The 56,317-nt window shown below is 72.4% G+C and carries 49 protein-coding genes, 1 pseudogene and 1 riboswitch (1 of these 51 cut by a window edge); of the genes and pseudogenes, 30 read left to right on the forward strand and 20 right to left on the reverse strand.

The features are described from left to right. The 4 genes and pseudogenes from ACFYX3_RS37880 to ACFYX3_RS37895 all read left to right on the forward strand — a co-directional run. Positions 1-97 (forward strand): annotated as a pseudogene (locus ACFYX3_RS37880) (heme-binding protein); the annotation flags it as partial. Positions 98-192: 95 nt separating this feature from the next. Beyond that, a complete protein-coding gene (locus tag ACFYX3_RS37885; RefSeq protein ID WP_389023916.1) occupies positions 193-1,593 on the forward strand; it encodes a M1 family metallopeptidase in 1,401 nt (466 codons plus the stop codon). A 138-nt stretch (positions 1,594-1,731) separates the two neighbouring features. Then, positions 1,732-2,292 carry a SigE family RNA polymerase sigma factor gene (locus ACFYX3_RS37890; RefSeq protein ID WP_389023920.1) on the forward strand — a complete coding sequence of 187 codons (561 nt, stop codon included), beginning with the start codon at positions 1,732-1,734 and terminating at the stop codon, positions 2,290-2,292. Beyond that, entirely contained in the window at positions 2,289-3,086 is a 798-nt protein-coding gene (locus ACFYX3_RS37895) for a hypothetical protein (protein ID WP_389023923.1), read from the forward strand. The genes ACFYX3_RS37890 and ACFYX3_RS37895 overlap by 4 nt, the downstream gene beginning before the upstream one ends. A 20-nt stretch (positions 3,087-3,106) precedes the next feature. Here the strand turns inward: ACFYX3_RS37895 and ACFYX3_RS37900 are convergent, their stop codons facing one another. Together ACFYX3_RS37900 and ACFYX3_RS37905 are read right to left on the reverse strand one after the other, a co-directional pair. Further along, positions 3,107-3,625 carry a GNAT family N-acetyltransferase gene (locus tag ACFYX3_RS37900; RefSeq protein ID WP_389023926.1) on the reverse strand — a complete coding sequence of 173 codons (519 nt, stop codon included), beginning with the start codon at positions 3,623-3,625 and terminating at the stop codon, positions 3,107-3,109. Between the two features lie 58 nt (positions 3,626-3,683). Beyond that, entirely contained in the window at positions 3,684-4,259 is a 576-nt protein-coding gene (locus tag ACFYX3_RS37905) for a TerD family protein (RefSeq protein ID WP_389023930.1), read from the reverse strand. A gap of 132 nt (positions 4,260-4,391) precedes the next feature. On the opposite strand from ACFYX3_RS37905, the gene arfB reads away from it, so the two are divergent. Beyond that, positions 4,392-4,829, forward strand: coding sequence for an alternative ribosome rescue aminoacyl-tRNA hydrolase ArfB (arfB, locus tag ACFYX3_RS37910; RefSeq protein ID WP_078908429.1), 438 nt, complete (start codon positions 4,392-4,394; stop codon positions 4,827-4,829). 25 nt (positions 4,830-4,854) lie between these two features. Here the strand turns inward: arfB and ACFYX3_RS37915 are convergent, their stop codons facing one another. Beyond that, on the reverse strand, positions 4,855-5,418 hold the full coding sequence (locus tag ACFYX3_RS37915; RefSeq protein WP_376592790.1) for a flavin reductase family protein: 564 nt from the start codon (positions 5,416-5,418) through the stop codon (positions 4,855-4,857). Positions 5,419-5,689: 271 nt separating this feature from the next. Between ACFYX3_RS37915 and cdgB the strand changes: the two genes are divergently transcribed. Next, the gene (cdgB, locus tag ACFYX3_RS37920) at positions 5,690-7,432 is read left to right on the forward strand and encodes a diguanylate cyclase CdgB (RefSeq protein WP_389023935.1); all 1,743 of its coding nucleotides are present in this window, start codon (positions 5,690-5,692) and stop codon (positions 7,430-7,432) included. Between the two features lie 73 nt (positions 7,433-7,505). Continuing rightward, positions 7,506-8,468, forward strand: coding sequence for a CBM35 domain-containing protein (locus ACFYX3_RS37925; RefSeq protein ID WP_389023939.1), 963 nt, complete (start codon positions 7,506-7,508; stop codon positions 8,466-8,468). Positions 8,469-8,493: 25 nt separating this feature from the next. On the opposite strand, the gene ACFYX3_RS37930 is transcribed toward ACFYX3_RS37925, so the two are convergent. The 3 genes from ACFYX3_RS37930 to ACFYX3_RS37940 form a co-directional block, all read right to left on the reverse strand. Then, entirely contained in the window at positions 8,494-9,414 is a 921-nt protein-coding gene (locus ACFYX3_RS37930) for a 1-phosphofructokinase family hexose kinase (RefSeq protein WP_389023942.1), read from the reverse strand. A gap of 127 nt (positions 9,415-9,541) precedes the next feature. After that, positions 9,542-10,696, reverse strand: coding sequence for an N-acetylglucosamine-6-phosphate deacetylase (gene nagA, locus ACFYX3_RS37935; protein ID WP_389023945.1), 1,155 nt, complete (start codon positions 10,694-10,696; stop codon positions 9,542-9,544). Further along, positions 10,696-11,646, reverse strand: coding sequence for an ROK family protein (locus tag ACFYX3_RS37940; RefSeq protein WP_389023947.1), 951 nt, complete (start codon positions 11,644-11,646; stop codon positions 10,696-10,698). Before ACFYX3_RS37940 ends, nagA begins: the two co-directional genes overlap by 1 nt. A gap of 242 nt (positions 11,647-11,888) precedes the next feature. Here ACFYX3_RS37940 and ACFYX3_RS37945 point away from each other — a divergent pair, with 242 nt between their 5' ends. The 3 genes from ACFYX3_RS37945 (at position 11,889) to otsB (ending at position 14,386) form a co-directional block, all read left to right on the forward strand. Beyond that, positions 11,889-13,172 (forward strand): extracellular solute-binding protein, encoded by a 1,284-nt coding sequence (locus tag ACFYX3_RS37945; RefSeq protein ID WP_389023950.1) that lies wholly within the window; start codon positions 11,889-11,891, stop codon positions 13,170-13,172. Between the two features lie 12 nt (positions 13,173-13,184). Then, positions 13,185-13,442, forward strand: coding sequence for a DUF3263 domain-containing protein (locus ACFYX3_RS37950; RefSeq protein ID WP_376592775.1), 258 nt, complete (start codon positions 13,185-13,187; stop codon positions 13,440-13,442). A 62-nt stretch (positions 13,443-13,504) separates the two neighbouring features. After that, the gene (otsB, locus tag ACFYX3_RS37955) at positions 13,505-14,386 is read left to right on the forward strand and encodes a trehalose-phosphatase (protein ID WP_389023954.1); all 882 of its coding nucleotides are present in this window, start codon (positions 13,505-13,507) and stop codon (positions 14,384-14,386) included. Positions 14,387-14,466: 80 nt separating this feature from the next. Here the strand turns inward: otsB and ACFYX3_RS37960 are convergent, their stop codons facing one another. Beyond that, positions 14,467-16,773, reverse strand: coding sequence for an immune inhibitor A domain-containing protein (locus ACFYX3_RS37960; protein WP_389023957.1), 2,307 nt, complete (start codon positions 16,771-16,773; stop codon positions 14,467-14,469). A gap of 137 nt (positions 16,774-16,910) precedes the next feature. Further along, complete coding sequence (locus tag ACFYX3_RS37965) at positions 16,911-17,795, reverse strand: NAD(P)-dependent oxidoreductase (protein WP_389023960.1); 885 nt, start codon at positions 17,793-17,795, stop codon at positions 16,911-16,913. Positions 17,796-17,896: 101 nt separating this feature from the next. On the opposite strand from ACFYX3_RS37965, the gene ACFYX3_RS37970 reads away from it, so the two are divergent. Both ACFYX3_RS37970 and ACFYX3_RS37975 read left to right on the forward strand, forming a co-directional pair. Further along, positions 17,897-18,244, forward strand: a complete 348-nt coding sequence (locus tag ACFYX3_RS37970; protein WP_376592767.1) for a winged helix-turn-helix transcriptional regulator — start codon at positions 17,897-17,899, stop codon at positions 18,242-18,244. A gap of 34 nt (positions 18,245-18,278) precedes the next feature. After that, positions 18,279-19,103: a pyrroline-5-carboxylate reductase family protein gene (locus tag ACFYX3_RS37975; protein ID WP_389023965.1), complete on the forward strand. Its 825-nt coding sequence runs from the start codon at positions 18,279-18,281 to the stop codon at positions 19,101-19,103. A gap of 162 nt (positions 19,104-19,265) precedes the next feature. Here ACFYX3_RS37975 and ACFYX3_RS37980 read toward each other — a convergent pair whose 3' ends face one another. Then, on the reverse strand, positions 19,266-20,012 hold the full coding sequence (locus ACFYX3_RS37980) for a nucleotidyltransferase domain-containing protein (protein WP_389023968.1): 747 nt from the start codon (positions 20,010-20,012) through the stop codon (positions 19,266-19,268). 150 nt (positions 20,013-20,162) lie between these two features. Next, positions 20,163-21,074 carry a serine/threonine-protein kinase gene (locus ACFYX3_RS37985; RefSeq protein ID WP_389023971.1) on the reverse strand — a complete coding sequence of 304 codons (912 nt, stop codon included), beginning with the start codon at positions 21,072-21,074 and terminating at the stop codon, positions 20,163-20,165. A gap of 86 nt (positions 21,075-21,160) precedes the next feature. Here ACFYX3_RS37985 and ACFYX3_RS37990 point away from each other — a divergent pair, with 86 nt between their 5' ends. The 3 genes from ACFYX3_RS37990 (at position 21,161) to ACFYX3_RS38000 (ending at position 23,348) form a co-directional block, all read left to right on the forward strand. Then, positions 21,161-21,706, forward strand: a complete 546-nt coding sequence (locus ACFYX3_RS37990) for an RNA polymerase sigma factor (RefSeq protein WP_389023974.1) — start codon at positions 21,161-21,163, stop codon at positions 21,704-21,706. Then, entirely contained in the window at positions 21,703-22,557 is an 855-nt protein-coding gene (locus ACFYX3_RS37995; RefSeq protein ID WP_389023977.1) for a hypothetical protein, read from the forward strand. Before ACFYX3_RS37990 ends, ACFYX3_RS37995 begins: the two co-directional genes overlap by 4 nt. Before the next feature lie 95 nt (positions 22,558-22,652). Beyond that, positions 22,653-23,348, forward strand: coding sequence for a hypothetical protein (locus tag ACFYX3_RS38000; RefSeq protein WP_389023980.1), 696 nt, complete (start codon positions 22,653-22,655; stop codon positions 23,346-23,348). Positions 23,349-23,396: 48 nt separating this feature from the next. Here ACFYX3_RS38000 and ACFYX3_RS38005 read toward each other — a convergent pair whose 3' ends face one another. Both ACFYX3_RS38005 and ACFYX3_RS38010 read right to left on the reverse strand, forming a co-directional pair. Beyond that, positions 23,397-24,752, reverse strand: a complete 1,356-nt coding sequence (locus ACFYX3_RS38005) for a trehalose-6-phosphate synthase (RefSeq protein WP_389023983.1) — start codon at positions 24,750-24,752, stop codon at positions 23,397-23,399. Between the two features lie 82 nt (positions 24,753-24,834). After that, positions 24,835-25,803 carry a glucosyl-3-phosphoglycerate synthase gene (locus tag ACFYX3_RS38010; RefSeq protein WP_389023986.1) on the reverse strand — a complete coding sequence of 323 codons (969 nt, stop codon included), beginning with the start codon at positions 25,801-25,803 and terminating at the stop codon, positions 24,835-24,837. Between the two features lie 149 nt (positions 25,804-25,952). Next, positions 25,953-26,148, forward strand: a riboswitch (SAM riboswitch). On the opposite strand from ACFYX3_RS38010, the gene thrC reads away from it, so the two are divergent. The 6 genes from thrC (at position 26,142) to ACFYX3_RS38040 (ending at position 34,474) form a co-directional block, all read left to right on the forward strand. Continuing rightward, positions 26,142-27,452, forward strand: a complete 1,311-nt coding sequence (gene thrC, locus ACFYX3_RS38015) for a threonine synthase (RefSeq protein ID WP_389024076.1) — start codon at positions 26,142-26,144, stop codon at positions 27,450-27,452. (Overlaps the previous riboswitch by 7 nt.) Positions 27,453-27,579: 127 nt before the next feature. Beyond that, positions 27,580-27,858 carry a MoaD/ThiS family protein gene (locus ACFYX3_RS38020; protein ID WP_017238235.1) on the forward strand — a complete coding sequence of 93 codons (279 nt, stop codon included), beginning with the start codon at positions 27,580-27,582 and terminating at the stop codon, positions 27,856-27,858. A 410-nt stretch (positions 27,859-28,268) separates the two neighbouring features. Then, on the forward strand, positions 28,269-28,472 hold the full coding sequence (locus ACFYX3_RS38025) for a cold-shock protein (protein WP_015035246.1): 204 nt from the start codon (positions 28,269-28,271) through the stop codon (positions 28,470-28,472). 320 nt (positions 28,473-28,792) lie between these two features. Continuing rightward, entirely contained in the window at positions 28,793-30,421 is a 1,629-nt protein-coding gene (gene groL / locus ACFYX3_RS38030) for a chaperonin GroEL (protein ID WP_116159663.1), read from the forward strand. Positions 30,422-30,543: 122 nt separating this feature from the next. Next, the gene (locus tag ACFYX3_RS38035) at positions 30,544-31,017 is read left to right on the forward strand and encodes an SRPBCC domain-containing protein (RefSeq protein ID WP_376592746.1); all 474 of its coding nucleotides are present in this window, start codon (positions 30,544-30,546) and stop codon (positions 31,015-31,017) included. Positions 31,018-31,246: 229 nt separating this feature from the next. Then, entirely contained in the window at positions 31,247-34,474 is a 3,228-nt protein-coding gene (locus ACFYX3_RS38040; RefSeq protein ID WP_389023993.1) for an FG-GAP-like repeat-containing protein, read from the forward strand. Positions 34,475-34,604: 130 nt separating this feature from the next. Here ACFYX3_RS38040 and ACFYX3_RS38045 read toward each other — a convergent pair whose 3' ends face one another. After that, positions 34,605-35,330, reverse strand: a complete 726-nt coding sequence (locus ACFYX3_RS38045; protein ID WP_389023996.1) for a transporter substrate-binding domain-containing protein — start codon at positions 35,328-35,330, stop codon at positions 34,605-34,607. A gap of 138 nt (positions 35,331-35,468) precedes the next feature. On the opposite strand from ACFYX3_RS38045, the gene ACFYX3_RS38050 reads away from it, so the two are divergent. After that, a complete protein-coding gene (locus ACFYX3_RS38050; protein WP_389023999.1) occupies positions 35,469-36,965 on the forward strand; it encodes an alpha/beta hydrolase in 1,497 nt (498 codons plus the stop codon). A gap of 15 nt (positions 36,966-36,980) precedes the next feature. Here ACFYX3_RS38050 and murQ read toward each other — a convergent pair whose 3' ends face one another. After that, complete coding sequence (gene murQ, locus ACFYX3_RS38055) at positions 36,981-37,901, reverse strand: N-acetylmuramic acid 6-phosphate etherase (protein WP_389024002.1); 921 nt, start codon at positions 37,899-37,901, stop codon at positions 36,981-36,983. 51 nt (positions 37,902-37,952) lie between these two features. Beyond that, positions 37,953-38,870, reverse strand: a complete 918-nt coding sequence (locus tag ACFYX3_RS38060; protein ID WP_376592736.1) for a MurR/RpiR family transcriptional regulator — start codon at positions 38,868-38,870, stop codon at positions 37,953-37,955. A gap of 112 nt (positions 38,871-38,982) precedes the next feature. Between ACFYX3_RS38060 and ACFYX3_RS38065 the strand changes: the two genes are divergently transcribed. Both ACFYX3_RS38065 and ACFYX3_RS38070 read left to right on the forward strand, forming a co-directional pair. Continuing rightward, positions 38,983-39,339 (forward strand): hypothetical protein, encoded by a 357-nt coding sequence (locus tag ACFYX3_RS38065; protein ID WP_376592734.1) that lies wholly within the window; start codon positions 38,983-38,985, stop codon positions 39,337-39,339. A 13-nt stretch (positions 39,340-39,352) separates the two neighbouring features. After that, the gene (locus ACFYX3_RS38070) at positions 39,353-39,622 is read left to right on the forward strand and encodes a DUF4031 domain-containing protein (RefSeq protein WP_389024007.1); all 270 of its coding nucleotides are present in this window, start codon (positions 39,353-39,355) and stop codon (positions 39,620-39,622) included. Positions 39,623-39,628: 6 nt separating this feature from the next. Here the strand turns inward: ACFYX3_RS38070 and cpt are convergent, their stop codons facing one another. The 3 genes from cpt to ACFYX3_RS38085 form a co-directional block, all read right to left on the reverse strand. Then, on the reverse strand, positions 39,629-40,162 hold the full coding sequence (cpt, locus tag ACFYX3_RS38075; protein WP_389024010.1) for a chloramphenicol phosphotransferase CPT: 534 nt from the start codon (positions 40,160-40,162) through the stop codon (positions 39,629-39,631). A 19-nt stretch (positions 40,163-40,181) separates the two neighbouring features. After that, entirely contained in the window at positions 40,182-40,754 is a 573-nt protein-coding gene (locus ACFYX3_RS38080; RefSeq protein ID WP_389024013.1) for a dihydrofolate reductase family protein, read from the reverse strand. Positions 40,755-40,856: 102 nt separating this feature from the next. Further along, positions 40,857-42,065 (reverse strand): Cmx/CmrA family chloramphenicol efflux MFS transporter, encoded by a 1,209-nt coding sequence (locus ACFYX3_RS38085; RefSeq protein ID WP_389024079.1) that lies wholly within the window; start codon positions 42,063-42,065, stop codon positions 40,857-40,859. A gap of 423 nt (positions 42,066-42,488) precedes the next feature. On the opposite strand from ACFYX3_RS38085, the gene ACFYX3_RS38090 reads away from it, so the two are divergent. Beyond that, positions 42,489-49,940 carry a polymorphic toxin type 27 domain-containing protein gene (locus ACFYX3_RS38090; protein WP_389024016.1) on the forward strand — a complete coding sequence of 2,484 codons (7,452 nt, stop codon included), beginning with the start codon at positions 42,489-42,491 and terminating at the stop codon, positions 49,938-49,940. Positions 49,941-49,975: 35 nt separating this feature from the next. After that, complete coding sequence (locus ACFYX3_RS38095; RefSeq protein ID WP_389024019.1) at positions 49,976-50,383, forward strand: hypothetical protein; 408 nt, start codon at positions 49,976-49,978, stop codon at positions 50,381-50,383. A 76-nt stretch (positions 50,384-50,459) separates the two neighbouring features. Here the strand turns inward: ACFYX3_RS38095 and ACFYX3_RS38100 are convergent, their stop codons facing one another. Continuing rightward, positions 50,460-51,194, reverse strand: coding sequence for a hypothetical protein (locus ACFYX3_RS38100; protein ID WP_382654342.1), 735 nt, complete (start codon positions 51,192-51,194; stop codon positions 50,460-50,462). Positions 51,195-51,313: 119 nt separating this feature from the next. Further along, entirely contained in the window at positions 51,314-51,988 is a 675-nt protein-coding gene (locus tag ACFYX3_RS38105) for a hypothetical protein (protein ID WP_389024023.1), read from the reverse strand. A gap of 280 nt (positions 51,989-52,268) precedes the next feature. Here ACFYX3_RS38105 and ACFYX3_RS38110 point away from each other — a divergent pair, with 280 nt between their 5' ends. The 4 genes from ACFYX3_RS38110 to ACFYX3_RS38125 all read left to right on the forward strand — a co-directional run. Continuing rightward, positions 52,269-53,705 carry an MFS transporter gene (locus ACFYX3_RS38110; protein WP_389024026.1) on the forward strand — a complete coding sequence of 479 codons (1,437 nt, stop codon included), beginning with the start codon at positions 52,269-52,271 and terminating at the stop codon, positions 53,703-53,705. 79 nt (positions 53,706-53,784) lie between these two features. Then, a complete protein-coding gene (locus ACFYX3_RS38115) occupies positions 53,785-54,951 on the forward strand; it encodes a trans-sulfuration enzyme family protein (RefSeq protein WP_389024029.1) in 1,167 nt (388 codons plus the stop codon). Between the two features lie 105 nt (positions 54,952-55,056). Continuing rightward, a complete protein-coding gene (locus ACFYX3_RS38120) occupies positions 55,057-55,596 on the forward strand; it encodes a MaoC family dehydratase (RefSeq protein WP_389024032.1) in 540 nt (179 codons plus the stop codon). 82 nt (positions 55,597-55,678) lie between these two features. Next, positions 55,679-56,317, forward strand: the 5' portion of a protein-coding gene (locus ACFYX3_RS38125) for a class I SAM-dependent methyltransferase (protein WP_389024035.1). Its footprint extends 204 nt past the window's final position; only the first 639 of its 843 coding nucleotides appear in the window; its start codon is at positions 55,679-55,681; its stop codon lies beyond the right edge, outside the window.

Raw genomic sequence — 56,317 nt, forward strand, 5'->3', positions numbered from 1 at the left:
GGGCGCCCCGATCGCGGGCATCGGCGTCGCCGGCGCCCCGTCCGGCGACCTCGACGAGAAGTTCGCCCAGGCCGGCGTCGCCTCCCTCGCGAAGTAACGCCCCCAGCTGGTGGTGGCGCCCGGATCCCCCGCCGGGCGCCACCGCCTTTTCCGTTGTGACCTTTTCCGTATTTGACCTTTTAGGATCGGTACGTGTCACAGCGCAGCCGGACCGGAATCGCCGCCCTCGCCGCGGCCCTCACGTCCCTCGCGCTGCTCGCGGGCGGCTGCACCGGGGTCGGCGGCGTCCGCGGCACCCCCGGAGCCGCTGGGCTGCGCGACCCGTTGTTCCCGAAGCTCGGCAACGGCGGCTACGACGTCGGCCACTACGGCCTGACCCTCGCCTACGACCCCGCCTCCGGCCGCCTCGACGGCACCGCCGAGATCACCGCCCGCGCCACCCAGGACCTCAGCGCCTTCAACCTCGACCTCGCCGGCCTCACCGTGCGCCGCGCCACCGTCGACGGCGCCCCCGCCGCGTACAACCGCGCCGGGAACGAGCTCACCCTCCGCCCGCGCGACGACATCCCCGAGGGGAAGGAGTTCCGGACCACCGTCACCTACACGGGCGTGCCCGAGCCGCTCACGGACGCCGACGGCTCCAAGGAGGGCTGGCTCCGCACGGCCGACGGCGCGGTCGCCGTCGGCGAACCGGCCGGTTCCATGACCTGGTTCCCCGGCAACCACCACCCCTCCGACAAGGCGGCCTACGACCTCACGCTCACCCTCCCCGCCGGCCTCGACGGCCTCTCCAACGGCGTCAGGACCGCGACCAGGACCGAGCCGGACGGACGCGTCACCACGGTCTGGCACACGGCCGAACCCATGGCGAGCTACCTCGCGACCGTCGCCGTCGGCCACTACGAGACGGCGACCGCCACCGCCCTCGGCACCGTGCCCGTCCTCACCGCCGCCGAGGCCCCCGTCGCGGCCGGCAGCGCCGCGCTGCGGGGCGAGGTCCCCGGGATCCTCGCCCGCCAGGCGAAGCGGTTCGGCCCGTACCCCTTCTCCGCCGCCGGCGCCCTCGTCACCAAGGACGGGACCCTCGGCTACGCCCTGGAGACCCAGACCCGGCCCGTCTTCCCGGCCGGCTCCTTCGACCGCACGACCCTCGTCCACGAGCAGGCCCACCAGTGGTTCGGCGACTCGGTCACGCTCGCGAGCTGGCGGGACATCTGGCTGAACGAGGGCTTCGCCACGTACGCCGAGTGGCTGTACGACGAGGAGTACGAACACGTGCCCGCCCGCACCCACTTCGAGCGGGCCTTCGCCCAGGACGCCAACTGGGCCTTCCCGCCGGCCGCCCCGCCCACCGCGGACAACCTGTTCGACCCGCCCGTGTACCAACGGGGCGCGATGGTCCTGCACAAGCTGCGCGAGACGGTCGGCGACCGCGTCTTCGACGAGATCCTGCGCGGCTGGGCCGCCAAGTACCGCCATGCCAACGCCTCCACGGACGACTTCACCGCCTACGCGGAGAGCGTGGCGGGCCGTGACCTCGGAGCGCTGTGGGCCGTCTGGCTGTACGGCGACGGGAAGCCCGCCAAGCCCTAGGAGCCCGCCGAGCCCCGGAAGCCGGACAAACCCTGGAAACGGTCTCGCGGCGCCCCGCGAAAAAGACCGTCCCCCCGTGACATCCCCGCGCACCACCCGCTCCGTCGCATGGGTCAGAGACGAACGGAGGGGCACCCATTGCGTACCGGGGACCTGGAGGAATTCCGCGGCTTCGCCGAGGCGCGCCTGCCGCACCTGCGGCGCACCGCCTACCTGATGTGCGGTGACTGGCACCACGCCGAGGACATCACGCAGACGGCGCTGACGAAGCTGTACGCGGTCTGGGGCGGGCGGCGCAGGATACGGAATCTGGAGGCGTACGCCCACCGGGTGCTGACCCGGGCCTGCATCGACCACATGCGGCGGCGCTGGCGCCGTGAGCAGCCCGCATCCGAGCTGCCCGACCGCGCCGAGCACGCGGCCGACCAGGCACTCGGGCTCCAGGTGCGCGCCGCGCTGGAGGAACTCCCGCCGCGCCAGCGTGCGGTGGTCGTGCTGCGCTACTGGGCCGATCTGGACATCCCCGCGACGGCCGCGGCCCTGGGCTGCACCTCCGGCACGGTCAAGAGCCACACCGCGCGTGCGCTCGCCCGACTGCGACGTCTCCTGGGCGACGAGCAGGGCTCCGAGGCGTTCGGAGAACCCGGCACGTCCACCCAGCCTGCCGAACAGACTCGAAGGAAGGCCACCATCCGATGAACGACCACGACATGAAGTCCCTGCTGCGGGCCGGTCTCGCCGACGAACCGCCCCTGCACGTCGGCGTCGACGAGCTGGTCACCGCCGGCCGGCGTCGCCGGCTGCGCCGACAGGGGGCGTTCGCCGCGACGGGCGTGACCGCCGCTGCGGCGGTGTTCGCCCTGGCCCTGACCGGAGCCGGTACCGCACCGGACGGCCGCCCGGACCCGGCACGGGCCGCCGACCCGCTCGTCGGCCCCCTCGTCCCCGCGGCGGCCGAGACCGCGGCCCAGCCGCTGCGGCCCGACGGATTCGGGCCGGGAACCGACCACCGGACCGCGTGGACGAGCGAGCGGCTTGCCGACACCCTCGTCGGCCTCCTCCCCGCCGGCAGGGCCACCACCCGCGAAGGCGACTTCCCCGGCCGCACCTACCGCGTCCAGTGGGACGGCGGCACCGGCCCGGTGGAGTTCGTGGGCGGCGCCGGGTACACCGCCAAGGAGCCGGACGTGCCGCTGTGCGCCCACATCGCGATGCCGAAGGTGTCGCCCCGTCCCGGCGCGCCCGCCCCGGCGGCCGGCGCGGCGGGTGACCGCTGCGAGGTGGTCCGCCTGGCCGACGGCGCACGGGCGGAGGTGGTCACCGTGGGCGCCGACGGCAAGGGCCGGACGTCCTGGTACGTGCGGGTGCTGCGTCAGGACGGGCGGACGGTCACCCTGCAGCAGTGGCCGGCGCACGGCACGTCCCGCACGGAGCCCGCCGTGCCCACGGCCGAGCTCCTGAGGATCGCGAACGCCCCGGCCTGGGCGTTCTGACCCCGGGCCGGACAAGCCCCCTAGTCCGCCAGGCTCTTGCGCATCACGATGCACGGGCGGCCGTGCGCGAGGTCAGGGCGGCGGTCGATCTCCTCGTAACGGAGCGAGGTCCAGAAGGCCAGCGCCTTCGGGTTGTTCTCCAGGACGGCGAGCCGCAGCCCGGTGCGGCCCTCGGCGCGGAAGCCGGTCTCGACGTACGCGGCGAGCCGGCGGCCGTACCCGGCGCGCTGGGCGTCCGCGTGGACCATCAACAGACCGAGCCACGGGTCGGTCTGCGCCGGGTCGGGGTGGCGGCCGAGCGTGATGGCGACGGCGACGAGCCGGCCCTCCGCGCGGGCGACCAGCACCTCGGCCGTCGGCTGCGCGAGCTCGTCGGCGAGGGCGGCGGCGACCTGCTCGGGCCGGATGTCGTCGGGGTCCGGGAAGTCGCCGCTGAGCTGCTGGAACTCCTCGTTCGACGCGTACAGCGCGGTGAGCTCGGTGAGCAGCGGCCCGGGGAGGGCGTGCGCTTCCGTGTGCGGGAGGGCTTCGACGATCACGCGGCAAAGGGTAGGGCCCCGGCGTGACGTCACGCCGGGGCCCTGCCGGAGACTTCCGTCAGATGTTGACGCCGAAGTCGCGGGCGATGCCCTCGAGGCCCGAGGCGTAGCCCTGGCCCACGGCGCGGAACTTCCACTCGGCGCCGTTGCGGTACAGCTCGCCGAAGATCATGGCCGTCTCGACGGCGGCGTCCTCGGAGAGGTCGTAGCGGGCGATCTCGGCGCCGCCGGCCTGGTTCACGATGCGGATGTACGCGTTGCGCACCTGGCCGAAGTTCTGCGAGCGGGAGACCGCGTCGTAGATGGAGACCGGGAAGACGATCTTGTCGACGTTGGCCGGGAGGGCCGCCAGGTTGACGTTGATCTGCTCGTCGTCGCCGCCGCCCTCGCCGGTGCGGTTGTCACCGGTGTGCACGATGGTCTGGTCCGGCGTCGACTTGTTGTTGAAGAAGACGAAGTGGGCGTCCGAGGCGACCCGTCCGGCGGCGTCCACGCCGATCGCGGAGGCGTCGAGGTCGAAGTCGGTGCCGGTGGTGGTGCGGACGTCCCAGCCGAGGCCCACGGTGACGGCGGTGAGGCCCGGGGCCTCCTTGGTCAGGGAGACGTTGCCGCCCTTGGACAGGCTCACAGCCATGGAAAGTCCCTTTCATCGTTCTGTCGTCGCCTGGAGAAACGCGTACGCGCTCCGTGTGGTTCCCGGAGGAGGTCCGCGCGCTGTGCTCTTCGAGCGAAAACAGGATGACTCCTACGGCCCCCTCCGGGGAACATGGAAGGCATGTCCGGTCCGTATCCCATCCGCGGCTCCGTCTCGCTCCCCGAGGCCGAGCTCCAGTGGCGTTTCTCGCGGTCGTCGGGGCCGGGCGGACAGCACGTGAACACCAGCGACTCGCAGGTGGAGCTCCGCTTCGACCTCGCGGCCACCGACGCGCTCCCCGAGGTGTGGAAGGCCCGCGCCCTGGAGCGGCTCGCCTCCCGCCTGGTCAACGGCGTCGTGACGGTCCGCGCCTCGGAGCACCGCTCCCAGTGGCGCAACCGAGAGACCGCGGCGGTCCGCCTGGCCGCGCTCCTCGCCGAGGCGACCGCCCCGCCGCCGAAGCCCCGCCGGCCGACGAAGATCCCGCGCGGGATCAACGAACGGCGGCTGCGCGAGAAGAAGCAGCGCTCGGAGACGAAGCGCACCCGCCAGTCCCGCGACTGGAGCTGAGCGGGCCGTGAAGCCGTAAGGCGCTTCAGCCCAGCCGGCGGTACTTCCCCTGGTAGTACGTCAAGGGGTCACCGCCCCCCGAGGAGAGACCGACCGTCAGGACCCGGCCCACCACCAGCGTGTGGTCACCGGCCACCACCCGGCTCTCCGTCCTGCACTCCAGGACCGACAGCGCGCCGCCCATCAGCGGGGCGCCGCTCTCCTCGCCGCGCGTGTACGGCAGGTCGGCGAAGAGGAGCCGGTCGCTGACGCGGTTCTTCATGGCGAAGCGCCCGGCGATGTGCCGCTGGTCCTCGGCGAGGATCGACACCGCCCAGACGGGGACCTCGGCGAGCAGGTCGTCCATGCGGGAGCCGTTGCGGAGGCTGACGAGGACCAGGGGCGGGTCGAGGGAGACCGACACGAAGGCGGTGGCCGTCATGCCGACGTCCTCGCCGCGCGGGCCGTCGTCGGGGTCGTGCGCGGTCACCAGGACCACGCCCGCCGCGAGGCGGGCCATGGCCGCACGGAACTCGTCGTTGCTCACTCCCTCAGCATGAGGGATGGCCAGGTCGGACACGGGGGGAGAGGCGGGAGTCTTCTGGAGCACACCCGCACGCTAGCCGCGGCCGTCCGCGTCCCGCATCGGACCGGGGGACCAGTCGGTGACGGCCGCCGGACCTAGGCCCTGTCATATGCCACTCGGGTACGACAGTCAGCGGGACCCGCCATGACCTGCTGTGACTTGAGTCACAGAGGGCAGTATTTGCTGACCCTGTGTACCGGCTGCGGAGCTCGCTGTGATTCAGTGGCGGTGACAGTGCAGTACGAAGCCGATGAGAACCCTGGAGTTGCTGTCGAGGTCTCGGGGAGAGCGAGCGATGGAGACCGAGTCGGAGCCTTACGTCCGTCTCTCGACCCTGCGGCAGCTGCATCAGGTCGTGGCGGACCTCAACACTGCCCGCAGCCTGGCGGACACCCTGCAGACCGTCGCCGACGGCGTGGTCGCCGGTCTCAACTACGAGCTGGCCTGCGTCAACCTCGTCCGACCCGACGGTGACCTCGTCGTCGCCGCCTTCGCCGGAAGCTCCGCCGCGGAGGCCCTGATCACCGGCCGCGTCGGCTCCCGCACCTCCTGGGACCGCCGCCTCTCCATGGGCGTCTCCTGGGGCGACCTGCGGTTCATCCCGCACACCGAGGGCTGGGTCCTCATGGAGGACGACGTCCCCCAGTGGCACACCGACGGGCCCGCGCCCCGCTTCGAGGACGAGTGGCACCCGCACGACCGGCTCTACGCCCCGATGTACGCCTCGGGCTCCGGCCGCGAGCTCCTCGGCGTCATATCCGTCGACCGCCCGCGCAACGGCCGGCACCCCGGCCCCTGGGGCCAGGAAGCGCTCCAGATGTACGCCTCGCAGTCGGCCATCGCCATCAGCAACGCCCGCCTCCGCTCCAACATGCAGCGCGCCCTGGTCCGCCTGGAGCGCGAGCAGCAGGCCCTCCGCGCCTCCGAGGAGTCCTTCCGGCAGGCCTTCGAGTACGCGCCCTCCGGCATGGCCATCGCCGAGATGGGCGGCGACCAGCACGGCCGGCTGCTCCGTACCAACGACGCCCTGTGTCGGCTCCTCGGCCGGCCCTCCTCCGTCATGCGGCGGTACTCCTTCGCCGACCTCGTCCACCCCGAGGACATCGGGACCCTGCTCCGCACCTCCGCCGAGGGCGGCCGGGCCGAGCTGAGGCTCGGGCGCCGGGACGGCACGTACGTCTGGGTCTCCCTGCGCAACTCCGTCGTCGCCGACACCGCCGACGGCCCCCGCTTCCTCCTCACCCACGTCGAGGACATCGAGGAGCGCAAGCGGCACGAGCTCCAGCTCGCCCACCGCGCCTCGCACGACGCCCTCACCGGCCTGCCCAACAGTGCCGAGCTCCGCTCCCGGCTCTCCGCCCGGCTGTGCGAGCGGCCGTCGGCGCCGGGGGACGAGGCGGCGTACGGCGCGTACGACTCCCAGCGGGACGGCGGCTACGGGACGGGACACGGCGCCGGGGGGTACGAGCCCCCCTACGAGCCCTCCTACGAGCCCGCGTACGACTCCGGCTACGAGCCGCAGCCGTACGCCCACGAGCACGAGCACGAGCACGGCTTCGGTTTCGAGCCGGCGGGCGCCGGGCCGTACGACCACCACGTCCACATCGTCGCGCCCACCGGCGGCGAGACCGACGACGGCACCAAGGGGCTCGCGGTCCTCTTCTGCGACCTCGACGGCTTCAAGTCGATCAACGACCGCTTCGGGCACCACACCGGCGACGCCGTGCTCATCGAGGTCGCGCGCCGGCTCACCAACGGCGTCCGGGACGGCGACACGGTCGCCCGGCTCGGCGGGGACGAGTTCGTGGTCCTCGCCGACGGCCTCGGCGCCGCGGACGCCGCCGACCTGGCCGTTCGCCTGCGCAACGCGATCATCCCGCCGATCCGGGTGGACGGTCGTGCGGTCCGTGTCGGGGCGAGTTTCGGCATCGGCTGGGCCGAATGCGGGATGACCGTGGAAGAGGTCCTGAACTCCGCCGACCAGCGGATGTACGTGGAGAAGCGTTCCCGAGCCAAGGTCCACCGGCGGGCCGGCTGAGTCGCGCGCTCGCCCGTTCGGGGTAGGCTCGGCCGGTCGGCGACGGCTGGCGAGCATGGAGAGGAAGACCCGGATGGCTGCCGGTAACGACGGCGCGAACAAGCCCGAGGACGAAGATCCGTTCGGCTACCTGTACGCGGACGGCCAGGCAGCGGGCGCCCAGCCCCCGCAGGGCGGCGGCTACGGGTACCCCGGTCCCGCCCCCGCTCAGCCGGGTGTGCCCCGGACCTCGTACAACCAGGTCAGGACCGTCGGCGAGCGCAAGTACGGCCACCAGCAGCAGCCGTACGTGCCGCCGCAGCAGCAGGCCGCCTACGGCCAGCCGCAGGCGCAGTACGCGGCGCCCGAGACGTACGGCGCGCAGCCGCAGACCCGGGCGATCCCGGCCCAGCGCGGCGGCGGCTCCGGCCGCGGCCCCAACACCAAGGGCATCCTGGCGGGCGCCATCGCGGTCGTCGCGGTCGTCGTCATCGGCATCTCGGTCGCCCTGATCAACAACACGGGCAACGAGAACGACAAGGACCCCCAGGCCGGCGGCGGCACGCCGACGACCGCCCCCTCCCAGGTCTCCGAGGCGCCGAGCACCGAACCGAGCGCCGAGAAGACCCCGGAGGAACTCCCCAAGCAGGACGCGGCGACGCTGACGCTGGGCGGTTCGGCGACGACGGGTACCGGCGTGAAGGGCGCGAAGGGCACGAACGGCGCCTACGTGACCCTGACCGGCGAGGGCAGCTCGGCGAGCTGGTCGGTCGACGTGCCGAAGGACGGCGAGTACACGCTCCGCATCACGTACAGCGTGCCCGGCAAGGACGCCAAGACGTCCCTGACGGTCAACGGCGAGGCGCCGCGCAAGGTGAACATGTCCAACTTCGCGAAGGCCGCCGAGGGCGACTGGGAGAAGGGCTGGACGTACACGTACGCCTACGTGAACCTCAACAAGGGCTCCAACGCGCTGAAGATCTCCTGCGAGGCGGGGGACTCCTGCGAGGCGATCCTGGACCAGGTCTACCTGGAGGCCGGACACACCGGTACCTGAGCCCACCGGTGACCGACGGGAGGTCCTACGGGGTCTCCTCCGTCACCGTCACCCGCGTCAGCAGCTCCTCGTACGCCGGGGCGTCGAATTCGCCGGCCACCGGGGAGAGGACCGTCGCCGCCGAGAGGGCGACCGCGCGGGTGAGGCGTTCGGGCCAGGGGGCGTCGTCGACCAGGCCCGAGAGGAGGCCGGCGACGGCCGAGTCGCCCGCGCCCGTGGGGTTGCCCTTGACCGCGGCGGGCGGGGTCGCGCGCCACAGGCCCTCGGGGGTGGCGGCGAGCATGCCCTCGGGGCCGAGCGAGGAGACGACCGCGCGGGCGCCCCGGCGGCGGGCGTCGCGGGTGGCCCGGTGGGGTTCGCGGGCGCCGGTCAGCTGGGCGAGTTCGTCGGCGTTCGGCTTGACCAGGTCGGGGCGGGCGGCGATGCCGCGGCGCAGCGGTTCGCCGCTGGTGTCCAGGAGGACGGGGACCCCGGCCGTCCGGGCGAGGCGGACGAGTTCCGCGTACGCGCCGACGTGGATGCCCGGCGGGAGGCTGCCGCAGAGGGCGACCGCCCGTGCTCCGTCGAGGAGTTCGGTGAAGCGGGCGCGGAAGGCGGTCCATTCCGCGGCGGTGACGGTCGGGCCCGGTTCGTTGAGCTGGGTGGTGTCCCCGCTCGCGGTGTCGACGACGGCGACCGTGCGGCGGGTGGTCCCGGCGGTCTCGACGAGTTCGTCGCGTACGGGCGTGGCCGCCAGCTGGTCCCGCAGCGTCGCGCCCGTCGCGCCGCCCGCGAAGCCCGTGGCGACCGTCTCGTGTCCGAGGGCGGCGAGGACGCGGGCGACGTTGAGGCCCTTGCCGCCGGGCCGCTCGATGACCTGCGTGACGCGGTGGGAGGCGTGCGGGGTGAGGGCGGGGACCCGGTAGGTCAGGTCCAGTGCCGTGTTGAGGGTCACCGTGACGATCAAGACCTGTCCACCCCCCGTACTCCCTGTGAAGTCCTGCGGAACACACGCTCCGACGGGCACCGATCATGCCAAACGAACGGCGGTTGGCCCAGACCCGCGGCCAACCGCCCTCCCGAGTGACACCTGATCAGGCGGTCGTGTTCCCCAGCGGATCCACGATCCACTCGCCCTTGCGCATGACGCCCTTGAGCTCGAACCCGGCGTCGAGGACGACGATGTCGGCGTCCTTGCCGGGCTCCAGGGAGCCGACGCGGTCGTACATGCCGAGCAGCCGGGCCGGGTTGGCGGAGATGGCCTGGACGACCGCTTCGACGGGGAGGCCGTCGACGGTCGCCGCGCGCTTGAAGGCGCGGTCCAGGGTCAGGGTGGAGCCGGCGATGGAGCCGCCCTCGACGAGGCGGGCGACGCTGTCCTTCACCTCGACGGCCAGCGGGCCGAGCATGTAGCGGCCGTCGCCGAAGCCGGCGGCGTCCATGGCGTCGGTGATGAAGGCGACGCGCTCGGGGCCCGCGTGGTGGAAGGCGAGCTCCAGGGCGGCGGGGTGGAGGTGGGTGCCGTCGTTGATGAGCTCGACGGTGATCCGCTCGTCCTCCAGGAGAGCGGCGATCGGGCCGGGGGCGCGGTGCCCGAGGGCGGGCATCGCGTTGTAGAGGTGGGTGGCGACGGTGGCGCCCGCGTCGATGGCCGCCCGCGTCTGCTCGTACGTGGCGTCGGTGTGGCCGATGGCGGCGATCACGCCGTGCTCGGCGAGGAGGCGTACGGAGTCGATGCCGCCGGGCAGCTCGGTGGCGAGGGTGACCATCTTGGCCTGGCCGCGCGCGGCGTCGATCAGCTTGCGGACCTCGGCCGGGTCGGGGTCGCGGAGCAGGGTCTCGTCGTGCGCGCCCTTGCGGCAGGGGGAGATGAACGGGCCCTCGAAGTGGAGGCCGGCGATCTCGCCCTGCTCGGCGAGCTCGGAGAGCAGCCCGGCGCGCCGGCCGAGGAAGTCCATGTCGCCGGTGACGAAGGAGGCGACGACGGTGGTGGTGCCGTGCAGGCGGTGGGTGTGGACGCCCTTGAGGACCTCGTCGACGGTGCCGGAGGTGAAGGAGGCGCCGCCGCCGCCGTGGTTGTGCAGGTCGACGAAGCCGGGGACGAGCCAGTGGCCGCTCAGGTCGACGACGGGGGCGCCCTCGGGTGCGCTGCCCGCGATGCGGTCGCCCGCGACGATCACGCGTCCGTTCTCGACCGTCCCGGTGGGCAGCACGACGTGTGCGCCGGCGAGAACCTTGTGATCGGCCATCAGGCGGAAACCTCCGAGTCGGTGGGGCGCTGTGCGGCGAGAAGGTCCCAGGCGAGGAGACCCGCGCCCAGGCATCCGGCGGTGTCCCCGAGGGCCGCCGGGACGATGGCGGGCAGCTTCTGGAACGTGACGCGTTCCTCCACGGCGGCCCGGAGTGGTGTGAACAAGGTTTCCCCGGCCTCGGCGAGCCCGCCACCGATGATGAGGGTGCGCGGGTCCAGGAGGGTGAGCGCGGTGACGAGGCCGTCGGCGAGGGCGTCGACGGCGTCCTGCCAGACCCTTGCGGCCGTGGCGTCGCCGGACTCGACGGCCTTCGCGCAGTCGGCGGCGTCGGCGTCGGGGTCGCCGCTGGCCTCGGCCCAGGCGAGGGAGACGGCGGAGGCGGAGGCGTACCGCTCCAGGCAGCCGCGCTGGCCGCAGCCGCAGTCGGTGCCGCCGGGGCGGACGACGATGTGGCCGATCTCGCCGGCGTAGCCGTGGGCGCCGGCCTCGATGCGGTCGCCGATGCCGATGGCTCCGGCGATGCCGGTGCCGAGGGGCACGAAGAGGAAGCGGTCGGCGCCGTTGCCCGCGCCGATACGGCCTTCGGCGAGGCCGCCGGTGCGGACGTCGTGGCCGAGGGCGACGGGGATGCCGTCGAGCCGGCGGCTGAGGAGTTCGCGCATGGGAACGTCGCGCCAGCCGAGGTTGGCGGCGTAGACGGCGATGCCGTTCTCGGCGTCGACGATGCCGGGGACGGCGACTCCGGCGGCCGCGGCGGGCTCTCCGTACCGCTCCTGGCCGAGGGCGCGGAGCTCTTCGGCGAAGCCGAGGATCGTCTCCACCACGGCCTCGGGGCCGCGCTCGCGCCCGGTGGCGCGGCGGGCCTCGTGCAGCAGGGTGCCGTCCGCCCCGACGAGGGCGGCCTTCATGCCGGTGCCGCCCACATCCAGGGCGATGACGTGTCTCACGGGGGACAGTCTGTCCCGCGGGGACCCAAAAGGTCTAGTCCACTGCCGAGGATTGTTGCGTACGGATACAAATTCGAAGCCCGCCATGGAGCCATGGTCCCGTCGCAGTTGCGGAAGTGATACCCAAGTGGTGTAGACCTCATGCCCGCGCCCGGGGCAGACTTACGGCCCTGAGAAGAGCAAACACGCAGCTCAATGCAGCGGAAACTCTGAAGAAACGACAGCTCAAAGACGAGCAAAAGGTGGATGAAGCCGTGGAGCGGCGACGATTCCTTGGATTGACCGCGGCCGCCGCCGCCCTCGGACTGACCGCCACGGTCGCCGGCTGCGGCACCCTGGGCGGCGACTCCGGCGACGTGACCCTCAAGCTGGTCGCCGCCGACTACGACCTGACCGGCGGCGACACCACCAAGAAGTACTGGGCCGACCTCGTCGCCGCCTTCGAGGCGAAGCACCCCGGCGTCAAGGTCGAGGTCCAGGTCGTCTCCTGGGACGACGTCGACCGCAAGGTCGCCGAGATGGTCAAGGCCGGCCAGGCCCCCGACATCGCCCAGATCGGCGCCTACGCCGACTACGCGGCCGCCGGCCAGCTCTACGCCGCCGACGAGCTCCTCTCCATCCGCGTCCAGGCCAACTTCCTGGCCCCGCTCGTCGCCGCCGGCGAGTACAAGCGCACCCAGTACGGCATGCCGTTCGTCGCCTCCACCCGGCCGCTCTTCTACAACAAGGACCTCTTCAAGGAGGCCGGCGCCGAGGCCCCCACCACCTGGGACGAGCTCGCCGAGGCCGCCGAGAAGCTCAAGGCCAAGGGCGTCACCACTCCCTTCGCGCTGCCCCTCGGCCCCGAGGAGGCCCAGGCCGAGGCCCTCATGTGGCTGCTCAGCGGAGGCGGCGGCTGGACCGACGCGGCCGACCGCTACGCCGTCGACTCCGACGCCAACATCCGCACCTTCGAGTGGCTCCGCACGAACCTCGTCGGCAAGGACCTCACCGGCCCCGTCGCCCCCGGCAAGCTCAACCGCAAGGCCGCCTTCGCCGCCTTCGCGAGCGGCGAGGTCGGCATGCTCAACGGCCACCCCTCGCTCCTCAAGGAGGCCGCGAAGAAGGGCGTCCAGGTCGGCCAGGTCCCCCTCCCCGGCGCCGACGGCACGCCCAAGACCTCCATGGGTGTCGCCGACTGGATCATGGGCTTCAAGCAGAACGGCCACCGCAAGGAGATCGGCGACTTCCTCAACTTCGTCTTCAGCGACGAGAACGTCCTGAAGTTCGCCGGCGACAACGACCTCCTGCCGGTCACCGTCACCGCCTCCACCCGCATGGAGACCGACCCCGCCCACGCCAACCTGCGCGTCTTCCTCAAGGTCCTCCCCGACGCGCAGCTCCCGCCGGTCGGCAAGACCTCCTGGGCCAAGGTCAGCGAGGACGTCAAGCAGAACATCGGCAAGGCCGTCACCCCCGGCGGGAAGCCCGCCGACGTCCTCGGCCGGATCGGCCGGGCGGCGACGGCGGCGGAGAACGCCGAGTAATAGGTTGGTCGTATGACCGAAGAGACGGTGGACGGCGAGAGCGGCCTCGGGGAGCGCGAGCAGGCCCTCCTCGCCGTCGAGCGCCGCTCCTGGCCCGGCCCCGGCGCCAAGGAGCGGGCCGTCCGCGAGCGGCTCGGCCTCTCGCCGACCCGCTACTACCAGCTCCTCAACGCCCTCCTCGACGACCCCCGCGCCCTGGCCCACGACCCGGTGACCGTCAACCGGCTGCGCCGGGTCCGCGAGGAGAAGCAGCGCCGCCGGGAAGGGTGACCCCTTGGGGGGTGACCCCGGCCACGCTGACGTGACCCCCGTACGTCGGTAGGGTCGGAAACATGGTCAGCAGCCTCCCGCACCCGACCTTCCCCAAGCTCTCCACCCTGTTCGAGCAGGGGAGCCCCCACTCCGCCGGCCGTGACGGCCTGGCCGCGCTCCTCGCGCGGCCGGCGAAGGCCGTCGTCGCCCTCGACTTCGACGGCACCCTCGCCGAGATCGTCCCCGACCCCGAGCAGGCCCGCGCCCACCCCGGCGCCGTGCCCGCGCTCGCGGCCCTCGCCCCGCAGGTCGCCTCGATCGCCGTCGTGACCGGCCGCCCCGCCGGGGTCGCCGTCCGCTACGGCGGCTTCGCCGGCGTCCCCGGCCTGGAGCACCTCGTCGTCCTCGGCCACTACGGCGCCGAACGCTGGGACGCCGTCACCGGCACCGTGAAGGCCGCCGCCCCGCACCCCGGCGTCGCCTCCGTCCGCGCCGAGCTCCCCGGCTTCCTGGACCGGGCCGGTGCCTGGCCGGGGGTCTGGATCGAGGAGAAGGGCCGCGCGGTCGCCGTCCACACCCGCCGCGCCCAGGACCCGGAGAGCGCCTTCGAGGCCCTCAAGGGCCCGCTGGGCGACCTGGCCGTCGCCCACGGCCTCGTCCTGGAGCCAGGCCGGATGGTCCTGGAGCTGCGGCCGCCGGGCATGGACAAGGGCCTGGCGCTCGCGGAGTACGTACGGGAGGTGGGCGCCGGGTCCGTGCTGTACGCGGGCGACGACCTGGGCGACCTGCCGGCCTTCGCGGCGGTCGAGAAGCTCCGCTCCGACGGCACCCCGGGCGTCCTGGTGTGCAGCGGCTCCACGGAGGTCCCGGAACTGGCCGAGCGCGCGGACCTGTCCGTGGCGGGCCCGGCGGGCGTGGTGGAGTTCCTGACGGAACTGGCGCGGGCGGTACGGGAGGGCTGAGGCCCTGCGGAAACGCCGCGGGGGCGGTACGGAGAAGGCGCGAGCCCCCTCCGTACCGCCCCCGTCGTCCTGCCCGGGGATCAGTGCGCGGCCGGGTTGGCCACGCTGATCGTCAGGTCGTCACCGGCGTCACCGGTGACCGTGACGCGCACGCCGTGGCCGGCGACCTTCACGCTGGCCTGCGGGGCCGTCGTGTCGTAGTACGCGTTCGGGTCGGTGTCGTCGAAGACCGGGATGCCCGGGACGGAGGGGGCGCAGGCCGCCAGCGTCTCGACCGTCTTGCTGCCGCCCTTGCCCACCAGGACCTCCTTGTGGAGGCAGGTCGCGTCCGTGGCCTCCAGGCCGAAGGTCGCGTCGAAGGGCTGGCGCCGGTTGGTGGGTGCGGTGCCGTCGGCGTACTTGAAGGGGGCCGGGCGGGCGTCGACGGCCATCGCCGAGCCGGCACCGGGGTGCTTGCTGACGTTGTTGTCGTCGAAGGACCGGTCGACGTACCAGACGAGCATGCCGTTCTGGAACGTGAAGTACTCGACCCAGTCCGGGGCGGTGATGCCCTTGCTGAACTGGTACGGGCCCTCGGCGAGGAGCGCGTCGGCGCCGACGTACTCGCGGTTCTCGACGAGGTAGTACCGCGGGGAGGTGGCCGTCTCGGTGCCGGTGGAGATCTTCCAGCGGCCCTGCGCGGCCCAGCCGCCCACGCCCTGCTCGACGTCGTCGGCCGCGAGGGTCGTCCCGCCGGAGGTCAGCGTGATGTCGTCGAGGAACGCGCCGGCGAAGTGCACGCCGCCGTCGCTCTGGTAGCGGAAGCGGAAGAGGGACGGCTTGCCGGCGGAGTCGTACGAGTAGCGCAGCGTCGTCCACTTGCCGGCGGAGGAGCCGGAGACGGAGGCGCCGGCGCGGGCCCAGGTGGCGCCGCCGTCGAGGGAGTACTCGGCGAAGAGGTAGTCGAAGTCGGCCTCGATGTCGTACCAGGCGCTCGCCTTGACGGTCACCTTCGGGGTAGCCGGGACGGAGCGGGTGAGGGACTGGTTGAGGCCGTCGGCGGAGCCGGTCCACCAGGCGTGCGTGCCGGAGGTGGGCGTGGCGTAGGTGGTGCTGCTCGTCTTGTCCGGGAGCGCGACGCGTACGGCCTGCGCCTTGCCGCGGACCTGGAGGGCGGCCGGGCTCAGGGTGTACGAGCCGGTGGCGCCGAGCGGGGCGTCGGCGTAGTCCAGCCAGCCGAGGAAGAGCTTCTCCTCGGCGCCCATGAGGCCCGGGTGGGTGCCGATGCCGGCGTTGGCGGCGGCGCCGTGGCCGAGCCAGGAGCCGGAGCTCATCAGGGTCCAGAAGGCGGTGGAGTTCTCGCCGCCGTCGGTGTCGTAGTAGTCCGGCAGGCCGAGGTCGTGGCCGAACTCGTGGCAGAAGACGCCGAGTCCGCCGTTCTCGCCCTCGGTGGTGTAGTCGCCGAGCCAGTACTTGGACTGGCCGATGCGGGCGCCGCCGGCCTTGTTCCGGGTCCCGGAGACGTCGGGGCCGGTGAGGCCGTAGTCGTCGCCGTTGACGTACCAGCGGTGGGACCAGATGGCGTCCTCGCCCTGCGCGCCGCCGCCCGCGTCCTCGCCCATGCCGGCGTGGACGGCCTGGAAGTGGTCGATGTAGCCGTCGGGCTCGTTGAAGTCGCCGTCGTGGTCCCAGTCGTTGCGGTCCCAGACGTCGAACTGGGCGAGGTACGCGTCGATCTCGGCCGGCGTCTTGCCGGCGGCGAGCTGCGCGTTCCACCAGGCGTCGCCGGTGTCCTGGATGAAGGCCCAGGAGCCGCCGGTGTCCTCGACCGCGTTGTCGCCGTAGGTGGAGGCGTTGCCGGGGACCTTGACCCAGTCCTCGACGGTGTTGGAGACGGAGTAGGCGCCGCTGGACAGCTTCTCGTAGAAGGTCTTCATGGACTCGCCGGAGCCGTTGAAGAGTTCTTCGTAGTGCGCCTTGGAGAAGTCCGAGGTCCAGGCGTTGGAGTTGTCGGTGCTGCGGTCCGGCTGGGGTATCTGGTTGTGCAGCGGGCCGGGGACGGTGCCGAGCTTGCCGGAGCCCTGGTCGCCGAACTCGGAGAGGATCGTGAAGATCTTCTCCTGGCGGGTGGCGGTGGTGGTCCTGGTCTCGGCGTACTTGCCGGGCGCGACCTCGACGACACCCTGGGCGTTCGCCTTGGCCTTGCCCTTGGCGACCAGGTCGATCGCCTGCTCGCGCAGCTTGGTGCGCTGCTTCGTGAGGGGCCCGGGCCGCTCGTCGGACCGGTGCGCGTTCGCACCCGCCGGGGCGGCGTCCCGGGCCTCCTGCGCGGCGGCGGGGGTGAGCCCCGCGGCGAGGAGTGCGGTGAGCGCCGACCCGAGGGTCATGCCCACGACAATCTTCTTCACGTGTGTCGCGATCCTTCCGCTTGCCTCATGCGTCTGATGCGCTTCATGCGCTTCATGGGGAGAAACGGATCGCCTGGGGGAACGATCGCCGCGAGTGTGACACGGGAGGACCCCTCAAGAGGAGGGGTCGTCACCGATTACCGGAGCAGGAGGTCCACGACACCGGTCAGGTCCTCCTCGCCGCTGCCGATGTCGAGGCGGCGGCGCATGAGGTCGAAGTACGGCCGGAGCAACTCCGTGCTGACGCCCTGCCCTTCGGCCGTGGCCAGGAAGGTCGGGGTCCCGGCGACCTGCATGGCGAGGTGGGAGACGACGCCGGTGGTGAGGTCGCCGCTCTTGAGGCGCTCGGCGGTCTGCCGGACGGCAGGCCCGGCCATGGCGGGGATCCACTCCCCGAGCAGCGGGGCGAAGGCCACCGGATCGATGTCCTCCCGCCGGATCAGGGCGAAGGCGTGCGCGACACCCGCGAACATCCCGTACATGGCGCTGAGCAGGGCGATGTCGTGCAGGGCGGCGAACCCGGGGTCCTCGCCGACGTACCGCGTCCCGACGGGAACGGCCAGGACCTCCCGCCGCGCCTCGAAGACCTCCGGCGACCCGCTGTAGAAGACGAACCCGCCGGCCTCGGGAACCCCCACCATCGGCGGTACGGCCATGATCCCGCCGTCCAGACAACGGGCCCCGCGCTCCTCGGCCCAGGCGGCCCGGGCGCGGGCCTGCTCGGGGGTCGTGGTGGTGAGGTCGACCAGGTCCTTGCCGGCGAGGTCGACGCCGTCGAGGGCGGCGCCGACGGCGTCGTCGTCGAGAAGGCAGACCACGACGAGGTCACTCGCCGCGACGGCGCCGGCGGCGCTGTCCGCCACCTCGGCCCCTTCGGCGACGAGCGCCTCGGCGCGGGCGGGGGTGCGGTTCCAGACGGTGAGCGGATGCCCGGCGGCGAGCCAGGCGCGGGCGAGGGCGGTACCCATGGCACCGAGCCCGAGGAGGGAGACGGGGGTCTTGGGAAACGTGTCAGCGGTCATGCCCACAAGGCTGCTCCGGCCTTCTGACCTGCTCAAGTACCCACTTTCGAGTGGGTGGTTACCCTGAGGTGAGTGAACAGCTCAGAGAGGCAGTGGGGCGGATGGCGACGCTGAACCGACCGGGTGCACCCGACGGCCACATCTGCGGCATCGACACCGCGATGGAGGTCATCGGCGGCAAGTGGAAGGTCCTGATCCTCTGGGCGCTCCACGAACAGCCGCACCGCCGCTTCGGCGAACTCCGGCGCCTGATCCCGGGCATCACGGAGAAGGTCCTCGCCTCCCACCTGCGCGAACTGGAGGCGGACGGCATCGTGGACCGCGTCTCGTACGACGAGGTCCCGCCGCGCGTCGAGTACGCGCTCACGAAGGCCGGCGTCCGCCTGAACGAGGCCCTCGAACCGCTCGCGGCGTGGGGGAGGGAGCGGGCGGACTCCGCCGGCTCCTGAAGGGCAGGACCCGGAGCCTGCGATGCTGATCGCCATGAGCAGGCATCGGACGGTTGGCGTGGTGGGTCTCGGCCGTATGGGTCTGACCCTGGCGGTCGGCTTCGGCGCGGCGGTCGAACCCGGCCGGCTGTTCGCGGCGGGGCGGTCCCCGGCCAGTGTCGCGCGGCTCCGGGAAGCCGTGCCCGGTGCGGTGGTCCGGCCACTGGCGGAGCTGCCCCGCCAGGTCGGCCTGATCGTCCTGTGCGTTCGGAACGCGGATCTGCCGGCAGTCCTCGACGAACTGCGGCCCCGGCTCACGGCCCGGCACATCGTCATCACCGTCAACAACGGCCTGCCGCTCCGGACGCTGGCGGAGGCCGTTCCCGGGCCGGTGGCCAAGCTGATCCCGAGCGTCGGCAACGACATCGGGGTCGGCGCGACGCTCCTGGTACCCGGTCCGCGCCTGACGGCGCAGGACACCGAGGACCTGCTCGTCCTGCTCCGGTCCTTCTCGACCCCGTTCGTGATCGAGGAGAGCCAGGGGCGGGCGGCGACCGACCTCGCGTCCTGCGGCCCGGCCCTGGTGGCCGGTGCCGTCCGGGCGATGGTCGACGCACAACAGGAACGCGGCGCCCCGCTGCCGCGGGAGCTGGCGGAGCGACTCGTCGCACAGAGCCTGCACGCCCTCAGCCACCTGGTCGGTCGAGGCGCCCGCCTGGACGACATCGTGAACCGCGTCGCGGTTCCCGGGGGCAACACCGCTGCCGCTCTCGACGCCGCCGAGAACGACCTCGCCGCTGCATGGCGCGCCGCGTTCCAGGCGACGACGGACAGCGAACGGTCAAAACCGGCACCGCAGTTGGGGACGGGGTGGGCGTGACCTCGCCCCTGCGCCACCGGGCACCCGCCTGACGCCTGCCGCCGGTCGTCCTGACGGACGTGTTCCCCGGGAGCAGCCGCGATCGGCGACTTCGTCGGCCCCTCGGTCGTGCGCGCCCTGGTCGCCCCGGAACGGGAACAGTGCCGCTCGGCGGTGCTTCGGTCAGCGCCCGACGCCCGCGGCGACGGAGTCGATGACACCCCGCCACGTCCTGCGATAGCCCTCGCGGAGCGGTCCGCCGACGAGGTCGAGGATGCGGAGGGCCGCGTCGGTCAGCGGCGCCGTCTCGCCCGTCTCGCACAGGTGCCGGTGGGCCCGGAGAAGGGCTCCGCCGTGCTCCGCGTCGGCATCGAGGAGCCGCCTGGGCAGCCACTTGCCGCTGCCCGACCACGCGCGGTGGTGGTCGAGGAGCAGGTCGGCGGAGCCGTTGAGGACGGTGCCCGCCACCGCCAGGCGTTCGAAGGGATCGTCCGCGTCGGCCAGGTCGTCCAGGGCGTCCGTCAGGCCGTACCTCTTGGTCTCGACGGTCTCCGGATCCAGGGCCGGCGGACCGTTGCGGAGGTCGGCCTCGGCCAGGGCCCGGGCCCGCCCGGCCTCCCCGTCGGTGTCGACCAGGACGAGGCCGGTGGCGTACATGCTCTGCAGCACCCCGCGACGCGCGGCGACATCCGCGGCGAAGAGTTCCGCCAGACCGGCTCGGGTGTGGACGAAGAGCTCCACGAGGCGCCCCTCGCACCTGACCGTCTCCCGGCCGGTCTCGCCGCCGTCCCCGGTGAGCACCGCGATGTCCAGGTCACTGCCGGCGGTCGCGCGTCCCGTGGCGGTGGAGCCGGCCAGGATCACGGCGAGCGCGTCGGGAAAACGGCTCCGGACGAGACGTCGAGCCAGGTCGATCGGGTCGGGATGCATGTCCGTCAGCGTTTCATGAGCCCCTGACCGGCGGCGACGGATTTCCCCTCCGGATGTCGCATGGCGATCGACACGAACGCGGAAACCCGTGACCCGGCCGGGTTCCTCTCCAGGACACGACCGCCGGTGCGGACCGGCTCCCTGTCGGGTTCAACGCTGCAGCCAGCTCAGCAGGGTCGTCGCCGTGAACACCGCGCCCGACGCCAGACAGACCGCGCGCGGGGTCGGCCACCCGGGGCCTTCCAGGGGCTGGGACTGCGGGACCGGAGCCAGCAGCGCGTCGGCGAAGGCCTGGGCGGTCGGCGGTCGATCCGCCGGCTCGACGGACATCGCGGCCCGTAGCAGCAGGGCGACGTTCGGTGGAAGCTCCACTCCGGCCGGGAGCGCCGGCAGCGTCGAGGCGGTCGGCTGGTCGGTCATCAGGGCTGTGGCACGCCCGCCCGGGCCGAACGGCTTCTTCCCGGTCAGCAGCTCGTAGGCCATGACGGCCAGCGCGTACACATCGGCCCTCCCGTCGAACCCACCGGTCTGGAAGGCCTGTTCCGGTGCCATGTACGCCGGCGTGCCCGTGGTCACCGTCAGCCCGGACGCGTCGGCCAGTTGCTTCGCGCTGCCCAGATCCGCCACCAGCACCGCGGCGGGCGCGGGGCCGGCGGCGAGCAGCAGGTTGGACGGCTTGACGTCGCGGTGCACCACACCCGCCTCGTGCAGGACCTGGACCGCGTGGCCCGCCTCCGCGGCCAGCCGCAGCGCCTCCTGCGGGTCGCACTGCCCGACCCGGTCCTCCAGGGTGCCGCCGCGTACGTAGTCCATGACGAAGTAGGGCCGGTCCTCCTGCACCCCGACGTCGTGCACGCGGACCACCCGCGGGCTGGCGATCCGGCGCAGCAGCCTCGCCTCCGCCAGGAACCGCTCGCGCACGTCGGCGTTGGCGGCCCAGTTGTCGGCCAGCACCTTCACCGCGACCTCGGTGTCGAGCTCCGGGTCGTAGGCCTTCCAGACCGTCGCGAAGGAGCCGGCTCCGAGCCGCTCCAGGAGGAGGTAACGGCCGAGCTTGCGCATGTGGCAGCATTCTGCCGGAGTCGGGGGGGAGTGGGGAACTCCCGTTCGGCGGGCGGGATGCCAGGCGGGACGAAACGGGGATCAGGGTGTTCGAGGAAGGCGAGCTGGAACGGCTCGTGGCGGCTGCCCAGGCGGGCGACCCGGGGGCGATGGAGTACCTGCTGGCCAAGCTGCGGCCGATGGTGCTGCGCCGCTGCTCGCGCTTCCTGCCCCACCACGCCGACGCGGAGGAGGCCGCGCAGGACGCCCTGCTGTCCATCAGCACGCACCTGGGCGAGTACGGCGGCCACGGCTCCTTCCTGGGCTGGGTGACGGTGATCGCCTCGAACGCCGCCCGGTCCACCTACCGCTCGATGCGCCGACGCGCCGAGGACAGCCACGCCGACCTCCCCGAGTCGGTCGACCCGCGCACCACGAGCGTCATCGCCGGGAGCCGGCTCGACCTGATGGAGGCGTTGGCCGCGCTGGAGCAGCAGCACCCCACCCTGGTGGAGTCCTTCGTGTTGCGCGACCTGGGCGACCTGACCTACGTCCAGGTGGCCGAGCAGGTGGACGCTCCGTTGGGCACGGTCAAGGACCGGATCCACCAGGCCCGCCGCTTCATGCGCGAGCGCCTGGTCACCGGTCCGTGAACGGCGGTCCCGCGAGAGGCGGCGGCCACGCCGTCGTCCGGCCCCGGTCCGCCGTCGCCGCCCTGGTGGCAGCCGCCGCGCTCGGGCTGGTGACCGGCCGATTCGTCCTGCCCTCGCCCCCCGGAGCCGACGCGCACCCGGCAGCGCGGTCGGGTGCCGCGGTCGGCGGGGCATCCCGGGGCGCGTCCGCTCCCGCGACGCCCGGCGTGTCCGCCCGGACGCCCTCGGCCTCGGCCTCCGGCTCCGGTTCCGCCTCGCCGACCGGTGCGACCGGGCCGGTGACGACGGCGAACCTTCTGGGACCCGCGGCGTTCGGCCCGGACGCCGGCATCGGGAAGATCCACGTCACCGACCGGTACGGCGACGGGCATTACGCCAACGCGGCCTGCACCGGGGAGAAGACCCTCACCGAGACCCTGGGCGGGCCCGGTGCCCACTTCCGCGGACTGATGACCAGCCCCCGCACCGACCCGAGCGACCCCACGCTGGCCTTGGACGGCGCCGACCAGGTCGCCCGCGAGGTCGCCGCCGAGGCCCGGAGCCCTTCCCTGGCGCAGAACTTCGCCCAGCGCCTGCTGCTGGAGCAGGTGCCCTGCCAGGAGGAAACGCCAGGGCACTGGGTCTACGGAAGGACCACGACGCTGCGGCTCGCCCCGGACGTCACCGCGAGCTGGATGGGCGCCTACCAGGGATCCCTCAACACCACCGGCACGGCGCCCGAGGGCGAGGAGCCCTGCGGCGGCATCGCCGTGCTGCGCAGCGGCACCCACTACGGGGTGCTGGAGGTCGACGCCTGCCTGGGGACGGCCGCGATGGACCGCGTCGTCAGGACCGCTCTGTCACAGCTGTGAAACAGCCGGTCAGAGCTCCAACTTTCCCTCCTCCGGCGGCATCTCCCCCGGTTGTACGAGGACGCAGCAGGCGTCCCGACCAGCAGGGGGACCAGATGACCGAGAACCAGACCGTCCAGCAGAAGTCCGTTCGCCGCAACCGGGTCGCCGCCGCGGCCTGCTTCGCCGCCGCACTGATCACGGCCACCGTCGTCGGCACCCAGTCGGCCACCGCCGACGGGGCCGCGCACCGCACCGCGGCCGCCGCCCGCCCGGCTGCGGTCGCGGTCGCCGCGCCCGGACTCGGCTCCGCCGACCTCGTCCAGAGCGAGGACTACTTCCGGAAGGGCCTGAACCCGGTCGGCGCGACCGTTGCGCTGACCGGACGCCAGGCGCTGTCCGCGTGCTCCGGCGAGGAGACGATGAGCGACCTGACCCAGGGCAAGGCCACCGCGTACGCGTCCGTGAACTGGACCTTCGACACCGACGGCCTGCTGACCGAGTCGGCCGCGAGCGCCCCCACCAAGACCGCGGCCGCCACCTGGGAGAAGCAGCTCGTCGCGCTCGTCCAGGACTGCCAGGACGAGCCCGCCGGCCACTGGTACTACGGCGCGGCCCACACCCTGACCACCACCGGCGGCACCGCCCACTGGTACCCGGCCCACAACGGCGACGGCACCGTCACCGGCGGGGTCGCGGTCCTGCGCAGCGGCGCCAGGGTCGCCATCGTCGAGCTCACCGGCCGGCCCGGCTACGCCCCGACCTACGTCGAAGGCATCGCCACCGCGGCACTGAACCGCCTCTCCTCCTGAACGGCAGCCCCGCTCCGCCCGCGCCGTCGGGCGGAGCGGGCCACCGGCTCACCGCTCCCGCAGCGCCTCCAGCTGGTCCAGGAACCAGCGCTGCGGGGGGTGCGCCGTGGCCGTCGCCGTCAGGCGTTTCGTGCGGTCCGCGCGTTCCGACGGGGGCATCGTGAGGGCCCTGTGGAGGGCTTCCGCCGTTTCCGAGACGTCGAAGGGGTTCACGACGAGGGCGTCCTCGTGGAGTTCCTCGCACGCCCCCGCCTCCCGGGAGAGGACCAGCGCGCAGCCCGTCTCCGAGACGACCGGTATCTCCTTCGCGACCAGGTTCATGCCGTCGCGCACCGGGTTCACCAGGGCCACGTCCGCGAGGCGGTACGCCGCCAGGGAGCGGGTGAAGTCGTCCTTCACCGAGACCAGGACCGGCTGCCAGTCCGGCGTGCCGAATTCGGTGTTGATCTCCTCGGCCAGGTCGCTCACCGCCGTCGTGTACGACCTGTACGACTCCAGGTCCTGGCGCGAGGGGTACGCCGAGGCCAGGTGGACGACTCTGTTGCGCCATTCGGGGTGCGTGGTGAGGAGTTCTCGGTAGGCCTGGAGGCCTCGCAGGATGTTCTTCGAGAGTTCCGTGCGGTCCACTCGGACGATCGTCCTGCGGTCGCCGGTCTCCGTGCGGAGCTGCGCCAGCTTCTCGTCCACCTCCGGGCGGTACGCCAGCGCCCGCAGTTCCTCGCCGTCCACGCCCAGCGGGTACGCCGCGACCCTCGTGCGTCCCAGGTCGCCCGCGCCCTCCTCGAACGCCCTCGCCCAGGCCCGGGTGTGGAAGCCCAGCCGGTCCGCGCCCAGCATGCCCCGGAGGAGTTCCTCGCGGATGTCGGCCGGGAGCATGCCCAGGTATTCCGGGGACGCCCACGGCGTGTGCGTGAAGTGGGCGATGCGCAGGTCCGGGCGGAGGTCGCGGAGCTGCCCGGGCACCAGCGCCAGGTGGTAGTCCTGCACCAGGACCGCCGCCCCCTCCGCCGCCTCCGCCGCCAGCGCCTCCGCGAAGGCGCGGTTGTACGTGCGGTACGACTCCCAGCGGCGGCGGAACCCCGCGTCGAAGACGGGCTCCCGCGGGATGTCGTACAGATGGTGGTGGAGGAACCACAGCACCGAGTTCGCGATGCCGTTGTACGCGTCGGCGTACACGTCCGGGGCGATGTCCAGCATCCGTACGCCCTGCTCGGCGACACCCCGCCGGACCGCTTCCCTGTCGCCCTCGCCGAGCGCCGCGCACACCCAGAGGCTCTCCCGGGTGTCGATGGTGCTCAGGGCCGAGACCAGGCCGCCGCCGCCCCGTCTGGTGTCGAGCGAGCCGTCCTCGCCGAGCGCGTACGAGACCGGGCCCCGGTTGGATGCCACGAGCACAGTAGCCATGTGGCGAACCTAGCCCGTCCCGTAAACGCTCAAACGTACGTATACGAGACGAGCTGATCCGGCCACCCAGCGTCGTCGGGCGTCACGCCACGCGGCGTTGCGCGTACTCCGCGATCTCGGCCATCGGGGGCCGCTCCTCCGTGTCCACCGCGTACGTCCGCGGTTCGAAGCCCTTCTCGCCCCGTTCGAACTGCGTCAGCCTCGGCCGCACCAGGTGACCCCGCGAGAGCCGCAGCTGTGCCGTCCGGTAGATCGCCGCCGCCATCCGGCCGAGCGCCTGCCCGTCCTGGTGCCGGTGCTTGCGCACGCCGACGTCCACCTGTGCGAGCGCGTCCAGGCCCACCGTGTGCAGGGCGTCCACGAGCAGCCCCAGCTCCACTCCGTAACCGACCGGGAAGGGCAGCCGTTCGAGCAGCGAGCGCCGCGCCGCGTACTCGCCGCCCAGCGGCTGCACGAAACCGGCGAGCAGCGGCCAGTGGAGGTTGAGGAGGGGGCGGGCCACCAGTTCCGTGACCCGGCCGCCTTGACCGGGGGTCTTGCCGGAGGCGATCCCATCGAGTTCGGTGCCGAACGGGCGGTCGTACATCGCCTTCACGAAGTCGACGTCCGGGTCCGTGAGCAGCGGGCCCACGATCCCCGTCACGAAGTCCGCCGAGAAGTCCCGCAGGTCCGCGTCCACGAAGCACACGACGTCCCCGCCCGTCACCATCAGTGAGCGCCACAGGACCTCGCCCTTGCCGGGCAGGGCCGGTATTCGGGGGAGGATCGAGTCCCGCGCGACCACCCGCGCCCCGGCCGCGGCCGCCACCTCCGCCGTACGGTCCGTGGAGCCCGAGTCGATCACCACCAGCTCGTCGACGAGCGGCACCGCCTCCGTCATCAGCTCGCGGCGGATCACGGCGACGATGTCCCCGACCGTCGCCTCCTCGTTCAGCGCCGGCAGGACGACGCTGACCTTCGTGTTCCGCTTGGCGGCGAGGATCCGCTCCAGCGGCCGGTCCGTCACGGACCAGGACCGCCGGTCCAGCCAGCGTTCCACCTCTTCCAGCACGTGATCTCCATCTCGCGGTTCGGACGGCCGGTCCAAGCGTCCGGGCCTTCGGTTACAGTCTTGAACAACGCGGATGCCCGATGCACGTCGGGGTGCCGCCCGCGTCGGAGCGCAGGAACGAAAGTCCACCGCGCTTCACAATCGAATACCGCTCATCCAGAGGGGCAGAGGGAAACGGCCCGTTGAAGCCCCGGCAACCCTCCAGTCGGTTACTCGCCCACCCGTCTCCCGGCCACCACCCCTAGTGGTGTCCTGACGGACGCAGCTTGTTTGCGCGAGGTCCCCGGCTAGGGAAGGTGCCAAATCCGTCTCATGGCGAAAAATTCGTCATGGGAAAGATGAGGAGAAAGGGCCTCGCCTCCATGGCTGTACAGACCGCTACCCCCGCGACCACCGTCGACCTCGGTCCCGCTTCCGGGCTCTCCTGTCGCGAATGCGGTGAAGTCTTCCCGCTCGGACCGATCTTCGCCTGCGAGCTCTGCTTCGGACCGCTCGAAGTCGCCTACGACCTTCCCACCGGTGACCCCGAGGCGCTGCGCAAGCAGATCGAGGCCGGCCCCGCCAACATCTGGCGCTACGCCCCGCTGCTGCCCGTCCCCGCCGACGTCGCCGAGAAGCCGAACCTGAACCCCGGTTGGACCAAGCTCGTCCAGGCCGACAACCTCGCCCGCGAGATCGGTGTCGCCCCCGGCAAGCTGTTCGTCAAGGACGACTCCGGCAACCCGACCCACTCCTTCAAGGACCGGGTCGTCGCCCAGGCCATCGAGGCCGCCCGCGCCTTCGGCTTCACCACCCTCTCCTGCTCCTCCACCGGCAACCTGGCCGGCGCCGTCGGCGCCGCCGCCGCCCGCGCCGGCTTCCGCTCCTGCGTGTTCATCCCGCACGACCTGGAGCAGGGCAAGGTCGTCATGGCCGGTGTCTACGGCGGTGACCTCGTCGCCATCGAGGGCAACTACGACGACGTCAACCGCTTCTGCTCGGAGCTCATCGGCGACCCGCTCGGCGAGGGCTGGGGCTTCGTGAACGTCAACCTCCGTCCGTACTACGGCGAGGGCTCCAAGACGCTCGCGTACGAGATCTGCGAGCAGCTCGGCTGGGTCATCCCCGACCAGCTCGTCATCCCGATCGCCTCCGGCTCCCAGCTCACGAAGATCGACAAGGGTCTCCAGGAGCTCATCAAGCTGGGCCTCGTCGAGGACAAGCCGTACAAGATCTTCGGTGCCCAGGCCGAGGGCTGCTCCCCGGTCTCCGTCGCGTTCAAGGCCGGTCACGACGTCGTCCGGCCGCAGAAGCCGAACACGATCGCCAAGTCCCTCGCCATCGGCAACCCGGCCGACGGCCCGTACGTCCTCGACATCGCCCGCCGGACCGGCGGCGCCGTGGAGGACGTGAACGACGAGCAGGTCGTCGAGGCCATCAAGATCCTCGCCCGCACCGAGGGCATCTTCGCGGAGACCGCGGGCGGCGTGACCGTCGGCGTCACCAGGAAGCTCGTCGAGGCCGGTCTGATCGACCCGGACCTCACCACCGTCGTCCTCAACACGGGCGACGGACTCAAGACCCTGGACGCGGTGGCCGACACCTCTCAGGCGACCGTCACCATCCGCCCGAGCCTGGACGCGTTCCGCGACGCCGGCCTGGCGCTCTGAGCCGGCCCGCCTGAGCCGGTCCGCCGAGGGCCGGTCCGCCGAGGGCCGGTCCACTCGGGGCCGGTCCGCCTGGGCCGTCCCCTCAAGGCCGGTCCGCTTTCCTGGCCCACTGAAAGGTTTCGAAGACATGGCAGTGAACGTCCGCATCCCCACCATCCTCCGCACCTACACGGGCGGTCAGTCCGAGGTCCAGGCCGAGGGCGCGACCCTCGCCGAGGTCATCGCGGACCTGGAGAAGAACCACACGGGCATCGCCGCCCGCGTCCTGGACGACCAGGGCAAGCTGCGCCGCTTCGTCAACGTCTACGTGAACGACGACGACGTGCGCTTCGAGCAGGGCCTGGAGACGGCCACCCCGGCCGGCGCGGGCGTTTCGATCATCCCGGCCGTCGCCGGCGGCTGCTGAGCCGTAACTGAGACCCGCTCAGGCTTACCGGTCAGTACGAATTGCCCCTTCCGCGCGATAAGCGGAAGGGGCAATTCTGCATGGTTGAGCGCGGTAGAGTTGGGGAAGTCCCCTCCGCTGCTCATGCCGAACGCATATGAGAATGCGCCCCCGCACGACAAGAAGCAGCCAAAGTGCGCGCACGTTGTGTACCTTCTGCGCGTTTTGCCGGGCCCGACTTGCCCCGTCATCCTGAGGATTCTCCCCAATTCCCCTTTCCGGGGCGCCCAGAATTCTCGGTCGAATGACCTGTTGCAGAGGGCAGTTGGGCAGATACATTCAGCCGCGGTCGACGCGTTCCGGCGCAGAGGTCTGACCCGGGTCCGCGAAGTGCGGGTCCCGCGCAAGGGCCAGTAATAGGGGAGTTAGGCATGGCTCAGGGCACCGTCAAGTGGTTCAACGCGGAGAAGGGCTACGGCTTCATCGCGGTAGACGGTGGTGCGGATGTTTTCGTCCACTACAGCGCGATCCAGATGGATGGCTACCGCAGCCTCGAAGAAGGCCAGCGGGTCGAGTTCGAGATCTCGCAGGGCCAGAAGGGTCCGCAGGCGGACATGGTCAAGCTCGCCGTCTGAGCGCGGCGCGATCGGCCACCGACGCAACGCCGTCGAGGGGTCCGCATCCCTGAGGGGATGCGGACCCCTCGTGCGTTCCGGGAGCGTCCCGGTCGTCGTCCTGATCCGCCTCCCGAAACGCGAGAGTCGCTTGCACTCTCCTAGGGCGAGTGCTAATCATTGGCGTTAGCACTCGGAAGGTGAGAGTGCTTACGAGGATCGGGCAGACGAGGCCCGCGGCCAGGTGGGGCAAGGAACCACAGGGCACGCAGGCCGTCCGTCGCGGGCGTCGGCGCGGTCCTGGAGCGTTATCCACCCCATGTCCGGGAGGACCACTTCACATGGCCAAGATCATCGCGTTCGACGAGGAGGCCCGGCGCGGTCTCGAGCGCGGCATGAACCAGCTCGCTGACGCCGTCAAGGTCACCCTCGGCCCCAAGGGCCGCAACGTCGTCCTCGAGAAGAAGTGGGGCGCCCCCACGATCACCAACGATGGTGTCTCCATCGCCAAGGAGATCGAGCTCGAGGACCCGTACGAGAAGATCGGCGCCGAGCTGGTCAAGGAAGTCGCCAAGAAGACGGACGACGTCGCCGGCGACGGTACGACCACCGCCACCGTCCTCGCCCAGGCGCTCGTCCGCGAGGGCCTCCGCAACGTCGCCGCGGGTGCCAACCCGATGGCCCTCAAGCGCGGCATCGAGAAGGCCGTCGAGGCCGTCTCCGGCGCCCTGCTCGAGCAGGCGAAGGATGTCGAGACCAAGGAGCAGATCGCTTCCACGGCCTCCATCTCCGCCGCCGACACCCAGATCGGCGAGCTCATCGCCGAGGCCATGGACAAGGTCGGCAAGGAAGGCGTCATCACCGTCGAGGAGTCCCAGACCTTCGGTCTGGAGCTGGAGCTCACCGAGGGCATGCGCTTCGACAAGGGCTACATCTCGGCGTACTTCGCCACCGACATGGAGCGCATGGAGGCGTCGCTCGACGACCCGTACCTCCTGATCGTCAACTCCAAGATCTCCTCCGTGAAGGACCTCCTTCCGCTCCTGGAGAAGGTCATGCAGTCGGGCAAGCCGCTGCTGATCATCGCCGAGGACGTCGAGGGCGAGGCCCTGTCGACCCTGGTCGTCAACAAGATCCGCGGCACCTTCAAGTCCGTCGCCGTCAAGGCCCCGGGCTTCGGCGACCGCCGCAAGGCCATGCTGAACGACATCGCCATCCTCACGGGCGGCACGGTCATCTCCGAGGAGGTCGGCCTCAAGCTCGAGAACGCGGGCCTGGACCTGCTGGGCCGCGCCCGCAAGGTCGTCATCACCAAGGACGAGACCACCATCGTCGACGGTGCCGGTGACAGCGAGCAGGTCGCCGGTCGCGTGAACCAGATCCGCGCCGAGATCGAGAACTCCGACTCGGACTACGACCGCGAGAAGCTCCAGGAGCGCCTCGCGAAGCTGGCCGGCGGCGTGGCCGTCATCAAGGCCGGTGCCGCGACCGAGGTCGAGCTCAAGGAGCGCAAGCACCGCATCGAGGACGCCGTTCGCAACGCGAAGGCGGCCGTCGAGGAGGGCATCGTCGCCGGCGGTGGCGTGGCCCTGCTCCAGGCCTCCAACGTCTTCGAGAAGCTCGAGGCGGACCTGACGGGCGACGAGGCCACCGGTGCCAACATCGTCAAGCTGGCCCTCGAGGCCCCGCTGAAGCAGATCGCCGTCAACGCCGGCCTCGAGGGCGGCGTCGTGGCGGAGAAGGTCCGCAACCTGCCCGTCGGCCACGGCCTGAACGCCGCGACCAACGAGTACGTCGACCTCATCGCCGAGGGCATCATCGACCCGGCGAAGGTCACGCGCTCCGCGCTGCAGAACGCCGCGTCGATCGCCGCGCTGTTCCTCACCACCGAGGCCGTCATCGCCGACAAGCCGGAGAAGGCCGCTGCGCCGGCCGGCGGCGGCATGCCGGGCGGTGACATGGACTTCTGATCCCGAGGGATCGGCAGTTCATCGCTGAACGCGAACGAGGGCGGCACCCCCTGGTGGGGGTGCCGCCCTCGGGCGTTCGGCGGATGCTGGAAGGGGCGAGGCGTACGGAAGGGGTCGTCGTCATGGTCACCCTCCTCACGACACCGGCCGACCGCGAGCTCGTCGTCACCCGCACCTTCGAGGCCCCGCCGGCCCGCGTCTGGGAGGCCTGGACGCGGCCCGAGCACGTACGGGAGTGGTACGGGGCGGCCGGGCTGACCATCTTCGTCGTCGACATGGACCTGCGGGCGGGCGGTGCCTGGCGCTGGGGCCAGACCGGGCCGGACGGCCAGGAGATCGTCTTCTCCGGGACGTACGAGGACGTGGTCCCGGCGGAGCGGCTCGACTACACGGAGGTCTTCGAGCAGATGCCGGACGCCGAGCCGGTCCGCGTGACCCTCACCTTCGACGCGACCCCCGACGGCGGCACGGCCCTGACCAGCACGTCCTTCTGGCCGTCGAACGAGATCAGGGACCAGGCACTGGCGGCGGGCATGGAGGCGGGGGTGCGGGAGCAGTACGACCGGCTGGCTGCGCACCTGGCGGGGATGGGCTGAGAGCGGGGCGGCGAGCAGGGGGCGGGCACCCTCAGGTCCGGGACGGAGTACTTCCGGCAGGCGCCGGGCGGTCTCTCCCGTCGACGTCCGGAAGAGAAGTTGAACAGGTTCGAAATTACCTCCCCGCGGAGGCCGGGCTCTGTTAGGGTCGGCCTGCTCGCGCGGGGGACGAGAGGCGTGACCACGAGGCCCCTTCCCCGCGCCGTATGCCCTGGGGAGGGACTTCCACGTGATCAACCCGTTGTCCGGACGGCCGCGCCGGCGTGCGCTCGGCCGCATCGCACTCACCGTCACCCTCGCGGTGACGGCCGGTGTCGGCGCCACCGCGGGGGCGGTGGCGGCCGACGCGCCCGTGACGACGGCCGGCGAAGCCGTCGTCGTCAGCCCGGGCGCGCGCTTCGTGCCCCGCGCCACCATCGTCCTGAACGCCGGCGAGACCGGCTTCCTCACCGCGCAGGAGGGCGACGACCGGCTCCGCTGGATCGACTACGCGACCGGCGCGACGACCGTCCTCGACCACCGGCTGCCGAAGCCGCTCTCGTACGACGTCGACGAGTTCCGATTCACCGAATACCCGGCGGACTTCGGGCACGGCTCCGACACCGTGGCCGTCTACGCGGACAGCCCGACCCCGCACGTGACGCTCCAGCAGCGGGCCGGTGGGGGCGAGACGGTCACGGTCCCGATCCCGGAGGGCCAGACGTACGTCGCGACGTACGGCGACACCGTCATCACGCGGACCGGCACCGAGAGCGCCGTCACCGGTCTGCACCTTCTGCACCCGTCCGGCGGCGGTGTCCAGGACCAGCTGCTGGAGGGCCTGCCCGAGGGCTGGAACCTCTCCGTCAGCGAGGGAGACGCGCGGTCGATCGCCGTCCGCGGCATCAAGTGGGTGGACTCCACGATGAGCCAGGGGTGGTGGGTCGTCGACCTGGCGACCGGGAAGATCAAGACGCTCTCCACCCGGGGCGAGAGCGTGTCGTTCGACAAGGACACCGTCTTCCACTACGGCGCCCCGTCCGGCAGTGACGCCCAGGTGTACCGCCGCGACGACCTGGACGCGGAACCGGCCACCCTCGACATGCGGGACATCGCCTCCTACGACGACGTCGTCCGGCGCTTCGGCGACTCCTTCGTCACCGTGACCCCGCCCAGCCCCGGCAACGACGGCGGGTACCGGGGCAACCACCTCGTCCTGCGCGATGCCACGGGGAGCTGGAAGTCCCTGCTGGCCGTGGCCTCCCCGGCCGTGCACCGCACGCCCGACGGCTCGCTCCTGGTGGCCGGTGCGGAGCAGAACACCACCTACGGAGCCCTCGACTGGGGGTACTACCTCTTCACCGAGGCCGCCGACGGCACGGTCACCCGCAAGCGGGTCGCGGACATCGCGGACATGGAGGCCAGGCCCGCCGGGATCTCCCTCGGCAGCGGCATCCTCACCACGGCCGACGACTCCCACATCTACAACCCCTACACCTCCATCGGCGGCTACCGGAGCACCTGGCTGAAGACCTCCGGGCGGCCCGAGGAGCTGCGCTCGACGGTCGACGGCACCACGAACGGCCGGGACGACGACTGCGGAAACCACGACGGCACCTACTGCGTCTCCATGTTCGCGAGCGGCGACGGCCACCACGGCCGCAAGGCGGGCACCGAGCAGGACGTGACCATGCTCTACCGGAACGGGTCCGCCGCCTGGGGCCCCCGGCTGTCGACCGGTCTCGGCAGCCCGCAGCTCGTCGACCTCTCCGGTCGGTTCGGCGTCGTGAACCAGAGCTGGGACGGCGGCCAGGCCGTCGTCGAGTTCCGCGGCACCGACTCCGGCGCCGTGCTCCAGCAGCGCACGCCGGTCGCCTCGGCCGTCTGGGGCAACACGCTGTGGAGCGCCCTCGGCCGCTCGGACGGCAGCGGCAGCGTGTCGACCACCGTGGTCGCCAAGACCCTTCCGTCCGGGACCGCCACCGTGCGGTCCTTCGACGCGGGCTGCGTCCCCGGCCGGCTCCAGGCCGTGGGCCGCCTGGTGTACTGGAAGTGCACGAACTTCTGGGGCGACGACTTCAAGGGCGCGGGCCTGTACGACCAGGCCAACGGGCGCACCCTGCGCCTCGGCAAGGACGACGTCCTCCTCGGCGACGGCTACTTCGTCTCCCGCTCGGACGCCGACGGCCTCACGCTCTACGACGTCCACAACGGCCTCCCGGCGAGCGGAAACGCCGCCGACGCCCCGCACCGCGTCGTCGCCGGCCCCGCCGACCTCGGCAGGAACACCACCCCCCGGGCCGGCTGGACCGTCGACCGCTTCGGCGGTCACGTCGCCTACACCGGTGACGACCGCCGCGTGCGGATCGTCCCGTCCGGCGTCCCGACGTCCCGGATCGCCGTCATCGACGCGGACGCGGCGGCCGGAGTGAACCTGAGGACGGGCACCTGGAAGCCCCGCTGGTGGCTCTCCAAGCCCGCCGCCTCCTGGTCGCTGACGCTGAAGCACAAGGCGACCGGCAAGGTCGTCCGCACCCTGACCGGGGGCGAGGCGCGCGGCATCGTCACCCCCGTCTGGGACGGCAAGGACGCGGCGGGACGCCTCGCCGTGAACGGCGCCTACACCTGGACGCTGACCGCGAAGGCCGCCGACGGCGTCCAGGCGGACCTGTCCTCGTCCGGGACGGTGTCCGTGTCCGGCGGCGCCGCCGTCTGGCGGGACCTCGCCGGGGACGACGGCTTCGGGGACCTGCTGGTGATGGACACGACCGGGCTCGTGTCGATGTACCGGGGGAACGGTACGGGGGCGCTGTCGGCGCGGATCGCCGGGACGGGGGCGAAGTTCGCGACGTCATCGGTGTTCGTGCCGGTGGGCGACCTGGACGGCGACCGGTGCGCCGACGTCTACGCGCGCGTGGGCGACCAGCTGCGGGCGTACCGGCCCGGCTGCGGGAAGGTGGTCTCGGCCTCCTCCCCGTACACGCTGGTCGGCTCGGGCTGGGGACAGTACGACGTGATCACGTCCTCCGGCGACGTGAACGGCGACGGGTACGCGGACCTGGTGGTCCGTCAGGCGTCCACCGGTGACATGTACTTCTACGGCGGCACGGCCGACCACCGTCTGAAGACCCGGGTGCGGATCGGCACGAACTGGAAGCTGTACAAGAAGATCACCGGCGCCGGTGACCTGAACGGCGACGGGCGGGGCGACCTCCTCGGCGTGGACGCCTCGGGTGTGCTGTGGCGGTACTACGGCACCGCGACCGGCGGCGTCGCCGCGCGCGCGAACGTCGGCGGCGGCTGGGGCGCGTACTCCTCGCTCGTCGGTGTCGGCGACCTGTCCGGTGACGGGCGGGCCGACCTCCTGGCCCGCGACACCGCCGGGAAGCTGTGGCGCTACAGCGGCACCGGGACCGGTCTCTACGGGACCCGGGTGGCCGTCGGCAGCGGATGGGGCGTCTTCAAGGGGCTGTACTGACCTGTATCTGATCCCGGGGGCCCGGCCGCGCACGTGCGGCCGGGCCCCCGGGCGTTCCGGGCGTGAATTCCGGCTGTGCCGACGGCTGTTCGGGGGAGGCGGCTCGAAGGGCTCCCCCGGCCCCGCCTGGTCACGCCCCCGGCGCCACCAGCCCCTCCTCCTGCCCGGAGCGGCGCAGCGACTCCGCGACGAAGCCGTTCGTCTTCAGTTCCTCGATCGTGGCGCGGAGGAAGGCGACCGTCTCGGGGCGGCGGCCGATCGTCGTCCCGACGGCCTGTCGGATCTCCATGAAGCGGCCCTCGATCAGACGGACCTCGGGGTGCGCGGCGGCGTACGCCGTGAGCGGCTGGCGGATGCCCGCGCCCGCCTCCAGGTCCTGGTCCCGGAACGTGTCGACGCCTTCCTCTCCCCGTACCACGGTCGCGTGCACGAGGTTCCTCGACAGGAACAGGTCGTACGCGGAGCCCTTCTTGACCCCGATCCGGACGCCCGGCGCGTCCACCTCGTCCACCGTCGTGAGCGCCGAGCCGCGCGGCACGGCGTACACGCCCTCGATGACGACGTACGGCGCGGTGAACGCGACCTCCGTCTCGCGCGCCGGGTCCACGGCGAGGAAGCAGAGGTCGGCGCGGCCGTCCGCCATCGCGTCGAAGGACTTGCGCGCCGCGTCGAAGCAGAGCAGCTCGACGCCGACGCCGAGCCGGGCGGCGATCTCCCGCGCCAGGTCCACGGTGATCCCGGCCGGCGCCTCGGGCGTGCCCTGTGCGAGTACCGGGTTTCCGAGGTTGATGGAGGCCCGGAGGACGCCGGTGGGGGCGAGGTCGGTGACGAGGGCGGGGCTCGGTGTCGTGGTCATGGGCGGAGTCTAGGCGGGGGACCTGGGGGTTCACGGGGCCGTGTGGCAACCGCCCCCGGGCGTCGGGGGGTTGGCCCCACCACCGAACCGCCCGCCTGCCGGATGGGGCCCGGTCGTCCCGTCCGCGAGGCTGTGCGCATGACAACGAATCGTGGACGCAAGGCCCTGATGCTCGCTCTCTCCGTCGCCGCCGTCGCCGGGGCCGGACTCGTCGGGGGCGGGGCCGCTCCCGCCGCCGCGGCGACGCTGAACTGGGGCGACTGCGACCCCGCCGTGAAGCCGCTGCCCGGGCAGCAGTGCGCCACGCTCTCCGTGCCCCTCGACTACGGCGACCCCGACGGCGAGCAGATCGGGCTCGCCGTCGCCCGGCTGCGCAGCACCCGGCCCGAGGCGCGGCGCGGGACGCTCATGGTGATCCCGGGCGGTCCGGGGAGCTCCGGTGTGCAGCGGCTCGGGCAGAAGGGGGCCGCGCTGTCGAAGGAGATGAACGGCGCGTACGACCTGGTGGCCTTCGACCCGCGCGGGGTCGGCGGCTCCGCTAAGGCCCGGTGCGGCTTCGCCGAGGACGACCGGCGCCTGGTGACGCTGCGGTCCTGGCCCGCCGCCGACGGCGGCATCGGCGAGAACGTGGCCCGGTCGCGACGGATGGCCGAGGCCTGCGCCCGGAACGGTGGTGCCATGCTGCGCGGGCTGACCACGGCCAATCAGGTGCGGGACCTCGACCGGCTGCGGCAGGCGCTCGGTGAGCGGAAGCTGTCCGCGTGGAGCGTGTCGTACGGGACGTACGTGGCCGCCGTGTACGCCCAGAAGTTCCCCGGGCGCACCGACCGCTGGGTCCTCGACAGCAGCTCCGACCCCGACCCGAAGCGCGTCGCCCGCGGCTGGCTCGCGGGCATGGCGCGCGGCGCCGAGGACCGTTTCCCCGACTTCGCGGCCTGGGCGGCCGACCCGGAGCGGGACGAGGACGGGCTGCGTCTCGCCGAGCGGCCCGAGGACGTGCGGCCGCTGTTCCTCGACCTCGCCGCCCGGCTCGACCGGGAGCCGCGCGCCTCGACGACCCCCGGCGCCCCGCTGACCGGCACGGTGCTGCGGCAGGCGCTCCAGCAGGCCCTGTATTCCGACGCGGCCTTCCCGGCCTTCGCCCGTCTGATGTCCCAGGCCCTCGACCCGGCGGGCGTGCCCGTGCTTCCGCCCGAGCTGTCCGGGCCGATGCCCGACGAGGCGGCGACCGTCAGCGTGGGCGTGATCTGCAACGACGTGGACTGGCCCGCCTCCGTCCCGGCGTACGAGCGCGCCGTCGCCGCCGAGCGGGTCCGCTACCCGCTGACGGCGGGCATGCCGGCGAACATCACGCCGTGTGCCTTCTGGAAGGGCGGCGCGGTGGAGAAGCCGACCCGGATCACCGACCGGGGACCGTCGAACGTCCTCATGATCCAGAACCTGCGCGACCCGTCCACCCCGCACTCCGTCGGGATGAGGATGCGGGAGGCCTTCGGCGACCGGGCGCGCCTCGTCTCGGTCGACAAGGGCGGCCACGGGGTCTACCTCGGCAACGGCAACGCGTGCGGCGACCGGGCTGTGACCCGCTTCCTGACCGAGGGCGTGCGGCCTGCGGAGGACGTCCTCTGCCGGTGACGACGGTGAGGGTGCCTACGCGTGGAGCGCCGTGCGAAGGCGGCCCTCCGAGGCCACAAGGCGTGAGGCGGCCGTGGGGGCGTCGATGTCGGCGAGGATCATCAGGATCGCGGTCTTCACCTCCCCGTCGGCGGCGGCGAGCGCGGTCTCGATCTGCTCGTCCGGCGCGCCGGTGGCCAGGGCGACGATCCGCCGCGAGCGGGCCTGGAGCTTGTCGTTGGAGGCGCGGACGTCGACCATCAGGTTCCCGTACGTCTTGCCGAGCCGGATCATCGTGATCGTCGAGATCATGTTGAGGACCAGCTTCTGCGCCGTGCCCGCCTTCAACCGGGTGGATCCGGTGAGGAGTTCGGGGCCGGTGACGACCTCGATGCCGTGCTCGGCGGCGGCGGCGAGCGCGCTGTCCTCGTTGCAGGAGATGCCGATGGTCAGCGCGCCGTGGGCGCGGGCGTGTGCGACGGCGCCCACGGCGTACGGGGTGCGACCGGAGGCGGAGATGCCGACGACGGTGTCGTCGGTGGTGAGCCCGAGGGCGTCCAGGTCGGCTGCGGCGAGTTCGCGCGAGTCCTCGGCGCCCTCGACGGCCTTGATCATGGCGGAGGGGCCGCCCGCGATGAGGCCGAGGACCTGCGAGGGGTCGGTGTTGAAGGTGGGCGGGCACTCGCTGGCGTCGAGGACGCCGAGGCGGCCCGCGGTGCCGGCGCCCATGTAGATCAGCCGTCCGCCGCGGGACATCCGCTCGGCGGTGGCGTCGATCGCGGCGGCGATCGCGGGGAGCTGCCGGGCGACGGCCTCGGGGACGGTCCGGTCCTCGCCGTTCATGGTGCGGGCGATGTCCAGGGTGGGGAGCCGGTCGATCTCGGCGAGCTCGGGGCGGAAGGCCTCGGTGGTGAGGGTGGCGAGCTGGGCGCGGAGTTCGGAGTACGAGGTGGGCACGGGGGCTCTTTCGGTACGGCGGCGTCGTCGGCGCCGGTGAGCGAGTGAGGGTCAGCGGGTGCGGGGCGAGTGGCGGTGGGCGAGGGCCTCGTAGGAGGCGGCGAGGGCCGGGGCCGCCGTCTCGTACGTGCGCTGCGTGACGCAGGTGAACAGGCAGTCGACGACCAGGAGTTGGCTGGTGCGGGACGACATGGCCGCGGGTCTCAGTTCGCTCTCGCGGGCGGTGGAGGTGGTGAGGACGTGGTCGGCGTACTGGGTGACGGGGCCGTCCGGGCGGCCGGTGACGGCGACCGTGGTGGCGCCGTGGTCGAAGGCCACGCGCAGGGGTTCTATGACGTCGCCGGTGGAGCCGGAGTGGGTGATGGCGATGGCGACGTCGCCGGAGCGGAGCTGCACGGCGTTGGTGACGGCGAGGTGCGGGTCGCTGTGGGCGTGGGCGATGAGGCCGATCCGGAGCAGCTTCTGGCCGAGGTCCTGGGCGACGAGGCCGGAGGCGCCGATGCCGTAGATGTCGATGCGGCGGGCGGTGGCGAGGGCGGCGACGGCGGCGCCGAGCTGGACGGTGTCGAGGCCGGCGGCGGTGTCGGCGAGGGTCTGCTGCTCGTCGTAGGCCAGCTTGGCGACGACGTCGGCGATGGGATCGTCGACGGCGATGTCGGCGGTGACGGCCGGGGCGCGGCCGGACTGCTGCTGGGCGGCCAGGCCGGCGAGGGCGAGGCGCAGGTCGCGGTAGCCGGGGTAGCCGAGGAGCCGGGCGGTGCGGACGACGGTCGCCTCGCTGGTGCCGGTGAGCTCGGCGAGGCCGGTGACCGTGAGGGCGGCGCAGCCGGCCGGGTCTCCGGCGACGGCCTCGGCGACCCGCTGCATGGAGCGGGTCATGGACGGCGCGAGGGTCCGCACCTTGGCCGCGAGCGCGGCGGGGGCGGGGGGCGCGTCGCTGATGAAACTTTCCTTCACGTCATTGGTCACGTGTGAAAGATACTTTCGGGCGGATGGGGGCGACAAGACCCCGTCGGCCCTCTTCGGTGCCGGATCCGGAGGGGACCTTCGCCCTTTCCCCCGCTCGGGTGACAATGAGTCCATGGACGACATCGACCCCGTGGAGCAGGCGCTGCACACCGCCCGCGCGCTGGTGCTGGCCGACCTGGTGGCCCGGGAGGTGGCCGCCGCAGAGGTCGTGTCGATGGTGGAGGACGCGGTGACCCACCGCCGCTGGTGGGTGGAGCAGTGGCCCGAGGGGGTGTCGTACGTCGCCGGGCTCGTCGCCCAGGACGTGCAGGACGCCCTGCTCGAACAGTACGGACGCTGGCCGCTCTGCCCGGTCTGCGCCTCGGGCGACCCGCACGCCCTCGACGTCGAGCCGGAGCTCGGCCCCGACCCGCACTGGGTCTGCGGCAAGCAGGGCGTGGTGGTGGCCCCGGTGGGCGGCCTGACGTGACGGGAGTGACGGCGTGAGCCTCTACATCGACCCGCCGACCTGGCCGGGTCACGGCCGCATGTGGTCGCACCTGGTCAGCGACGCCTCCTTCGAGGAGCTGCACGCCTTCGCCGCGTCGATCGGCGCGCCGCCGCGCGCCTTCGAGCGGGACCACTACGACATCCCGTCGGACCGGTACGCGGACGCGGTGGCGGCGGGCGCGATCGAGGTCGGCTCGAAGGAGCTGCTCGGCCACCTCACCCGGGCGGGCCTGCGCCGTCCGAAGGGCCGCCCGGTCGCCTGAGGCGCGTCAGCCCACCCGGGCCGCGATCGCGCGGGCGCATTCCAGGGATTCGGTGCGGGTCGTGTCGACCTCGACGTCGTACGTCACGCCCTCGTGCACCATCAGGGCCTGCTGTGCGGCCATTCCGGTGGTCCGGTCCCCGCGGGCGATCTCCCGGCCTTCGGCGACCGTGCTCTCGCACCGGACGCCGACCCACAGCACGGGCAGGTCGCCGAGGGCCTCGCGCCAGCGCTGCTGAGAGGCGGCGCCGCCGAGGAAGACGTCGTCGACGACGATCCTCGCGCCTGCTCGGGCCATCGCCACGAGCCCGCCGGCCCAGGCCGCCTCGAGGGCCCGGAAGCCGTCGCCGACGCTGACGCCGCCGTCGGCGGCGAAGGCGATCCCGGCGTCGTCGTCCTGCATCTTCGCGGGCAGGGCGTCGACGAAGGAGTCGACGCCGAACGCCAGCCAGGGGTCCGGCAGCACGGCCTGCAGGCACCGCACGATGCCGGACTTCCCCGAGCTGGAACCACCGTTGAGGATGATCATCCGTGTCGTCACGGGCGTCACCCTAGGCGGGTCAGCGGACGACGTCGAACACGTTCTTCTGCAGGCCGTTGGCGTAGGCCTCGTGCTCGACGAGCTTCAGCTTCTGCGTGTCCTTGTCGGTGGTGCTGAAGAGACGCTTGCCCGCGCCGAGCAGGAGCGGGAAGACGAGCAGGTGGTAGCGGTCGATCAGGCCCGCGTCCGACAGGGCCTGGTTCAGGGACGCGCTGCCGTGGACGATGATCGGGCCGCCCTCGGTCTCCTTCAGGGCGGCGACCTCGTCGATGGAGCGCAGGATCGTCGTCTCGCCCCAGTTGTCGACGAGGTCGTCCTCGGTGAGCGTCGTGGAGACGACGTACTTCGGCATGACCTTGTAGTCCGCGAATTCCTCCATGTCGGGCCACACGGCGCTGAACGCCTCGTAGCTGGTCCGGCCCATGAGCATCGCGGCCGCTTCCTTCTGCTCGCGGCCCTTGATCTCGAACGCCTCGGGGACGAACTCGACGTCCTTGAAGGTCCATCCGGAGTTCCGGTAGCCGGGCTCGCCGCCCGGGGCCTCCACGACGCCGTCGAGCGAGATGAAGGCGGTGCTGATCAGGGTGCGCATGGTCGGTTCCTCGGCTTCTCGTGTCCCGGTCGGTTCATGAGCTCTGACTGCCGATCATGAACGAACTCATCGCTCGCGGCGGGATTTTCTTCAGAAGGCAGGTCAGCAGGGCGCGTCGGCCTTCTGCTCCTGCTGTCGGGGGGTGCCCGACGTGACCACGCGGGAGGGGGACCTGTGCAGCTTGAGGGCCACCGCTGCCGTCGCCAGGCCCAGGGCGGTCATCGCCGCGCCCGCCCAGGCGGGGGAGGCGTAGCCGAGGCCGGCGTCGATGACGGTGCCGCCGAGCCAGGGGCCGCCGGTGTTGCCGAGGTTGAAGGCGGCGGTGGTGGTGGCGCCCGCGAGGGTGGGGGCGGCGCCGGCGACGTTGAACATGCGGGCGTTGAGGGCCGGCGCGGTGTAGAACGCGGAGACGCCGAGGAGGAAGGCGAGCAGGACCGTCACGACGGGGCTGGACGCGAAGACCGCCAGGGCGATCAGGAAGACGGTCGACGCGGCGATGCCGCTGAGCAGCACCCCGAAGAGGTGGGCGTCGGCGACGCGGCCGCCGATCGTCGTACCGACCAGGGCGCCGATGCCGAAGAGGGCGAGGACGGCCGAGACCCAGCTCTCGTCGAGCCCGGAGACGTCGGTGAGGAGCGGGGCGAGGTAGGAGAAGGCGCAGAAGACGCCGCCCGCCGCGAGCGCGGTGATCGTGATGGAGAGGAGGACCTGCCGGTCGCGGTAGACGGCCAGTTCCCGCTTGAGGCGGGGCCTGGTGTCGGGGAGCGGGATGTGCGGGATGCGGGTGACGACGCCGACGAGGGCGATCGCGGAGGCCGCGCCGACCGCCCAGAACGCCGAGCGCCAGCCGAGGTGTTCGCCGAGGAAAGCGCCGGCCGGGACGCCGAGGACGTTGGCGATGGACAGGCCGCCGATCATGACGGCCATCGCCCGGGCGCGGGAGCCGACGGGGACCATCGCGATGGCGACGGCCGCGCCGACCGCCCAGAAGCCGGCGCAGGCGAGCGCGCTGACGACGCGGGAGACGAAGAGGACGGCGTAGTTCGGGGCCAGCGCGCCGGCGATCTGCCCGAGGCCGAAGACGGTGATGAGGGCGACCAGGGTCGTCTTGCGGGGCAGCCGGAGCGTCGCGACGGCGAGCAGCGGCGCGCCGACGACCATGCCGATCGCGAAGGCGGAGATGAGCAGCCCCGCGCGGGGGATGGAGACGCCCATGTCCTCCGCGATGGGCGGCAGGAGTCCGGAGAGCATGAACTCGCTCGTACCCAGGGCGAAGACGGAGAGCCCGAGGATGTAGACGGCCAGGGGCATACGGGCCGGGGGTATGGAGGGGGAGGGGGTGGTGGCGGATGTCGTGCGCTCGGCTGAGGAAGACGGCATGACATGGGTCAACCTGCGGTTTGTGCCTGTCATTCCGGGGTGAGGGGAATGTCTTGGCATGCGGGACGGATCCGCCCCGGCCCGGGTTCCTTACGCCGGGTAACAAGATGATCAACAACGCGGTCGGTTTGCCCGCCGCTGGGGTGTCGCGTGACCTTGGTCCAGATTATTTGATCTTCACGGGCGGGGGCGCGGCGTGGCATCGTCGCGATGTAAGCGGCAGTGCCGGTTCATGGGGAGAACCGAGTGCCGGCATGTGTCGTGACCAGGGGGAACGTCACCCGGCGGCAAGCCGCTCTCTGTCATGCCCAGATCATGGCACTGCCTCGCGATCGAGAGATTGACAGGCAGAGAATGTCCCTGTTCAGAGACGTCGGCAGACGCCGGCGTCGCATGCGGTACGCCCTCACCCGGGCCACCAGCGCGACCGCGCTGGTCACCGCCACGGCCGTACTCACCGGCCTGGTCCAGGCCTCGCCCGCAGCGGCCGACACCACCCCCGAGACGGACACCGGATACTCCCGCAACAGCATCGGCCAGGACCGGCGGCTCGACCGCTGCCTCGCCGGTGTCGCGCTGCACGTCGGCGGCCCCCTGATGAAGGCCAAGGCCGTCGAGGGCCTCACCGGCACCGAGGCGCAGCTCCGCGAGGCCGTCGGCGACCGCGGCTGGATCGGCTACGGCCCCCTGGGCCAGGCAGCCGACGCCGACAAGGAGGCGCGAGACGCCCAGTTCGCCGCGGAGACGGCCCGCACCAGGGCCCTCGACGAGGCCAACAAGCCCTACCGCGAGTCGGCCTGGGCCAGCGACGACATGGAGTGGCACGCGCCGAGTTTCGCCGACGCGATCACCCGGCACGCCGTCGTCGCCCAGACCGAGCTGGCCTGGCGCCTCGGCAAGGACGAGCACAGCAAGGCGAGCCCCGAGGCCGTCGCGCGCGCCAAGGCCGTCACCGAGGAGAACCGCGGCAAGGACTCCTGGCACGACTGGGCCGCCGACGACATGCTGCGGGACAGCGACGTCGCCTGGGACTACTTCGGCGGCACGACGTCCAGCGACGTCGCCTCCTACCTGAGGCGCGGCGGCTACGCCGTCGAAGCCCCCGCCAAGGACTCCGCCGCCTACCGCATCGAGGTCGAGGACCTCAAGCAGGCCTGGGCCGCCTGTGACTGGCAGAACCCGGTCGATCCGCGACGCAAGCTCAACGAGCCCGTCATGGACGCGATGGTCGAGTGGGAGCAGGAGTACGCCGGCCAGGCCACCCAGCGCGCCGCGATCATCAAGGCCGAGGTCGAGGCCTCGGTGTCGGCCCGCAAGGCCACCGACCTCATGATCCAGTCCATCGAGCAGGCCTGGTTCGCCGACCAGATCCTGACCTGGCGCAAGTACTGGACGGACGAGCTCGCCCAGGACCCGGACACGATCTTCGAGAAGCCGGACCAGGCGTTCTACGACAAGGCCACGGCCGACCTGGCCCGGACCCGGACCGACGTCGCCGCCCTCGTCACCTCCGCCAAGGCGCAGGCCGCCACGGCGGCGGCCGCCGCGGAGAAGGCCTCGACCGCCCAGCAGGAAGCCTGGGGCGTCGCCGACGCGACCCATGTGCCGCGCGGCCGGGGTCTGATGTACGCCCAGCAGTCCGTGCAGGTCGCCCGTGCCTCCGCGGCGGTCGCCGCGGCCGCCGCGAAGGCCGCCGAGACCGCGCTGAACGCCGCCGACGCGACGATCGCCACCAGCGACACGCTGCTCGCCAAGGCGCAGACCGAGTCGCGCGCGATCGACACCGAGTTCCGCCGCGTCGCCGCGCAGGAGGCCGCCGCCCAGGCGAAGGCCGCCGCCGACAGCGCCGAGGCCAACGCCACGGCCGCCGCCGAGAGCGCGAACACCGCCAAGGCCGCCCGTACGACGGCCGAGGACAAGCGCGACAAGGCGAAGGCCGCCGCCGGCACCGCCGCCACCGAGCGGGCCAAGGCCCAGACGGAGCAGGCCACCGCCGTAGCCTCCCGTGCCAAGGCCGCCGCCGAGCGCGCCAAGGCCGCGGCGGCCGAGCAGCGCGCCGCCGCCCAGCAGACGACGGCGACCAGCGCCGACACGGCAGCCGGGACCGCGAGCAGCGACGCCAGGGCCAAGCGGACGCTCGCCGACGCCAAGGCCAAGGCCGCGCAGACCGCCCGCGAGAAGGCCGTCGCCGCCCTCCAGGCCAAGCAGGCCACCGCCGCCCGCGCCGCCGCTCTCGAAGCCGCGGCCACCGCCGCCGAGGGCACCGCGGCCGCCGCCGAGACCCGTACGGCCGCCACCGAGGCCCGTACGGCCGCCACCGAGGCCGCACAGGCCGCCACCGCCGCGCAGACCGCCGCGGACCAGGCCACCGCCGCCGCCGTCACGGCCCGCTCCGCCGCCACCACGGCGGAGGGCGCCGCCGCGCGTGCCCAGGCGAGTGCGAGCGCCGCGTGGTCGGCGTACCGCACCTCCCTCGGCGAGGCGTCCACCGCGCACGCCGCCGCGGCCACCGCCCTCGAGGCGTCGAAGGACGCGGCGATCCGCGCGGACAACGCCGCCACGGCGTCGGAGAACGCCACCGGGCTCGCCAAGAAGGCCGAGCAGGAGGCGATCGCCGCCGGGACCGGGGCCGCCGAGGCCGTGAAGTCCGCCGGGACCGCCGCGGGCCGCGCCTACGCCGCCGGCCAGGCCGCGCTCGCCGCCCGCGACAGCGCCACGGCAGCGGGTACCGCCGCCGGCGACGCCGTCTCGTACGGCGCGCCGTACCAGGAGAAGGACAGCGCGGCCGCGTTCGCCGTGCTCGTCGGCCAGTCGGCCAAGACGGTCGCCGAGCAGCAGGCCGCGGCCGCCGAGGCCAAGGCCGCGCAGGCCGAGCAGGCGGCGCAGTCCGCACAGCAGACCGCCGCGCAGGCCACCGGCGACGCGAAGCTCGCCGCCGAGGCCGCCGCCGCGGCCGCCTCGGACTCGGCCCGCGCCGCCGAGGCCGTGACCCGTGCCCAGGCGTCCGCGGCCGAGGCCGCCGACGCGCAGCAGGGCGCGAAGACCGCCTCCGACACCGCCGGCGAACACGCCGTACAGGCCGGGAACGACGCCGCCTCCGCCCGCCTCACCGCGGACGAGGCGAGCGACGCGGCCACCGAGGCCGACCGTGAGGCCACCGACGCCGAGCGGCACGCCGCCGAGGCGAACGGCAGGGCCGGCCGGTCCGCCGACGCGGCCAAGGAGGCCGCGGAGAAGGCGACCAAGGCCGAGCAGGACGCCAAGGACGCCGAGACCAGGGCCGGCGACGCGGCGGGCGACAGCACCGCCGCCGAGGAGGCCGCGAAGAAGGCCGAGCAGGAGCAGCGCGAGAAGAACGAGGCCGCGCACAAGGACGCGCTCACCGAGGGCACCACGCCGATCGAGGGCGGCGCCTCCAACTGGCCCGTGCTCGGCGAGCGCGAGGAGCAGATCCTCCTCGACGCCTGTGGCCAGACCTGTGTCGACGACTACCGGAAGGGCCTCGCGGCCGTCTCCGTGAACGTCGTCGCGTGGGCCGACGCCAACGGCGGGCGGATCCTCTTCGAACAGCTCGACGCCGCCAAGGTGAAGACCTGCCTGGCCGGGTCCGACGTCGACGACTGCCTCTGGGCGCTGGTCGACATCCCGTCGAACGCCGTGATCGTGGGCCGTGTCCCCGCGCTCGCGCAGGCGATCGAGAAGGTCTCCGACGGCATGCGGACGATCTTCCGCGACGCCGACGACGCGCTGCGCCGGCTCAACGAACTGACCGCCGTCATCAGCGAGGCCCGCTCCACCCCGCGCCTCAACCGGTGCCTCGCGGGTGTCGCCCTGCACGCGGGCGGCGCCAAGACGAAGGCCCTGGCCATGCAGGGCCTGACCGGTGGCGACGCCCAGCTGGAAGCCGTCGTCGGCGAGCGCGGCTGGATCGGCTTCATGCCCCTGGGGCAGGCCAACGACCAGGACCGTGAGGCCGGTTACGCCTACCTGGACGCCTTCGCGGCCCAGAAGGCGATCCTGGAGGACGCCAACAAGCCGTACGCGATGAGCTCGTTCGACGACGGGATCACGCTGCACGCACCGGAGTTCGGCGCCGACGTCATCGCGTTCACCGCCGCCACCCAGGCGAAGCTGGCCGAGCGCATCGGCTGGGACGCGCACACCAACGCGAGCCCCGAGGCGATCGCCAAGGCCCGGCAGATCACCGAGCAGAACCGCGGCAAGGACAGCTGGAACGACTTCGCGGCCGACATCATGCTGCGGGACTCCAACGTCGCCAACACCCGATTCTTCGGCGGCACCACGTCCTCCGACATCGCCAGGTACCTGCGGTACGGCGGCTTCCCCGCCGGCAAGGTCGCCGAGGGGACGCCCGAGTTCCGCGTCGAGGTGGAGAACCTCAAGCAGTCGTGGTCCGCGTGTGACCACGCCGACCCGGTGGACCCGCGCAACGCCCTGAGCGAGGCGGTCTCCCAGGCCTCGGCCGAATGGGAGGCGGAGTACGCCGGTCAGGCCGCGCCGCGCGCCGTCATCATGCAGGCGGAGGCGGACGCCGCCGCCGCGACCCGGTCCGCCACCGCCGCCATGATCGAGGCCATCGGCCAGGCGTGGCGCGCGGACCAGATCCTGCGCTGGCAGAAGTACTGGCACGACCAGCTGGAGGCCGACCCGGACCACATCCTCAAGCCGAAGCAGGCCCTGTTCGACCAGGCGAAGGCCGACCTGGCGAACGCCCGGGGCAAGGTCCAGGCGCTGGTCACCACCGCCAAGGACCAGGCCACCGCCGCCAACGCCGCCGCCCAGCGTGCGGTGACCGGCCAGCAGCAGGCCTGGGCGATCGCGGACGCCGCCGAGGTGCCGCGCGGCCGGGGCCTGATGTACGCCCGGCAGTCGGTGCAGGTCGCCCGCGCCTCGGGCGCGGCCGCGACGGCCGCCTCCAAGGCGACCGAGACGGCGCTGAACGCGGCGAACGCCACCGTGTCGACGTCCGAGGCGCTGCTGGCGCTGGCGAAGACCGAGGCGCACGCCGTCAACACCGAGTTCCGCCGGATCGCCGCGCAGGAGGCCGCCGCCCAGGCGAAGGCCGCCGCGGACAGCGCCGACGCCTACGCGGCCTCGGCCGCGGCGAACGCCGAGACCGCGAAGAAGGCCAAGGAGAAGGCCCTCGCGGAGGAACAGGACGCCAAGCAGGCGGCGGCCGACGCGCAGGCGCAGCGTGCCGTCGCCGAGCTGGAGCGCGCCAACGCGGCGGCCTACCGGGCCACCGCCGAGCGCGAGCGGGACAAGGCGGCCGGCCACGAGGCGGACGCCGTCGCCCAGGGCCGGATCGCGAGCGACGCCCGCGCCTCGGCCGAGGCGGCGGGATCCACGGCCTCCTCCAAGCGGGCCGTCGCCGAACAGGCGGAACGCGACGCGGTCGCCGCCCGCGACAAGGCCCTCGAGGCCGAGCAGCGGCGGGACTCGCTGAACGCGAAGGCCGCGGCGTACGAGGCCAACGCCGCAGCCGACGAGGGTACGGACGCGGCGACCGCCTCCCGCGCCGCCGCGACCGACGCCCGTGCCGCCGCGAACGAGGCGACCACGGCGGCCACCGACGCCCGCGCGGCGGCGAACGCGGCCACGGCCGCGGCCACCAGCGCCCGCGAGGCGGCCACCAAGGCGCAGGGCTCCGCGTCCCGCGCCAAGGCGGCGGCCGACAGTGCCTGGGCGTCCTACTGGATCGCGGCCGGTTCCGCCGCCGCGGCGCACGCGGCGGCGGCCGAGGCCATCGACGCCTCGCAGGCGGCCGCGGCCGACGCCAAGGGTGCCAAGGAGCAGTCGGAGAAGGCCTCCGCGGCGGCCAAGGTCGCCAAGACGGAGGCCGCGGCCGCCCGTTCGGAGGCGGCACAGACCGCGTCCTGGGCGGCGGTCACCGCGGGCAAGGCGCTCGCGGCGGTGCAGTCCTCGCTCGCGGCCCGTGACTCGGCTGCCGCGGTGACCAAGCCGGCGAACGAGGCCATCGCCCTCGGCGGACCGTTCCAGGAGGACGACAGCTCGGCGGCGTTCGCGGTGCTGACCGGCCAGCAGTCGCTGACGATCGCACAGCAGCAGGCCGCGTCCGCCGCCGCGACGGCGAACCAGGCCGAGGAGTTCTCCGCCGAGGCGAAGGCCCTGGCCGCGCAGGCGGCGGCGGACATGAAGCTCGCTGCGGAGGCCTCCGCAGCGGCGGCGGCCGACTCGCTGCGCGCCGCCAAGGCGTACCAGCGGGCCCAGGCCTCGGCCACCCAGGCGGCGAAGGACGCCAAGGACGCCCAGGCGGCCGCCGGCCGTGCCGACGGCTACGCCATGGCGGCCGGCGAGGACGCCCTGAAGGCGTCGTCGGCGGCGTCGGACGCGCAGTCCGACGCCAACGCGGCGGACGCGGCGGCGACCGAGGCGGAGAAGGACGCCGCCAACGCCCGTGCCGTGGCCACCAAGGCCGAGGAGGACGCCGCCAGCGCCCGCGCCACCGCCACCAAGGCGGAGGAGGACGCGACGGCGGCCGAGACGGCCGCGGCCGGTGCCAGGGACGCGGCGGAGGAGGCCCAGGCCGCCGCCGACCGCACCGAGAAGAGCGGCAACGGCGAGCAGATCTCGCAGGGCGTCACCACCGGCATCAGCGATGTGTGGGCGGTCCTCGACCACATCGAGTACATCGGCGAGCCGCAGAACGTCAAGAAGGACAACTGCAACCCGATCATCCACATCGGGGACTGCAAGATCACGTCCGACGTCACGTACAAGTCGCACGTCGACGTGTACATGTGCATGGTGCCGTGGGAGCAGTACACGGCCTCGGGCAGCTGCCCGGCCGCCGAGACCGTCTACCTCGGCCCCGAGGTGTCGAAGGCCGAGACGAAGACCCTCAGCATCACGCTGACGATGACCGAGTTCAACTCGGGGATCGACCCGGTCGACATCCTGCTCGGCGACTTCATCGGCTGCGCCAAGCTGCTCACGCCGGGTGTCTCCGGCGGTAGTTGGGGCGATTGCGCCTGGGCGGCGAGCTGGTTCGTCGGCGGTGTGATCTTCCGGTCGGCGAAGGCCGGAGTGATGGCGCTGGACGCCGCCATGAAGACGGGCATCGGGTTCATGGACGCCTACCGGGCGCTCCGCACCATCGGTCTGACCGAGGCCGCCGTCCAGGGCATCATCAGCCGTCTCCTCCGGAAGATCGGCGAGGCGTGCGAGGCGGCGAACACCGGGACCTTCAAGCTCGCGGCGTTCTCCGTCGCGGCGGCCGGCGACGAGGTCGTCAAGGAATGCACCAAGATCCTCAGCGATCTGGTGAAGGACGGCGATCACATCGTCCTCGGGGTCAACCCCCACTCGGACGATCTGGCCGGGGCTCTCGGCGCGAAGACGTTCAACAACAAGGCGTTCGGGACCAACCTCCCGGCGGCCATGGGGATGGGGGAGCGCCCCATCTGGACGGTGGGAGTGGAGCGAGCTGTGGCCAACCCCAACGTGGAGCTCTCGGTGACCCTGGACGGTGTCGAAGGCGCCAAGAACGCCGACGAGGCGCTGGCTCTGCTTCTGGAGCGAGGGGAAACGATCCCGAACAGCGACTGGGAGCTCATCCGGAAGGGCGGCTACGGAACCGCGTGGGAGATGACCAAGCTCCGTGCGGCCCTCCGGATGGAGTACCGCAACTGGGCGTCCATCAAGTGGTACATGACCAAGCTCGACGAGGCGGGCAAGCCGGTGCTCGACGCCTCGGGCAAGCCGGTGTTCGAGCGGGTGTTCCCGAAGAAGCTGACGTACGCCAATGGAACGCCGGTGGAGTAGCGAGCCGGTGGAGCAGCGAGGAGAAGATGGTGGGCATGACAGATTTCATCCGGGAGGGGCGGCTCTTCAGAGTCAGCGGGTTCAACCCCTCGCACCGCCTGCTCTTCCTGACCAGTGAGGCCACGCTGGTGGACGGGACCACGACCAGGGTCGAGGTCTCCTTCGGGCATGTGGAGCTGATGTTCCTCAAGCCCCTCTACCGGAAGGGGCTCCACATCCGGCGGGCGACCGCCGCCGAGTTCGGCGTGCTCAGCGAACGGCACGGCATTCCGGCGGAGGACTCCGCTTACACCTGGATCCTGGATCCGGAGGGCGAAAGCTTCGTCGTCAGCGCCCATCCGAGCTGGCGGGAGGCGGAGTACGCCCTGATGGGCGAACGGGAGTCGTTGTACGACGGCCCCTGGCCGCCGGAGTTCCCGGCGGAATCGGGACACGTCAGCTGACCGTCGAATGAAAGGGGGCCGTCCCCGGTGCGGATGCACCGGGGACGGCCCCTCTCCGTTTCCGCGGCGGGCGGTGTCAGCCCCTCGTGTCCGCGATCTTCTTCAGCTGGGCGTCGACCACCGGCACCGGGATCGCCGCCTTGCCCGGGTCCAACATGTTCACGCCGTAGAAGGCGGCGACGACGCCGCCGCTGCGGACCACGGTGTACGTCATGGGCACCTTCTGCTTGCCGATGTCGCCGGTGATCCGGTAGGCGACGGTCTCGTCGGCGCCGGCGCCGAGCTTGGGGGCCGGGAGGTTCTCGACCTTGCCGTAGGTGAGACCGAGGGTCTTGAAGCCCTTGGGGCAGGCGGTGACGGCGGCGCGGAGGTCGGTCATGACGCGGGTGGCGTCGGCCTCCGAGTGGGAGGCGAGCCACATGGAGCCGACCGTGGCGTCGGTGGCGGCGGTGGGCTTGAGGGAGCGGTGCGCGACGCCCACGGCGGGGAGGTGGGTGAAGCCGCCGATCAGGCTGGCGAGGGGCTGGCAGGCCTTGTTGTCGGACTTCATGTCCCGGCCGGCCTCGACCTCGGCCTTGGCGATCTTCTTGGCCTCGTATCCGGCGGCCTTTCCGGTGAGGGCGGCCTTTTCGAGCTGCGCGGCGTCGAGGGCGCCGATGCGCTTCGCCTCCGCGGAATTCTTCTCGTCGGCGCTCTGCGCGGTCGCCTTCGGCTTCTTTTCGCCGGATTCCGCGGATTCCCCGCTGCATGCGGACGCCAGAAGCAGGGCCGGTATTACGGCGACGATCGGAAGGGCCCTGTTCAGTCTCATTTTCTTTTACTTTCCTGGCGTCTCTCGCGGGTCAAGGGCAAACGAAAATGATCTTACCGGCGGTAGGGGTCCTTCCTCATTACGTTTTGGCGTCGGCGAGGTCCTTCCGGCCCGTTCGTTCAGTCCTTGCCGGACTTGTCCGCCAGTTCCGCGAGTTCCCGTTCCAGGTTCTCCCGGGCCCGCTCCTCCCAGGCCGCCGCGCCGTACGGGGTGCGGAAGAGGCGGGGGAGGCCGAGGAGCTGGCGGAGGACGGCGGCGCGGCCCTTGCGGAAGTCCGGTTCGGGGACGAAGGCGTACTCCTCGCGGACTGCCGCCGCATACCCCCGATAGGTGTCCGGGGCGGTGGCCAGGATCGCCAGGTCCGCGTCGCAGAGGGTCTCGCCGTTGAGGTCGCCGGCGGCCGGGTCGTGGGTGGTCGTGAGGCGGACGAGGCGGGCCACCTCGCTCACCTCGTGCGGGGTGAGGCCCGCTTCCGTGAGCGCCTTCTCGGCCAGGGTCGCCGAGCGTTCCTCGTTCTCCGAGCGGTCCGGGCGGTAGACGGCGTCGTGGAACCAGGCCGCGAGCCGTACGAGCTCCAGCTCGCCGCCCTCCCCGCCCTGGTCGGCGAGCTCGTCGATGCGGTCGAGGACCGCTCTGAGGTGGGCGACCGTGTGGTAGCGGCGCTGCGGTTCGGCCCAGCGGGACAGCAGGTTCCGGCCGTACGGGGCGGGGTCGGGGCCCTCGCGGCCGGCGCGGGCGGCGAGCAGGGTGGTGTTCCAGCGCTGGAGCAGGGCGGGGTCCTGGTCTGCGGTCATGGGGGCATTCTGCCCGGCCGGGGGCACGGAGGCGGGGCTTCCGACGCGCCGCCGCGTGTGCAGAGGCGGCGCTTCCCGCGCCCCGCCGCAGGCACGTGGACGGCGCGCCCCGCGCCCGCCGCAAGCGTCGAGGCGCCGCCTCCCGCGCGCCCCCGCCAGCGCGGAGGCGGTGCTTCCCATGCGCTCTCACCTCACCCTTACATACCCCCCATGGGTATGCTACGGTGCTCCGCACAGGTACCCCCTAGGGGTATGCAGCAGCGAGTGAAGGGTCAGGGCAATGTCAACCGTCAATCCCCGGCGCTGGTGGGCACTTGTCGTGCTCGCCGCCGCTCAGTTCATGGTCATCATGGACACCTCGATCATCGGCGTCGCGCTCCCCGAGATGCAGAAGGACCTGGGCTTCTCGCAGAGCGAGCTCCAGTGGATCTTCAACGCCTACGTGATCGTCTTCGGCGGCCTGCTGCTCCTCGGCGGACGCCTCTCCGACCTCGTCGGAGCCCGCAAGATCTTCGTCTCCGGCTGGGCCGTCATGATCGCCGGTTCGGTCGTGGCCGCCGCCGCGCAGACCGCCTGGGTCGAGATCGTCGGCCGCGCCGTCCAGGGCGTCGGCGGTGCGCTGATCGCGCCCTCCGCCATGACCCTGCTCATGATGCTCTTCATGCACGACCCGAAGGAGCTCGGCAAGGCGATGGCGCTCTACGGCGCCGCGGCCCCCGCCGGCGGCACCGCGGGCGTGTTCCTCGGTGGTGTCTTCACCGAGTGGGTGAGCTGGCAGTGGGTCTTCATCATCTACATCCCGATCGGCCTCGCGACCCTCGCCGCCACCAAGCTCCTCCCGAACGTCGAGTCCCGCCGCGGCTCCGTCGACATCCTCGGCGCCGTCGCCGTCACCGCCGGTCTCGCGCTCGCCGTCTTCGCCGTCGTCCGTGCCCCCGAGGTCGGCTGGGGCGCCACCGCCACGATCCTCGAACTGGTCGGCGCCGCGGTGCTCCTGATCCTCTTCTTCGTCATCCAGAAGAGCATCCGCGAGCCCCTCATGCCGCTCAGTGTCTGGCGGGTCCCGCGCCTGGGCTCGGCCAACCTGGCCATGACGCTGCTCGGTGCCGCGTGGATCCCGATGTGGTACTTCCTCAACCTGTACCTCCAGCAGGTCCTCGGCTACGGCGCCTTCGAGTCCGGTGCCGCGCTCCTCCCGATGACCGTGCTCCTCATGATCTTCATGACGGCCATCACGGCCCGGCTCATGATGAAGGTCGGCGCCAAGCCGCTCATCGCGGGCGGTCTGCTCGTCCTCGCCGCCGGTCTGGTCTGGCTCGCGGCCGTCGAGCCCACCGGCACCTTCCTCGTCGACGTCCTGCCGGCCTCGCTGGTCGCCGCTCTCGGCATGTCCCTCGCCTACATCCCGACGATGATGAGCGCGATGGCCAACGCCCCGCAGGAGCAGGCGGGTCTCGCCTCCGGCATCGTCAACACCACCTACAACGTCGGCTCCGCGCTCGGCCTGGCCGCGCTCACCGCCGTCGCCATGTCCCAGGGCGCCGACCAGCTCGGCAACCTGCCGAAGCTGACGGAGGGCTTCTCCTCCGCCTTCATCGGCGCCGCGATCATCGCCGCCGTCGGCGGTGTCGTCACCCTCCTCGTCATGAAGAGCGACAAGACGGTCGCGGCCGAGGCCGCCGCCCCCGCGTCGCAGGGCGAGAAGGTCTCCGTCTGACCCCCGTCCCGAAGGGGCCGCCCGATGTCCGACCCCGGACGTCGGGCGGCCCCTTTCCCGTATTCGGAGAGGATTCCCCGTGGAACTGAACACCCGTGCCGTGCACGTCTTCAACGAGCCCTTTCAGGGCGGCAGTTGGCCGCTCTCCGTGCCTCTCGTCCAGTCCTCCGCCTTCGCCTTCGACTCCGCCGCCGAGCTCGCCGGCGCGATGGCCGACCCCGACGGCCGGTACGTCTACAGCCGTCGCGGCAACCCGACCGTCCGGGCCCTGGAGCAGACCCTCGCGGGGCTCGAATCGGGGGAGGGCGCCATCGCCTTCGCCTCCGGGATGGGCGCCATCAGCGGTGTCCTCCTGGCCCTGCTCAAGCCCGGCGACCGGGTGGTCGCCCAGCGCTGCCTGTACGGCGGGACGCACGCCGTCCTGGCGGACCTCGCCGAGCGGTACGGGATCGAGGTCGTACGGATATCCGGCGACGACCCGGCCGAGTTCGAGGCCGCCGCCGTGCACCCCGCCACCCGGCTCCTCGTCCTGGAGACGATCGCCAACCCCACCGGCCAGGTCCCGGACCTGCCGGGACTGCTCGCCGCCGCCCGCGCCCTCGGGGTGACGAGCCTGGTCGACAACTCGCTCGCCTCGCCCGTCCTCTGCCGCCCCCTGGAGCTCGGCGCCGACATCGTCGTGCACTCCACCACCAAGTACCTCTCCGGGCACTCGGACGTCCTGGGCGGCGCCGCCGTCTTCGCGGACGACGCGCTGCGCCGCCGGGTGTGGCCCCGCACGGTCGAACTCGGTGCCTGTGCCGACCCGTTCGCGGCCTGGCTCACCCTGCGCGGGATCCCCACGCTGCCGCTGCGGATGCGCGAACACTGCGCCAACGCCGCCGCCCTCGCCGAGCTCCTCGCCTCCCGCGTCGGCGTCACGGCCGTCCACCACCCGTGGCGCCCCGGCCATCCCTCGTACGACACCGCCAGGAAGGTCCTGGCCGGCGGCGGGGGGCTGCTCTCCTTCGAGCTCGCCGGGGGCCGGGAGGCGGGCCGGGCGTTCATCGAGCGCGTGCGGCTCGCGAAGCTCGCGCTGTCGCTCGGAGGCGTGGAGACGCTGGTGGCCCATCCGGCGTCCACCTCCCACCGCGAGCTGGACGCGGACGCGCTCGCGGCCGCGGGGATCGCGCCCGGTCTCGTGCGGATGTCGGTCGGGATCGAGGACGTCGAGGACCTGTGGGGCGACATAGCGCAAGCACTGTGATGAAGGGCCCCCCGGGCCCTTATTTTGGGTTGACAAAATAAATGACTGATTCGTAGATTGGGTGATGCCAGGAAACGCAGACTCCTAGGTCAAGGGGGGCGCGCGATGCGCTACTTCGAGGACTTCCGGCCCGGCGACGTCCATGAACTGGGCACCGTCACCGTCACGGCGGAGGAGGTGCTGGAGTTCGGCAGGCGCTTCGACCCGCAGCCCTTCCACACGGACCCCGAGCTCGCGAAGGACTCCCCGTTCGGCGGTCTGATCGCCAGCGGGTTCCACACCCAGTCGATGTTCATGCGCCGCTACGTCGACGGACTGCTCGCCTACAGCGCCTGTACGGGCTCGCCCGGCATCGACGAGGTCCGCTACCTGCGGCCCGTCCGCCCGGGTGACGTCCTCACCGCCCGCGTCGAGATCCTCGGCGCGACCCCGTCGCCGTTCAATCCCGCCACCGGCACCGTCAAGCCGCGGTGCACGCTCGTGGCCGCCGACGGGACGGCCGTGTTCAGCATGATCCTGCACAGCATCTTCCGCCGGCGCCCCGCCGACGCCGAGGCCGGCCATCTGTCGTCGATGCCCGCGGCCGAGGACCCCGTCGCCTGTGTGCGACCGGCCAAGACCTGTGTCCCGGCCATGAGCGCCTGACGAACCGTCCTTCGTCGGGCCCCTGAACACGGCCGTCCGAATCACCGTCGAATCCCGTATCCCAAGTGAAGGGGGACCTCCTGTGGAGGCCGTATCCCGCACCGCCCAGTGGACCGCCGCCGCGCGCGCCCTGGAGACCGAGCGCGAGGACCGGCTGTTCGCCGATCCCTACGCGCGCACCGTCGCCGACGAGATCGGCTTCGAACTGCTCGCGCGCTACGACGGCGGCGGCATCGTGCCGTTCCTCGCCATCCGCACCACCTACCTCGACCGGGCCATCGTGAAGGCGGTGGAGGAGCGCGGCATCCGGCAGGTCGTCTTCCTCGCCGCCGGCATGGACACCCGCTTCTTCCGGCTGCCCTGGCCCGACGGCGTCACCGTCTACGAGCTCGACCGCCCGGCGCTCCTGGAGGCCAAGGCCGAGATGCTCAAGGACGAGCCGCTGCCCGCGGGCCGCACCCGGGTCCCGATCCCGGTCGACCTCACGCAGGACTGGACCGGCCCCCTGAAGGAGGCCGGCTGGAAGAGCGAGGAGCCCGTCCTGTGGGTGGTCGAGGGCCTGCTGTTCTTCCTGCCCGAGCAGGCCGTACGGACCCTCATCTCGCTGCTCGCCTCGCACGCCGCGCCCGGCTCCGTGCTGCTCGGCGACGTCATCTCCAAGTCCGCCCTGGAGAACCCGCTGGCCCGCACCTTCATGAGCGCGCTCAAGGAGGACGGCAAC

It is taken from the genome of Streptomyces sp. NPDC002463, from assembly GCF_042889835.1.
Lineage (GTDB): Bacteria > Actinomycetota > Actinomycetes > Streptomycetales > Streptomycetaceae > Streptomyces > Streptomyces nymphaeiformis.

Excerpts from the sequence above, each read along its gene's own strand:
- ACFYX3_RS37965 (WP_389023960.1), bottom strand. The coding sequence starts at position 17,795 with ATGACCGCTGACACGTTTCCCAAGACCCCCGTCTCCCTCCTCGGGCTC.
- cdgB (WP_389023935.1), top strand. The coding sequence starts at position 5,690 with ATGGAGACCGAGTCGGAGCCTTACGTCCGTCTCTCGACCCTGCGGCAG.
- ACFYX3_RS38080 (WP_389024013.1), bottom strand. The coding sequence starts at position 40,754 with ATGCGCACCCTGATCAGCACCGCCTTCATCTCGCTCGACGGCGTCGTG.
- ACFYX3_RS38095 (WP_389024019.1), top strand. The coding sequence starts at position 49,976 with ATGACAGATTTCATCCGGGAGGGGCGGCTCTTCAGAGTCAGCGGGTTC.
- ACFYX3_RS37950 (WP_376592775.1), top strand. The coding sequence starts at position 13,185 with ATGACCGAAGAGACGGTGGACGGCGAGAGCGGCCTCGGGGAGCGCGAG.
- ACFYX3_RS37980 (WP_389023968.1), bottom strand. The coding sequence starts at position 20,012 with ATGCATCCCGACCCGATCGACCTGGCTCGACGTCTCGTCCGGAGCCGT.
- ACFYX3_RS37895 (WP_389023923.1), top strand. The coding sequence starts at position 2,289 with ATGAACGACCACGACATGAAGTCCCTGCTGCGGGCCGGTCTCGCCGAC.
- ACFYX3_RS37975 (WP_389023965.1), top strand. The coding sequence starts at position 18,279 with ATGAGCAGGCATCGGACGGTTGGCGTGGTGGGTCTCGGCCGTATGGGT.
- ACFYX3_RS38105 (WP_389024023.1), bottom strand. The coding sequence starts at position 51,988 with ATGACCGCAGACCAGGACCCCGCCCTGCTCCAGCGCTGGAACACCACC.
- ACFYX3_RS38000 (WP_389023980.1), top strand. The coding sequence starts at position 22,653 with ATGACCGAGAACCAGACCGTCCAGCAGAAGTCCGTTCGCCGCAACCGG.
- otsB (WP_389023954.1), top strand. The coding sequence starts at position 13,505 with ATGGTCAGCAGCCTCCCGCACCCGACCTTCCCCAAGCTCTCCACCCTG.
- ACFYX3_RS37905 (WP_389023930.1), bottom strand. The coding sequence starts at position 4,259 with ATGGCTGTGAGCCTGTCCAAGGGCGGCAACGTCTCCCTGACCAAGGAG.
- ACFYX3_RS38120 (WP_389024032.1), top strand. The coding sequence starts at position 55,057 with ATGCGCTACTTCGAGGACTTCCGGCCCGGCGACGTCCATGAACTGGGC.
- nagA (WP_389023945.1), bottom strand. The coding sequence starts at position 10,696 with ATGGCCGATCACAAGGTTCTCGCCGGCGCACACGTCGTGCTGCCCACC.
- ACFYX3_RS38005 (WP_389023983.1), bottom strand. The coding sequence starts at position 24,752 with ATGGCTACTGTGCTCGTGGCATCCAACCGGGGCCCGGTCTCGTACGCG.
- ACFYX3_RS37985 (WP_389023971.1), bottom strand. The coding sequence starts at position 21,074 with ATGCGCAAGCTCGGCCGTTACCTCCTCCTGGAGCGGCTCGGAGCCGGC.
- ACFYX3_RS37970 (WP_376592767.1), top strand. The coding sequence starts at position 17,897 with ATGGCGACGCTGAACCGACCGGGTGCACCCGACGGCCACATCTGCGGC.
- ACFYX3_RS38025 (WP_015035246.1), top strand. The coding sequence starts at position 28,269 with ATGGCTCAGGGCACCGTCAAGTGGTTCAACGCGGAGAAGGGCTACGGC.
- groL (WP_116159663.1), top strand. The coding sequence starts at position 28,793 with ATGGCCAAGATCATCGCGTTCGACGAGGAGGCCCGGCGCGGTCTCGAG.
- ACFYX3_RS38090 (WP_389024016.1), top strand. The coding sequence starts at position 42,489 with ATGTCCCTGTTCAGAGACGTCGGCAGACGCCGGCGTCGCATGCGGTAC.
- ACFYX3_RS37925 (WP_389023939.1), top strand. The coding sequence starts at position 7,506 with ATGGCTGCCGGTAACGACGGCGCGAACAAGCCCGAGGACGAAGATCCG.
- thrC (WP_389024076.1), top strand. The coding sequence starts at position 26,142 with ATGAGGAGAAAGGGCCTCGCCTCCATGGCTGTACAGACCGCTACCCCC.
- ACFYX3_RS38045 (WP_389023996.1), bottom strand. The coding sequence starts at position 35,330 with ATGACCACGACACCGAGCCCCGCCCTCGTCACCGACCTCGCCCCCACC.
- ACFYX3_RS38020 (WP_017238235.1), top strand. The coding sequence starts at position 27,580 with ATGGCAGTGAACGTCCGCATCCCCACCATCCTCCGCACCTACACGGGC.
- ACFYX3_RS38065 (WP_376592734.1), top strand. The coding sequence starts at position 38,983 with ATGGACGACATCGACCCCGTGGAGCAGGCGCTGCACACCGCCCGCGCG.
- ACFYX3_RS38035 (WP_376592746.1), top strand. The coding sequence starts at position 30,544 with ATGGTCACCCTCCTCACGACACCGGCCGACCGCGAGCTCGTCGTCACC.
- ACFYX3_RS38100 (WP_382654342.1), bottom strand. The coding sequence starts at position 51,194 with ATGAGACTGAACAGGGCCCTTCCGATCGTCGCCGTAATACCGGCCCTG.
- arfB (WP_078908429.1), top strand. The coding sequence starts at position 4,392 with ATGGAAGGCATGTCCGGTCCGTATCCCATCCGCGGCTCCGTCTCGCTC.
- ACFYX3_RS38050 (WP_389023999.1), top strand. The coding sequence starts at position 35,469 with ATGACAACGAATCGTGGACGCAAGGCCCTGATGCTCGCTCTCTCCGTC.
- ACFYX3_RS38110 (WP_389024026.1), top strand. The coding sequence starts at position 52,269 with ATGTCAACCGTCAATCCCCGGCGCTGGTGGGCACTTGTCGTGCTCGCC.
- ACFYX3_RS38085 (WP_389024079.1), bottom strand. The coding sequence starts at position 42,065 with ATGCCCCTGGCCGTCTACATCCTCGGGCTCTCCGTCTTCGCCCTGGGT.